Raw genomic sequence first — 57671 nt, forward strand, 5'->3', positions numbered from 1 at the left:
TCCGCGAACTGGAAGAGGGATGCCTCGCCGGTGGAGAGGGTGCGGCCGGTGCGGACGACCTGGGTGCGGATCACGGCGGGCCCGGGGACGGAGGCCGTGAGGTAGTGCGCGGAGACCGAGAAGGGGTCGGAGTGCGGGAGCGCCTCGCCGAGTGCGCGGCCGAGCATGGCGAGCAGATAGCCGCCGTTGACGGCGCGGATGATCGTCCAGCCCGCAGAGAGTTCCGCGTCGTAGACGCCCTCCTCGCGGAGGGTGACGGCGGTGTCGCGGTCGAACTCGCTGTCACCGATGGTCGCCTGTGCCGCGCTTACCGCGCACGACTCCTGAGTTGCTGCCTGTGCCATGGACCGCACGGTACACCGATCCTATTACTGAGCGGTAGCTTTTGTTGCCGTCAGATGACGGACGGGCTCTCCTCCGCCCTCGCCGAGCGCCTGTTGTAGGCGCGCGGTGCCCGCCAGTGGAAGCGCATCGCCAGCAAGCGGAGGACGAACGCCGTGACCACGGCGGCGCCGCTCGTGTAGGCGTTGAGCACCTCGAATCGGATGCAGAGCACCACCATCACGGCCCCGACGACCGCGGGCACGGCGTACAGATCCCGGTCCCAGCGCAGCAGCGAGGGCACCTCGTTGGCCAGGACGTCACGCAGCACACCGCCGCCCACCGCGGTCGCCAGTCCGAGGGCGGCGGACGAGGTGAGGCCGAGGCCGTATTCGTAGGCCTTGATCGTGCCCGCCACGCAGAAGAGGCCCAGCCCCGCCGCGTCGAACACGTTGACGCCGACCTGGATCCGCTCCACGTGCGGGTGCAGGAAGAAGACCAGGCCGGCGGCGATCAGCGGCGTCAGGAAGTAGCCGAGATCGGTGAAGGCGGCCGGGGGGATCGCGCCGATCATGACGTCACGGAAGATCCCTCCGCCCAGCGCTGTCACCTCGGCGAGGACCGCGATGCCGAAGACATCGAAGTTCTTGCGTACGGCGAGCAGGGCGCCCGAGATCGCGAAGACGAAGATTCCGACGATGTCGAGGGCATGCTGGACGGAGGGGGTGAAGAGTTCGTTGAGCACCGGGCAATTGTGCCGGTCCTACTCCTTGGGCTCGTCCTCCGCACCCGTGGACGGTGCGGCGGAAGCCTTGCCCTCGGCGGCGGCGGGCGCGGCGGAAGCCTTGCCGTCGTCGTCAGCGGGCGCGGCGGGCTTCACCGGCTCGTCCGAGGCCACGTCCTGCGACGCGTCCGGGGCCCGGTCGGGCCCGACCGGCTCAGCAGCCGTCTCGGCCCGCTCCTCCGAGGCGGCGGGCGCGGCCGGCTCCTCGACGACCACGGACTTCACCGTGATGACGTCCGCGACGAGCGGCGCGTCCCCCGGCGCCTGGTCCTCACCGTTCTCCGGGTGGTGGCACGCCACCTGGTGCCCGGTCTTCAGCTGGAGCAGCGGCGGCTCGGTCGTCTTGCAGACCTGCGTCGCCTTCCAGCACCGGGTGTGGAAGCGGCAGCCGGTCGGCGGCGAGATCGGCGACGGCACATCGCCCTTGAGCAGGATGCGCTCGCTCTTGGCACCGCGCCGGCGGGGGTCGGGCACCGGCACGGCGGACATCAGGGCCGTGGTGTACGGGTGCATGGGCGCCTTGTACAGCGAGTCGCGGTCCGCGAGCTCGACGATCTTGCCGAGGTACATGACCGCGATCCGGTCCGAGACGTGCCGGATGACCGACAGGTCGTGCGCGATGATCATGTACGTGAGCCCGAGCTCCTCCTGGAGGTCGTCCAGCAGGTTCACCACCTGTGCCTGGATCGACACGTCCAGCGCCGATACCGGCTCGTCCGCGACCACGAGCTTCGGCTTCAGCGCGAGCGCCCGCGCGATGCCGATGCGCTGGCGCTGGCCGCCCGAGAACTCGTGCGGATAGCGGTTGTAGTGCTCGGGGTTGAGCCCCACCAGCTCCAGCAGGCGCTGGACCTCAGCCTTCACCCCGCCCTCGGGCTTGACGCCCTGGAGCCGGAAGGGGGTTCCGACGATCCCGCCGACCGTGTGGCGCGGGTTCAGCGAGCCGTACGGGTCCTGGAAGATCATCTGGATGTCACGGCGCATCGGCCGCAGCCGCCCCGCGGACATGTGGGTGATGTCGCGGCCCTGGAACTCGACCTTGCCACCGGTCGGCTCCAGGAGCCGGGTCACGAGCCGGCCCATGGTCGACTTGCCGCAGCCCGACTCGCCGACGACGCCGAGGGTCTCCCCGGGGCGCACGTCGAAGGTGAGACCGTCCACGGCCTGGACCGCACCGACCTTGCGCTTCAGCACACCCTTGGTGATGGGGAAGTGCTTGACCAGTCCGTCGACCTTGAGGAGCGGCTCGGACCCGGACCCGTCCGACCCGGCCGCGGCGGACGCGGGAGCCTTCTTGTTCAGATCAGTCACAGCTTCGGCGCAATCTCTTCGGTCCAGATCCGGTCGCGCTGCTCACGCGACATGTGGCACGCGGAGTGGTGCCCGTCGCTGACCTGCTGCAGCTCCGGGCGCTCGGTGCGGGTGATGTTGTCCGGCGGGACGTCGGCGTACGGGCAGCGCGGGTGGAAGGCGCAGCCCGAGGGGACGTTGATGAGGCTGGGCGGCGAGCCCTTGACCGGGATGAGCCGGTCGGTCTGCTCGCGGTCGATGCGGGGCATCGAGCCGAGCAGGCCCCAGGTGTAGGGGTGCTGGGGCTCGTAGAACACCTTCTCGGCGCTGCCGCGCTCGATGCAGCGTCCCGCGTACATCACGAGCAGGTTGTCGGCGATCTCGGCGACGACGCCGAGGTCGTGGGTGATCATGACGACCGCGGAGCCGAACTCCTTCTGCAGGTCGCGGATGAGGTCGAGGATCTGCGCCTGGACGGTGACGTCGAGGGCGGTCGTCGGCTCGTCGGCGATGAGCAGCTGCGGGTTGTTGACCAGGGCCATCGCGATCATCGCGCGCTGGCGCATACCGCCGGAGAACTGGTGCGGGTAGTCCTCGTACCGCCGGTGCGGCTCCGGGATGCCCACGCGGTCGAGCATCTCGACCGCGCGCTTCTTCGCGGTCTTCTTGTCGACCTTGTTGTGGACCCGGTGGGCCTCCACGATCTGCGCGCCGATGCTGTAGTACGGGTGCAGGGCGGACAGCGGGTCCTGGAAGATCATGGCCATCTTCTGGCCGCGGAGCTTGCGCACACGCTCGGGACCGGCGCCGATGAGCTCCTCGCCGTCGAGCCAGATCTCACCGCCGATGCGGGCTCGCTCCGAGGTGTGCAGACCCATGATCCCCAGTGAGGTCACGGACTTGCCGGAGCCCGACTCGCCGACGATGCCGAGGGTCTGGCCGGCCTTCAGGTCGAAGCTGACGCCGTCGACGGACTTGACCAGACCGTCGTCGGTGTCGAAGTGCACGCTGAGGTTGCGTACGGACAGGAATTCCTTGTCGTCACCCGAACGCGGGGCCGGGATGGCGTCCGCTGCCGGGGAGTCCTTCTTGATTGCGTCGCTCATGAGAGCCTCACCCGGGGGTCGATCGCGGCGTACACGAGGTCCACCAGCAGGTTGCAGATGACGATGAAGAAGGCGGCGACCAGGGTCACGCCCATCACCTTGGGCAGGTCGGCGGTGGTCACGCCCTGGATGGCGAAGGCACCCAGCCCCTGGAAGGAGAAGACCCGTTCGGTGATGACCGCGCCGCCGAGCAGCAGCGCGAAGTCCATGCCGAAGATCGTGACGAGCGGGGTGAGCGCCGAGCGCAGCCCGTGTTTGACGACCACCTTGCGTTCCTTGAGGCCCTTGGCCCGCGCGGTTCTGATGTAGTCCTCACCCATCGTCTCCAGCATCCCCGCCCGGGTGAGCCGGGCGTAGAGCGCGGAGTACAGCAGGGCGAGTGTGCACCAGGGCAGGACCAGGCTGCTCGCCCACGCGAGCGGATCGTCGGCGAACGGGACGTACTCCCCGTTGCCGAACAGCGCCAGGACGACGAGACCGGTGAAGAACATCGGGAGCGAGACGCCGGCGAGAGCGACGCCCATCGAGACGCGGTCGAAGAACGATCCCCGCTTCAGCGCCGAGAGGACGCCGATCGCCACACCGGAGATGACCCAGATGACGGCGGCACCGACGGCCAGCGACAGCGTGACCGGGACCCGGTCCACGAGCTGCGGCCAGATCTCGGTGTGGGTCTTGAAGGAGTACCCGAAGCACGGGGCGTTGCACGTGACGGGGTCGGGGCCGAACTGGTACTCGGCGCCGACGACGATGCCCTTGACGAAGTTCCAGTACTGGAGGTACAGGGGCTGGTCGAGCCCCAGGTTCTTCTTGACCGCGGCGATGACGTCCGGGTCGGGGCTCTTGCCCACGTACTGGGCGGCCATCGAGTCGAGTGTCTGCCCGCCGAGACGGGGCACGAGGAAGAAGATCGCGAACGTGACTGCGCTGACCACCAGCAGCAGCAACACCGCGGCGAATACGCGTCGAATGATGTACGCAGCCACAGCCGTGCGGCGCCGGGCGGGCGGACGGGGTACGCCCGCCGGCCCGGCGCCTTCACCTGCCTTTCAAGGGATGCTGTCGATGAACAGGTGTTACTTGGTGGACGTCATCAGCACGTAGTCGTACATGCCGAGGTACGCGTCCGTGACCGTGACGTTCGCCGCGGAGTCCGGGCGGTAGAGCAGGTTCTTGCGGTAGACGAGGGGAACGAGCGAAGCGCTCTCCATAACCTTCTGGTCGACCTCGCCCCACGTGGCGTTGCGCTTCGTGGTGTCCACCGTGCCGATGCCGTTGACGAGGGCCTCGTTGACGCCCTTGTCGTCCAGCTCCATGAGGTTCGTGCCACCGGAAGGCTTGATGGCCGAGCCGTTCACGATCTGGTCCAGGAAGCCGAAGCCGGTCGGCCAGTCGGCGCCCCACTGCATCATCATCATGCCCGCGTTGTTCTTGTGGACCCACTCCGGGACACCGGCGAAGTCCGTGAAGTACTTGTCCGACGGGAACTGCTTGATCTCGGCGGTGATACCGATCGCCTTCAGGCTGCCCTGGAGCTGCGTGGCGGCGGTGATCTCGTCGGGACGGTCCGAGCGCGCGGTCAGCGTGGTCTTGAAGCCCTTGGGCTTACCGCACTTGGTCAGGTGCTCCTTCGCCTTGGCGACGTCACCCTTGCTGCCCTCGGTCGGGTACAGGTCGAACTTCTTGTAACCGGCGACGGTGGGCGGGATGACCGTGCTGGCCGGGTCGCCCTTGACCGAGCCACCGATCGAGTCGATCAGGCTCTGCTTGTCGACGGCGTACTGCACGGCCTTGCGGCAGTCGATGTTGTCGAACGGCTTCACCTTGACGTTCAGCGCCATGTACTGCAGGGCACCGGCGTACGGGTTGTCCGTCTTCGCCTTCTCCGCGGCCTTGACCAGGACCTTCGGCTGGGTCTTGGACTGCAGACCCGTACCGGCGATGTCCGCGGTGCTCACGTCGTTGAGGAGGTGGTCGTCGACCGTGGTGGGGTTGACGTTCAGCTTCAGCTCGACCTTGTCCGGCAGGGCCTTGCGGATCGGGTCCGTCTTCGGGTCCCACTCCGGGTTGCGGACGAGGGTCGCGCCCTTGCTCTCGTCGTACGCCGAGAACTTGTACGGACCCGAGGAGACCATCTTCTGGACGTAGCTGGCGCCCGTGTCGGACTTCTGCGGGACCGGAGCGGTCTGCGAGAAGGCCGCGAGGTAGTCCATGTCCGCGAACGGCTTGTTCAGCTTGAAGACGATCGTGTGGTCGTCCGGCGTCTCGATGGACTTGAGGCCCTCGGCCGACTTGTCCTTGTACGGACCCTTGTACTTGTCGCCGCCCTCGAGGTACGCCTTGAAGTACGTCGGGCCGTTGGAGAGTGCCTCCGGCGCGAAGTTGGAGCGCTCGACGGCGTACTTGACGTCCTTCGAGGTGATCTCGGTGCCGTCCTCGAACTTCACGCCCTTGCGGAGCGTGTACGTCCAGGTCTTGGCGTCGTCGCTGGCCTTGCCGAGGCTCGTGGCGAGGTCGGGGACGACCTCCAGGCTCTCCTTGCCGGCGGCCGGCTTGAAGGTGACCAGGGAACGGGCGTACAGGCGGGAGAAGTTCTGCACCCAGCCGTAGTACGTGTTGCCCGGGTCCAGGGAGTCCGGCCCGCTGGAGTGCTCGTACGTGACCGTCCCCCCCTTCTTGTCGGTCGCGTTGACGATGCCCGACATCGCGGCGTCAGCCTTGGCGTTGCCCCCACCGCCGTTGCTGTCACCGCCCGAGTCGCTGCCGCTGCACGCCGATGCGCCGAGCGATACCGCCACGGCCACGGCTATGGCCGCTGCTGTCTTTCTGTTCTGCATGCTGAGGAAAGCCCCCTCGCTAGTCCGGTGCGGCACTGCCGCGATTACTTGCCACGAGGGTCGAGTGCGTCGCGCAGCCCGTCCCCCAGCAGATTGAAGGCCAGCACGGTGATGAAGATCGCCATGCCGGGGATGACCATGAACATCGGGTCCACCTCGTAGAGGTCGACCGCCTGCGTGAGCATGCCGCCCCATGACGCCTGCGGCGGCGCGATCCCGACACCGAGGAAGGACAGCGAGGCCTCGAAGAGGATGTTCGTGGGGATCAGCAGCGTCGCGTACACGAGGATCGGCGCGATCAGGTTGGGCAGCAGTTCGCGGAACAGGATGAACGGGCCGCGTGCGCCCAGCGACCTGGCGGCCTCGACGAACTCGCGCTCACGCAGCGACAGGGTCTGCGCGCGGACGATGCGGCCGATGTAGGGCCAGCTGAAGAAGCCGATCACGAAGATCAGGACCGCGATCCGCAGCGTGAGCCCCTGCATTCCGAACGCTTCACCCTGCAGGGAGGCGGAGATGGAGATCGCGAAGAGCAGCAGCGGGAAGGCGAGGAAGGTGTCCATCATCCGGCTGATGAAGCTGTCCACCCAGCCGCCGTAGAACCCGGCCACGACGCCCATCACGACGCCGATGACGACGGAGAGCAGCGTGGAGCCGACGGCCACCACGAGGGAGACCCAGGAGCCTTCGAGGATGCGCGCCAGGATGTCTCGCCCGGTCTGCGGTTCGACTCCGAGGGGGTGGTCCCAGCTGATGCCCCCGAGGGCGCCCTTGGGCGCCAGCATCACGGGGTCGACCAGGCTCTGGTTGAACGCGTTGGGGTCGAGCCCGAGGAGCGACTGGAGCGGCTTGGACAGCACCGCCGTGAGGATCAGCAGCACGACAACGATGCCACCGGCCATCGCCGCCTTGTCCCGCTTGAAGCGGGTCCAGGCGATGCGGCCGAGCGAACGACCCTCGATCTCCTTGCTCCCGGCGCCTTCCAGCACCGTTTCGGGCCGCACGTCCGCCCCGGTGGTCTCGATCGGTGCCGTCATTGCGCTGGAGACCCCTCTCGGCCGACGGTGGCCGGCCTGTGACCGCCGCTGTAGCGGCTCTTACAAAACATGACAGATGTGACCATGCACGACCGAACTACCCCTGTTTGAAAGAGGGCTTCTCCGGGCATGGAGGACCTGCTGTAGGGAGTCTTCAACCACTTTGCGATCACCCGCCAGACCTGACGGGGAATGTTTGCTCAAACGTGATGCTGCCTAGGGGCTTCCGTTATCCGGACAGCTGTGCTTTCTCAGCGGACGTCTCGGTAACTATTCTGCAATAACGGACATGAAGCCCAATAGCGCTGAACTGATGACCGATCACCCCTCGGCGTTCGGTGGCGGCTGACGCCCCCTCAGTACGCCTGCGGGGCCGTACCGGTCGCCGGCGGGTATCCGTAGCCGGGAGCCGCGGGGGCCGGGGCGTGCGCCTCGCGGTCGTAGAACGGCCTGGCGTTGGCGTTCAGCCACATGGCGACCGGGTCGTACTCGTCGGACAGCGAGACCGTGGAGACGGGCAGTCCGTCGGGGACCACCCCGATCGACTGCCGCATCATCGCGCGAACCGCGTCGACGGACGGTCGGCCGGTGTCGTAGAGGTCGAGCCCGATCGCGAGGTACGGAACACCGAGCGCGGGCTGCACCCAGGCGCGGCGCAGCGCGCGGACGGCCGGGGTGCGGTGGGCGTTCTGCGACAGCAGTGCGTAGAACTGCGGGATCTGGATGGCGGGTTCGGAGAGCCTCAGCGGCCCCGCCGGCATCCGGTCGAGGCCGGTGGCGATGCGGCGCAGGTCCAGCCAGGGAATGCCGACGCCTCCGCCGGGGGCGTGCGGGTTCAGCCAGATACCCCAGCGGTCGGGGAAGAGGGCGCGGGCGATGTCGCGGCCCGTGGTGACCTCGTGGGCCCTGGCCCACCCGCTGGCCGAGAGCTCCTGGGCCGACGTCACGCACGGGGCGTAACCCAGGCCGTCGACCTCCATGTTGCCGTACTGGGCTTCGGGGGATCCCGCCGTGCCGTGCCAGAGCAGCATCCAGACCTGGCCGTCCGCCAGGGACCGCAGCAGCGCCTCGTAGGCGTCGACGCGCCCGGGGGTCACCTGGCGAAGCATGTGCTCGACCTCTCCCCGAGCTCTCGGCTCCTCCCCATCGGCCGCCCCCATGCCTGACGCACTCACCCTGGGTCCCGCCCCTCTTCGTTCCGCATGCTTCACGGTGCTTGTCGCGCCACTCCCGGGCACACGGGGCGGCCTCGTCATCCAACCAGCTTAGGCGCCGCCCCCGACACCGGCTCCACGCCAAGTGGCAGGAGGGCTCGTACCCCTCAGTGCCCGTCACGCCGGTAGAACGGGCTCACCTTCTCCAGCATCCAGTCGCCGACCGGGTCCTGCGCCACGTCGAGCAGGAGGAGGTTGACCGGCCAGGGCACCTGGACCCGGCCCAGCGCGCGCCCCAGGGCGTCCATCGGCGCGCTCTGCCCCGCGGCCTCCCGTACGGCGAACTCGACGCCGACGAAGAGCACCGGGCTGTCGCCCTCGATGCTGGCCAGCGCCCGGCGCGCGGTGCCCACCACACCGGTCTCCTGGAACTCGGCGGACACCGCGGAGAGGAAGTCCACGGGCTCCTCCTTCCAGTCCGGTTCGTACAGCCGCACCCGGCCACCGCTCGCGAGGCCGTCCAGCGGGGTGCGGCCGGCCCGGCAGAGCTCGGCGACGGCGGGGGGAGGCAGGGGCACCCCCACGGCACCGCCCGGGTTGACGGCGATACCGAGCTGCGGGGGCAGTCCGCGGGCGAACTCGCGTGCGGGCGCGACGGTGAAGGAGAGATGGGCGCCGACGCACTGGAGGAACTGCACCTCGGAGCTGAACACGGGGACGTACGCGCCGCCGTCGATGTCGACCGTCGGCAGGTCGAGGTCCGCGCTGTCGGGGCCGCCGCCGTTCGGCAGGGGCACCCAGACGTGGCTGCGGCCGAGCACCTCCACCAGCCGCGCACCGGCTCCCGGTACGCCGAGCGAGGCGCTGAGCACTTCCTCGAACTCGTTGGCCGGCCATCCCTGGGACGGATACGACGGTGCCTGCGCCTGAGCCGGAATGTCCACGTGTTCTGGTCCCTTTCTCGCCATGCTGTGCGGCAGAAACCTTAGACCGGCTCGCGCCATGAGGGCAGTGCCGCAGGCGGGAGCCGCGGCCGGGCACGCCGGACCGTCCAGATTCCGGACAGCCGGCCATCGAGGCGCGAACTGTGCGTATGCGAACGGTGACGCCCGCCGCACCGCCGCCCGGGCCTCCCGGACGGAACTACTCCCCCGGCGGCCGCGCCTCCGGGAACGAGATCCGCCCGATCGCGGCCGCCGTCTCCCGGTCGATCAGCACCGCCGAGGAGCATCCCGGCGGCAGCAGACCGCTCTCGGTGTCCCGCAGCAGCCGGCCGACCGCACGCCTGTGCCTGGCGAACGCGTAGCCGGACACGCCGCGCCCCCGCTCACGCTGTCCCTGTCTGGCCACCCCGGGGGTGACGTCGAGCAGGAGGAGGTGGAGGGCGCTGCCCCTGCGCCGGGCCTCACGCGCCAGCCAGCGCCGCACCCAGGCCTGCGTGCCGCAGTCGTGCACGACGACCGATACGCCCGACCGCAGGGCCCGCCACAGCCCGGCGTAGTGCGCGGCGCGCACCAGGGGCCGGTAGACCGCGTACGGGAGTAAGCCGGGCAGGACGGCCGCCCAGCGGTCCCGGGTTTCCTGGGAGTCGATCGCGTGCTCCTGGACCGCGCGCCGGATCAGCGTGGACTTCCCGCTGCCGGGGAGCCCGGAGACCACCACCACGTCACCCGCCGCGAAGTCCAGGCCGTCCGGACCGCGGCCGCCTCCGCCCCGTAGATCACGCACCGCTGGAGCGTGTCCCCCCGTCGTCTCCCGGGCGGGGACGCCCGGCTGCTGGGGCATCGCACCGCTCGCCGCCCCCGCGGTAGTCGCGTAACGCTGCAACGTCATCGCCTTCCCCCTGCCGAGTCACCCACCGACCTGCCCCAGAAGTGTAAAGAAAAGGCAATGCGGCACAACCGTTTCCGTCCGCACGTGTCGGGCCCGGCACCGGTGCGGCCGGGACGCCCCACTCTCCTCCAATGCGTGCGATGATGACCCCGCCAACTGCATACCGGCCGTTTGAGTCCGCGCGGGAGAGTCCCGGACACCGTGTGCGCCGGGCGCCGAAGGAGCAAGTTCCTCCCTTGAATCTCTCAGGCCCCGTACCGCGTGGATGAGGCATATCTGAAAAGCGGGCCGCTGCGCGGCTCCACCCAAGGTGCAAGCCGACCCTGCCGGGGTGCCCCCGTCAGGACCCTTTCAGGGGCTTTCGGCGAACCTCTCAGGTTCCGATGACAGATGGGGAGGGATCAACCCTCTGTCGTCATGCCCTGGAGCCATGTCCATGAGCACTGCCCCGAGCACCGCCCCCCGCCTCACCGCCCTCGACGCCCTTCACCGGTCGCTGGGCGCCACCATGACCGACTTCGCCGGCTGGGACATGCCGCTGCGGTACGCCAGCGAGCGCGACGAGCACAACGCCGTGCGCACCCGGGCCGGCCTCTTCGACCTGTCACACATGGGCGAGATCACCGTCACGGGCCCGCAGGCCGCGGCCTTCCTGAGCTACGCGCTGGTCGGCAACATCGCGACGGTCGGCGAGGGCCGGGCCCGCTACACGATGATCGTCGCGCAGGACGGCGGGATTCTGGACGACCTGATCGTCTACCGCCTGGCGGACACCGAGTACATGGTGGTGGCCAACGCCGGCAACGCCCAGCTCGTCCTGGACACCCTCACCGCCCGCGCCGACGGCTTCGACGCCGAGGTGCGGGACGACCGTGACGCGTACGCGCTGATCGCCGTCCAGGGTCCCGACTCCCCTGCCGTACTGAAGTCGGTCACGGACGCCGATCTGGACGGACTGAAGTACTACGCCGGGCTCCCCGGAACGGTCGCCGGTGTCCCGGCACTGATCGCCCGTACGGGCTACACCGGCGAGGACGGTTTCGAGCTCTTCGTAGCCCCCGGCCACGCCGAGCAGCTGTGGAAGGCCCTGACCGAGGCCGGCGCGCCGTACGGCCTGATCCCCTGCGGGCTCTCCTGCCGCGACACGCTCCGCCTGGAGGCGGGCATGCCGCTGTACGGGCACGAGCTGACCACCGCGCTGACACCCTTCGACGCGGGTCTGGGCAGGGTCGTGAAGTTCGAGAAGGAGGGCGACTTCGTCGGCCGCGAGGCGCTGTCCGCCGCCGCGGACCGTGCGGAGGCGGCCCCGCCGCGCAAGCTCGTCGGCCTGATCGCCGAGGGCCGCCGGGTTCCGCGCGCGGGCTTCTCCGTCGTCGTCGGCGGGGAGGTCGTCGGCGAGGTCACCTCCGGTGCCCCCTCGCCCACGCTGGGCAAGCCGATCGCCATGGCGTACGTGGACGCGGCGCACGCCGCACCCGGCACCGAGGGTGTCGGGATCGACATCCGGGGCACGCACGAGCCGTACGAGGTCGTGGCGCTGCCGTTCTACAAGCGCCGCAAGTGACGCCGTACGCGACACGCCGCGCACGTGACGCATTCGTGTCTCACACCGTAAGACCACCGTTCATCAGCACTCCCCCGCGTACAGGAGAATTCAGGTCATGAGCAACCCCCAGCAGCTGCGGTACAGCAAGGAGCACGAGTGGCTGTCCGCCCTCGAGGACGGCGTGGCGACGATCGGCATCACCGAGTACGCGGCCAACGCGCTCGGCGACGTCGTCTACGCCCAGCTCCCGGAGGTCGGTGACACGGTGACCGCGGGCGAGACCTGCGGTGAGCTGGAGTCGACCAAGTCGGTCAGCGACCTGTACTCGCCGGTGACCGGCGAGGTGACCGCGGCCAACCAGGACGTCGTGGACGACCCGTCGCTGGTGAACTCCGCCCCCTTCGAGGGCGGCTGGCTGTTCAAGGTACGTGTCGCGGAGGAGCCGGAGGACCTGCTCTCCGCCGACGAGTACACCGCGTTCTCCGGCAACTGAGACCTTAGGGACTTAACTGATGTCGCTTCTCAACTCCTCCCTCCACGAGCTGGACCCGGACGTCGCCGCCGCCGTCGACGCCGAGCTCCACCGCCAGCAGTCCACCCTCGAGATGATCGCTTCGGAGAACTTCGCTCCGGTCGCGGTCATGGAGGCGCAGGGCTCCGTCCTCACCAACAAGTACGCCGAGGGCTATCCCGGCCGCCGCTACTACGGTGGCTGCGAGCACGTCGACGTGGTCGAGCAGATCGCGATCGACCGCGTCAAGGCGCTCTTCGGCGCCGAGGCCGCGAACGTCCAGCCGCACTCCGGGGCTCAGGCCAACGCCGCCGCGATGTTCGCGCTGCTGAAGCCGGGCGAGACGATCATGGGTCTCAACCTGGCCCACGGCGGCCACCTGACCCACGGCATGAAGATCAACTTCTCCGGGAAGCTCTACAACGTGGTCCCGTACCACGTCGACGACACCGGCGTCGTGGACATGGCCGAGGTCGAGCGCCTCGCCAAGGAGTCGAAGCCGAAGCTCATCGTGGCCGGCTGGTCCGCCTACCCCCGTCAGCTGGACTTCGCCGCGTTCCGCCGCATCGCGGACGAGGTCGGCGCCTACCTGATGGTCGACATGGCGCACTTCGCGGGTCTGGTCGCCGCGGGTCTGCACCCCAACCCGGTGCCGCACGCCCACGTCGTCACCACGACCACGCACAAGACCCTCGGTGGTCCGCGCGGTGGCGTGATCCTGTCGACGCAGGAGCTCGCGAAGAAGATCAACTCGGCGGTCTTCCCCGGTCAGCAGGGCGGCCCGCTGGAGCACGTGATCGCGGCCAAGGCCGTCTCCTTCAAGGTCGCGGCGACCGACGACTTCAAGGAGCGCCAGCAGCGCACCCTGGACGGCGCCCGCATCCTCGCCGAGCGCCTGGTGCAGCCGGACGTCACCGAGGTGGGCGTGTCCGTCCTCTCCGGCGGCACGGACGTCCACCTGGTCCTGGTGGACCTGCGCAACTCCGAGCTCGACGGCCAGCAGGCCGAGGACCGGCTCCACGAGCTGGGCATCACGGTCAACCGGAACGCCGTCCCGAACGACCCGCGGCCCCCGATGGTCACCTCGGGCCTGCGGATCGGTACGCCGGCCCTGGCCACCCGCGGCTTCCAGGCCGAGGACTTCACCGAGGTCGCCGAGATCATCGCGGCCGCTCTGAAGCCCGCGTACGACACCGACGCCCTCAAGGCCCGGGTCATCGCGCTGGCCGAGAAGTTCCCGCTGTACCCCGGCGTCAAGAAGTAACCCGCAGTTTGCACGCAGGGTGGGGGCACCGCGCACACTGAACACAGTGAGCCCGGTGCCCCCACCCCTTTGCCCCGCGCTCCCGGGCCCACCCGGCCCGTCCCCGCACCACCCGGCGGACAACGTCGTCCACCAACGCCTTAGGAGTACCCCCGTGGCCCTCTCGGTCTTCGACCTCTTCTCGGTCGGTATCGGCCCGTCCAGTTCCCACACGGTCGGCCCGATGCGCGCGGCCCGCATGTTCGCCCGCCGCCTCAAGAACGAGGGCCTGCTGGCCCACACCGCCTCGATCCGGGCGGAGCTCTACGGCTCGCTCGGCGCGACCGGCCACGGGCACGGCACACCCAAGGCCGTCCTGCTCGGCCTGGAGGGCGAGTCGCCCCGCACGGTGGACGTCGAAGGCGCGGACGCCCGCGTCGAGGAGATCCGCGCCTCGCGCAGCATCAGCCTCCTCGGCATGCACGACGTCCCCTTCGACCCCGACGAGCAGCTGGTCCTGCACCGGCGCAAGGCGCTGCCCTACCACGCCAACGGGATGACGGTCTTCGCGTACGACCGTGCCGGTGCGCCGCTTCTGGAGAAGACCTACTACTCGGTGGGCGGCGGCTTCGTCGTCGACGAGGACGCCGTGGCCGGCGAGGACCCGATCGTCCCTGACGACACCGTCCTGAAGCACCCCTTCCGCACCGGCGACGAGCTGCTGAGGCTCGCCCGGGAGACCGGCCTGTCCATCTCCTCCCTGATGCTGGAGAACGAGAAGGCCTGGCGGACCGAGGACGAGGTCCGGGCGGGCCTGCTGGAGATCTGGCGCGTCATGCAGGCCTGCATCGCACGCGGCATGTCCCGCGAGGGCATCCTGCCGGGCGGTCTGAAGGTCCGCCGCCGCGCCGCGAACACGGCCAGGCAGCTGCGTGCCGAGGGCGCCCCCCAGACGCACGCGATGGAGTGGATCACCCTCTACGCGATGGCCGTCAACGAGGAGAACGCCGCGGGGGGCCGTGTCGTCACCGCCCCGACGAACGGCGCGGCGGGCATCATCCCCGCCGTCCTGCACTACTGGGTGAACTTCGCGGCCGGCGGCTGCACCGAGGCCGAGAAGGACGACGGTGTCGTCCGCTTCCTGCTGGCCGCCGGCGCCATAGGCATGCTCTTCAAGGAGAACGCCTCCATCTCCGGCGCCGAGGTCGGCTGCCAGGGCGAGGTCGGCTCCGCCTGCTCCATGGCCGCGGGCGCCCTCGCCGAGGTCCTGGGCGGCTCTCCCGAGCAGGTGGAGAACGCCGCCGAGATCGGCATGGAGCACAACCTGGGCCTGACCTGCGACCCGGTCGGCGGTCTCGTCCAGATCCCCTGCATCGAGCGCAACGGAATGGCGGCGGTGAAGGCGGTCACGGCAGCGAAGATGGCGCTGCGCGGCGACGGCAGCCACAAGGTCTCCCTCGACAAGGTAATCAAGACCATGAAGGAGACGGGCGCGGACATGAGCGTCAAGTACAAGGAGACGGCGCGGGGCGGGCTCGCGGTGAACATCATCGAGTGCTGAGGATATGGGCCCTGACCAGTGCATTTATATCTTTCAGCGCTGTCAGGGCCTTCCCTGCTTGCACGGCGGAAAGTCCCTGGATCGGCCCTGGGACAGACGCGAAAGTCCCTGAAAAGTCCCTGCCGGATCCCTCGCCGATGGGCGCTTGACCTGGAAGTTCGCGACACCCGCGCAGCTATGGATGTCACTTCGACACACTCGCTCGGGGAATCACCCTCATTCAATAACAAGAGTTTTGTTAAACTCGGCCCCATGGCTACCTCCCAGGCGCCCGGCGAAGGACCCGTCCGGCCCGTATCGGTCTCCCTCCACGAAGGCACCATCGCTGCCCTCAAGGCACGTACGGGCAAACGAGGCATGTCCGCCTACGTCGAGACCCTGATCCAGCGCCAACTGGAACGGGACCGGCTGCGCGAGCTCATCGAAGACGCGGAAACCGAACACGGCCCGGTCGACCAGGCGGCGGTCGACGCCAAACGCGCCATTCTCCGCGGCGACGCCGCGGACTCGGCGGACGCCGCGTGAGCGGCACGCTCGTCCTGGACTGCGAAGGCCTGTCCAAACTGGTGCGACGCACGCCCGAGATCACCGAATGGCTGGCCGCGGCCGAAGCCGAAGACATCCGCGTCGTCACCAGCTCCGTCACCCTCGTCGAAGCACGCGACCCCAGGGGCAACCAGGCCCGCTTCGACTACGCAGTCTCCCGCGTGAACATCATCCCGCCCACCGAAGCCATCGCCCGCCATGCGAGCAAGCTCCTGGCCGCGGCCGGACTGCACGGCCACAAGTACGCCCTCGACGCCATCGTGGCCGCCACAGCACTCACCTCGCCAGCCCCAGCGACCGTCCTGACATCGGACCCCGAAGACCTCCTGATGCTCTGCGGCCCCAGCATCCGCGTCATCAAGGTCTGACCGCGAGGCCGCGACTCGACCCACCCTCTTGTGCGAATCAGAGCGCTGCGCGGAAGGCCTCGGGCAGTAGCCCTCCTCGGCCGACCAGACGCTGGCTCGACCGCGCTGCCGCTCATCACAGAACCGGTGGCACGGGTGCCAGAAGCCTCTTCGCGAAATAATGCCGTTCGGCGGTCAGCCCGCCCTCTTGTGGATACCGCATGCCTTCGGTGACACCGCAGCCAACGGCCAGCCGTCACTCCCTACGACACCACCCGTTCAACCTCAGGAGAACCCGAAGAAAATAATCTTCAGGTTTACCAAAAACAAAACGAAACCCAGCACCGCAAAGAACGCAGCCGGAACCCTCAAGAGAAGTTCGTTGCGATGAAATGCCGGGAGCAATTTATCCCCCAGGAAGTCTGCAGCCACTCCGGCGCAACCTCGAATGTTCAACGCCAACATGGATCCCAGTATTGCGGTGATCACCCCACCGAGGAGTTCTCCGTAATTCACGGAGTGTGAGGTTCGGGCCGAAAGAACCATTTCGTACATTCTTTACCTCCAGAGAGCAGGCCAACGAGCCCGCAAGCTTCCTTAGCGCTAGCTACGGCGCATGACCTCTCAGAAGCGTTCGACTCCTCGCCGTCCGGGTTCGGCGCAGCGGCCCGGACAGGGGACCTGAACTCCGGCTGATGGTGGAGACGGACTCACCACGGCACTATCGTCGGCAGATCTCCACGCATCGACCGAGCGGTTGATGTTGCCCTCGAAATTTCCTCTGTGCGGAGCCACGCACAGCCACATCGCCTTCGAGCTGTTCCCATTCGCCTCAGGCCACCTGCGAAACCCTCCCCCGTTGCCCTGTTCCCGGGCTCCCCCGAGCCGAGCCGACGTGATCCCCGGCATCTGAGGGCATAGCAAACGCTCTTCCCAAGCATCACCGACCCGCCGCAAGTCCTGCTCTCCTGCAAACATCCACAGGCCATGTGGTTCGAGATCCCGCAGGTGGCGTAAGAGCACGTATACACGATCATGAGCGGATCTGGTTGAGACGTCTCCAGCAGATGAGGCTGTGGGCGAGAGAGCCGGAGCCTGCCCAGGCCCTTGATGTGCGGGCAGCCCCTGCGCTCGTGCAGCGCGTTCGAGTTGAGTCGTAGCCCAACTCCCAAGGGCTGAAGCGTCACCAGGCTATAGGTTGTCCGTACGGCCGGGTCGGAGCCGTGGAACTCGGTGTCTGGAGGGGCACAGTGGGGGAACACGTGCGTCCGCGCGTGTCGGCGTATGCCATCGCCGCCACGCAGGACAGCCTGTTGTTGACGCAGCTGTCGGACGCCTCACCGGTCTTCACACCGGGGTTGTGGCATCTGCCCGGTGGAGGAATCGACCCGGGCGAGCAACCACGGGAGGCGCTGGAACGCGAGCTGTACGAAGAGACCGGCCTGGAACTCCACGACGCACAGCTGGTGGACGCGCGGTCGTATGCAGCGCACCGGCTCGGGGTGAGCTGGCATCTGGTGGGGCTCTTCTACGTCGTCGCTCTCAAGCCCGGCCCCCTCATGGTCACCAAGGCCGACGACTCCACCTGCGCCGTCGCCTGGATGTCCCTCTCCGACCTGGAGCACACGAAGCTGTCCCCGGCCGCGGTCGACTCGCTGGGCATGATCGGTGCGCGAGGGGTGCGGACGGTGGACACCGACTGAACCGACGGCGGCCGAAAGCCGACGGGCAGGCCAATCCCCGCTCTTTTCAGTGTTGTTGGCGTTGTAGAGTCACCGATTCAAAGGCTGTGGGGCGTGATTCCGGGCGTGTACGTGCTGGTTCGGCAGAGCCGCTCGACGGCGAGTGACGGGATGCGGCTGATCAGGGGGCACGCTTGAGGCACTTTCGCCTGCTCGTCCTGGGCAACGGCTTCTCCGCGTACGGCAGCTACCTGAACATGGTCGCCCTCAACGTCTTCGTCTACGACGTCACCGGAAGTGCGCTGGCCGCCGGAATCTTCATGGCCGTACGGCTGCTCACCAGCGTTCTGTCCGGCTTCGTGAGCGGACGGCTGGTCTCGGCTTACGACCGCAAGAAGTTGATGGTCGGCGCCGATCTCACGCAGTGCGTCGCCATGGTGGTGCTGCTGATCGTTCCTGACGGCGGGCGCGCGGGGCTTCTGTACGTGCTGGCCGTCGTGACCGGCTTCTGCTCGACGCTGTCGGGCGTCTCCCTGCGCAGCAGCATCCCGGAGATCGTCGGTCCTGAACTGCGACTCCGCGCCAACTCACTCCTCGCGACGGGGCGTTCGCTGGCGATGATCGCCGGGTTCGCCTCAGCGGGTGTCGTGGTCGCCCAGCTGGGTTACGTCGCCGCCATCTCTCTCGACGCCGCCTCGTTCGCCGTGTCGGCGAGCGTGCTGCTCTCCCTGCCGATCCGGACACGGCCGGAGAAGGCGGACAGGGGCGACGGCGCGGCGGTGGCGGACACGGTCACGGTCACGGTCACCAAGCGGGAGCGGCGGCGCCGGGCCGGGGCGCTGGTCCTGCTGCGGGCGGCTCCGGTGCTCGCGGTCATGATGGTGATCAGAGCCGCCGACGGCCTCGGATCCTCGTCGCACAACGTGGCCCTGCCGGTGTACTCAAGCGCTCTCGACCCGTCCCATCCGGCCACGTTCATCAGCCAGTTCTGGGCCACCTGGGCCGTGGGCAACATCGTCATGCAGCAACTGTGCGGGCGCTGGGCAGGACGCGAGGGGCGGCGGGAGCCGGGAGAGCGGGCCTTCGCGATCGGGTCCTGTGTGATGTCGGCGGCGTTCATCGTGGTCTTCGCGGGGCTGCCCACGGGCGTCGCCGTCGTGGCCGCCCTGGTGGCGGGCATGGCCGACGGTCTCACCGAGATCGCCTACGTCACCCGGCTCCAGGCGGCGCCGGACGAGCAGCGCGGCCGGCTCTTCGGCCTGTCCGCCTCGGTCGAGAACACCGGCTTCGGTCTCGGGATGCTGGTCAGCGGCGGCCTCCTGGACCGGTACTCCCCGATCCACGTGGTGGGGCTGCTGCACGGCCTGGCGATCGTGCTCTGCGCCGTCCTCTTCGTCGTCCTCGTGCGGCACGGCCGAGGAGCCGATGCAGAGCCCCCTTTACAGCAGGACGCCGCACGCCAGGTCACGTCACGTCAGGACGCCGCTCGCGATGACACGTCACGACAGGTCACGACACAGCCGGACGCCGCACGGCTGGACACGTCGTCGGTGGAGAGCGAGGCAGACGCACGATGACCGCAACCCCCGAGGCCGTGCCCGCGCCCGGATCCGTCCCCGCGCCCGATCCGGTGGCCGTCATCGGGATGTCCTTCCGGCTGCCCGGCTCGGACAGCCCTGAGGAGTTCTGGCGCACCATCCACGAGGGCGCCGATCGTATCCGCCGCTTCACCGAGGCCGAACTCGCCGCGGCGGGCGTGACCGAGGCGCAGTACCGCGCCGATGATTTCGTCGGGGCGAGCGGGGTCCTCGAAGACATCGCGGGGTTCGACGCGAGCTTTTTCGGGATGAGCGCGCACGAGGCCCGCATCACCGACCCGCAGCACCGGCTGTTCCTGGAGTGCGTGCACCACGCCCTGGAGAACGCCGGATACGCGGGCGGCGCGGGGGAAACCGGCGGCCACGAGGTGGGCGTCTACGCCAGTACCGGCTACCACCTGTACTCCCTCCAGAGCTACCTGCAGAACAACGTCCTCCCTGAGGGCGTGGCGGACTGGGTGGCCGGACTGCAGATAACCGTCGGCAACTTCGCCGACTTCACCGCCAACCGCGCCGCCTACCGCCTCGGTCTGACCGGGCCCGCCGTCAACGTCCAGACGGCGTGCTCCAGTTCACTGACGGCGGTGTACCAGGCCGCGCAGTCCGTGGCCTACGGCGAGTGTGACATCGCTGTCGCGGGCGCCGCCGCCCTCCATGTGCCGCAGGTCCTCGGCTACCAGTACGTCAAGGGGTCCATCCTCTCCAGGAGCGGCCGTCTGCGGCCCTTCGACGCGGACGCGGACGGGACCGTAGGCGGCACGGGTGTCGCGGCCGTCGTGCTCAAGCGCCTCGATCGGGCCCTCGCGGACGGCGATCACGTCCACGGCGTCCTCCGCGGCTGGGGAGCCAACAACGACGGCGCCGACAAGCGGACCTTCGCCGCGCCGAGCGCCGACGGCCAGCGCGGCGCCATCCGGCGGGCCCTGCGCAGGGCGGGGGTCGACGCGGGCAGCATCGGCTATCTGGAGACGCACGGGACGGGCACGCTGAAGGGCGATCCGATCGAGTTCGAGGGCGCGACCTCCGCTTTCCGCGCCGACACCGACCGCACCGGATACTGCGCCCTGGGATCGGTGAAGGCCAACATCGGCCACCTCGACGTCCTCTCGGGCCTGGCCGGCATGATCAAGGCACTGCTCGTGCTCCGGCACGGCGTCATCCCTCCGATGGCCAACTTCCGCCGCCCCAACCCCGCCCTCGATCTCGCGGCGAGCCCCTTCTACATCCCGGACTCGGCACGCCCCTGGCCGCAGGGGGACGGCCCGCGCAGAGCGTCCGTCAGCTCGTTCGGGGTCGGTGGCACCAACGTCCACGTCGTACTCGAAGAGGCCCCCGAGCCCGCGCCCCGCCCGGCCGGGGCGCCACGGCCGCCGGGTGTCCTGGTGGTCGCGGGCCACACGGAGGCCGCGCTCGCCGACAACGCCCTGGCCCTGCGCGACCACCTGCGGGCCCACCCCGGCACGCGGCATGCGGACCTCGTGTCGACGCTCGCGCTCGGCCGCGCCCATCGCAGGCACCGCCTCGCGGTACGGGGCGACACCGTGGCCGCGCTCACGGTCGCTCTCGAAGGCCGGCTCGCGGATCCTCGGCCCGACGGGGGCGGCACGGACGGGGCCGACACGGGGTTCCTCTTCACGGGGCAGGGCAGCCTCCACCGGGGCGTGGCACGGCTGCTGCACGAGCGGTTCCCCGTCGTACGCGAGGTCCTCGACGCCTGCGAGCGGCAGTACGCCGGACTCAGCGGCGGCGACAGCCTCCTCGCTCCGCTTCTCGCGGCGGACGAGAAGCCGGGGGCCGAGCCGCCGTGGCCCACGGAGCTGGCGCAGCCGGCGCTCTTCGCCCTGCAGTGCGCGCTCGTGCGGCTGTGGCGCACGGCCGGGATCACCCCGCGCGTGGTGGCCGGGCACAGCGTCGGCGAGTACGCGGCGCTGCACGCGGCCGGGGCGCTCTCCGTCGAGGACGGGCTGCGTCTGACGGCCGGGCGGGGCAGGCTGATGCGCGACCACTGCGCGCCGGGGGCGATGATCGCGGTGCCGATGGAGGAGCGTGCGGCGCGGGAACTCGCCGCCGAGGTGCCCGGCGTGGAACTCGCCGTCGTCAACGGCCCGCGCAGTCAGGTGCTCGCGGGAGGGGACGCCGCGGTGGAACGTCTCACAGCGCTCCTGTCCGGACGCGGGATCGCCGCCCGGCGGCTTCCGGTGCGGCACGCGTTTCACACGGCGCTGATGGACCCCGTTTCGGCGGGACTCCGCGCACTGTGCGCCGAGGTCGGACTCAGGCCGTGCGTCGTGCCGTTCGTGAGCGCCCTGGACGGGCGGACCCGCCCCGCAGGCTGGCTCCCGGACCCCGACTACCTCCTACGACAGGCGCGTGAACCGGTGAGATTCGCCGACGCGCTGCAGGAGCTCGGCACGTCGCACACAGCCACGGGCACGCTCGTGGAACTCGGACCGCACACCACCCTCAGCGGGCTCGCGCGGAGGGGGCCTACGGGTCGGCGGGTGTACCCGACGCTACGGCGCGGGGCCGGACTCGAAGCGCTCTGGGACGCGGCAGCGCGCCTCTACGGAGCCGGGGCGCCGGTCCGCTGGCGGGCCTTCATGGAGGGTACGGGCCGCAGGATCCCCCTGCCCGGCTACCGCTTCCAGCACAAGGACTACTGGACAGGGCCGGAGAACCACCTCTCCCGGCCCTTACGACCGGCAAGAGACGGGACCGAAGTGGCACAGGACGAAGCAGCGGTCGAGCGTGTGCTCAAGCACATCGTCGAGGTCACCGCGAAGCATCTCAGCTACGAGACCGACGAGATGGCCGAGGACGCCTCCTTCTTCGATCTCGGGGCGGACTCGCTGCAGATGATCGGCGTACTGCGCGAGCTGGAGGAGGAGCACCGGGTCAAGGTGTCGATGCGGGAACTCTTCGAGAAGGCGGAGACGGCGAAGGGACTCGCCCTGCTCATCGTCGGGAAGATGGGGGCGGCGGAGGTGACGGGTTCACCCCAGCGCCTCGAGCGGCTCCCGGAACCGCCGGTCCGAGAGCCGCTCCCCGAGCCGCCGGCCCACGAGGCACCGCCCGCGCCCACGGTGTACGTGGCACCCGCCCCCGAGCCGGCCCCGACGTTCCGCGAGCCCGAGCCGGCCCCCGTGTCGTTCCCGCCCGGCCCGGCGCCGTCCGCCCCGGCCGCGTCCAGCGGGTACGCCACCCGCCAGGAGCTGGAGGACCTCGTGCGGCAGGTCCACCAGCTCTCCCAGATGCAGCTGCAACTGATGGGCCAGCTAAGCCAGTTGCTGAGCCTCCAGACGGCCCGGACCGGTCAGGTGGACCGATGACCGGCGGCCCCGAATCCGTCTCCGCGGCAGTCGACGAGGACCTCACCGCGATGGCCGAGCTGTCGCGGCGCATCGCGAGCCAGATGGGGGCACCCGATGCCGGGCCGGAGCAGGCCACGGCTGCCCGGCCCGCCCAGCACGGGCCGCGCCCGGAGGTGTCCCGCGGCTCCGGCATGGTCCGCGGCGGCTCTCCCGAGACCCAGCGGGCGCACCTCGACGACCTGGTGCGCCGCTACAACGCCAAGACGCCTACCTCCAAGCAGGTCGCCCAGCGCTACCGGCGGGTGCTCGCCGACAGCCGGGCGGCGGTCGGGTTCCGCGGCAGCACCAAGGAGATGCTGTACCCCATCGCGGGGCGGCGGGCCAAGGGATCCTGGCTGGAGGACATCGACGGGAACCGTTACGTCGACATCACCATGGGCTTCGGGGTGCTGCTCTTCGGCCACGAGCCCGCCTTCGTCACCGAGGCCGTCCGTGAGCACCTCTCGCGCGGCATCCAGCTCGGCCCCCGCAACGTGGAGACCGGCGAGGCCGCCGAACTGCTCGCCGGGCTGACCGGCATGGAGCGGGTCGCCTTCGCCAACTCCGGTACGGAGGCGAACTCCGCCGCCATCCGCCTCGCCCGCGCCGCTACCGGACGCACCCGCATCATCACCTTCGAGGGCGCCTACCACGGCCACAACGACAACGTCCTCGGACGCTCCCCGCACACCGGCGGTCAGGGCCCGGTCACGGTCCCGATGTCCGCGGGCGTCCCGCCGAACGCCGTCGCCGACCTGCTGGTGCTGCCGTACGGCAGCGAGCAGAGCCTCGCCCTCATCGAGCAGCAGGCGGACGACATCGCCGCCGTCGTCGTCGAACCGGTACAGAGCCGCCACCCGTCCCTCCAGCCGGCCGGCTTCGTACGCCGACTGCGCGAACTGACCCGGCGCCGCGGCATCGTGCTGCTCTTCGACGAGATGCTGACCGGTTTCCGGCCCGCGCCACGAGGCGCCCAGGAGCTCTACGGAGTCACTCCGGACCTCGCCACCTACGGCAAACTGCTCGGCGGCGGATTCCCCATCGGGGCCATCGCGGGGCGGGCCGACATCATGGACGGCATCGACGGCGGCCACTGGAGCTACGGGGACGACAGCTACCCGGAGGCCGACACGACGTTCTTCGGCGGCACCTACATCCAGCACCCGGTGTCGATGGTCGCCACCCGAGCCGTGCTGAGCCACCTCAAGGAGCACAGCCCACGCCTCCAGGAGCGCCTGAACGCGCGCACCGACGAACTGGCCGCAACGCTCAACGCCTTCTTCGAGGCCGAGGAGTTCGCCCTGCGCATGAGCCACTTCGGCTCCATGTTCCGGTTCGAGCACCGCGCGGACATGGAACTGCTCTACCACCACCTCATGCTGCGCGGGGTGCACGTGTGGGAGTGGCGCAACTTCTTCCTGTCCACCGAGCACTCCGACGGTGACATCGAGTTCATCGCCGACGCGGTGCGGGGCTCGCTGCGGGAGCTGCGCGACGCCGGGTTCTTCCGGACGAAGGCCAGGGTGACACCGGCCGCCACCCTGCCCGAGCCGATAGCCGCACCACCGGCCGCCACCCTGCCCGAGCCGCGTGCGGCGGCCACCCCTCCCGCGGCCGAGCCGAGGACTCGGGCCATGGCCTGGAACACCGCCGCGACGGTGCGGCAGGCCCCCCGCCCGGCTACCTCGGCGAGCCGGGCCCCTTCCGGGCGCCCCCTCGACTTCGGCGTCTACTTCTTCGGCGACTACCCGCAGGACGACACCACCCCCAGGCACGGCAAGTACGACCACATCCTGGAGACCGCCCGCTTCGCCGACCGCAACGGTTTCCACTCCCTGTGGATCCCCGAACGGCACTTCCACTCCTTCGGCGGGCTCTTCCCCAACCCCGTCGTGCTCGCCGCCGCGCTGGCCCGCGAGACCGACCGCATCCGCATCAACGCGGGCTCCGTCGTGCTCCCGCTGCACGACCCGATCCGCGTCGCCGAAGAGTGGTCGATGGTCGACAACCTCTCCGGTGGCAGGGTCGGGATCGGCTGCGCCAGCGGCTGGCACGCCAACGACTTCGCCTTCTTCCCCGAGCGCTTCGGCTCCCACAGGGAGACGATGTACGAACAGATAGCGCAGATACGGAAGCTGTGGCTCGGGGAGCCGGTGCGCCGCACCACCGGCGCCGGCGAGGCGGACCTGCGGCTCTTCCCGCGCCCCGTCCAGGACGCTCCGCCCATGTACACGGCCGTGGTCGGCAACCCGGCGTCCTACGAACTCGCCGCCCGCCACGACCTGGGCATCGTCACCAACCTCATGACCCAGAGCGTCGAGCAGCTCAGGGAGAACGTCGCGCTGTACCGGCGCACGCGCGCCGCGCACGGTCTGGATCCCGACGCGGGGCGCGTCTCCGTGCTCCTGCACACCTACCTCGCCGAGGAACACGCGACGGCGCGCGCCGGGGCCCGCGACCCGCTGTCGCGGTACATGCGGGCGTCCCTGTCGCTGTTCGGCAACGTAGCCAACAGCCTCGGCCACCAGCTGGACCTCTCGGCGATGACCGAGGACGACCTGGACGTCGTCTTCCGGCGCGCCTATGACCGCTACTGCGACCAGCGCGCTCTCATCGGCAGTCCGCAGAGTGTGCGCCCGGTCGTCGAGGAGGTGCGTGCGGCGGGGGCCGACGAGGTCGTGGCACTGGTCGACTTCGGTGTCGAACCCACCGCGATGCGCGAAGGGCTCGTGCACCTCGACTCGCTGCGCCGCGCGTGCGCGTTGTCCGCCGGAACGGCGCCCGTGCCCGACGATCCGGGGGCGCCCCTGTCACCGAGCCAGCAGCGTGTCTGGTTCCTGGAGCGGATGCTGCCTGGACGTACCGCGTACAACGAGGTCAAGGCCATCGACCTCGACGGCCCCCTGGACGTGCCCGCGCTTCACTCGGCCCTGCGCGCCCTCGCCGCCCGGCACGGACAGCTCCGTACGGTGTTCCGCGAAGTGTCGGGCGAGGCAAGGCAGTTCACCCGGGCGCCGGGCGATGTGGACTTCGCCGTCGTCGACGGCACGGACCCCGGGGACGACACGGTCGCCGCCACCCTCAAGGCCGAGAGCGGGCGCCGCTTCGACCTGGCGGGAGGACCGCTGTTCGTCACGCGCCTGGTCCGGCTCGGCGAGCGGCGGCACGTCCTCGTCCTGTCCCTGCACCACATCGTCATGGACGCGGCATCGGCCGCGGTGCTCGCGCGCGACGTGTCCGCCCTCTACCGCGCGGAGGTCACGGGCACCCCGCCCGTCGGCCTGCCCGCCCTGGCCCGGACCTACGCCGACCACGCCCGTGCTCAGCTCGGCTCGCTCGACGGCGCGAAGGCCGCGGAGGACCTCTCGTACTGGAAGAAGGCGCTCGGCGGCGAGCTGCCCGTCCTGGAACTGCCCACCGACCGGCCGCGGCCCGCCGTGATGACGTCGAACGGCCACGCCCTCTTCCGCACACTCGACGCCGAACTCTCCGCAACCGTACGCACATTGAGCCGAGAGCGGCGCAGCACCCTTTTCATGACGCTGCTCGCCGGGTATGCCACCGCTCTGCACCGCGTTACGGGCCAGGACGATCTCGTCGTCGGCACCCCGATGTCCGACCGCACACCCCCGTACGAGGACGTCGTCGGCTTCTTCGTGAACACCCTGGCCCTGCGCCTCGATCTCTCCGGAGACCCGGACTTCGTCACGCTCCTGGACCGGGTGCGGGCGGTGGCGCTGGACGCGTACGACCATGCCGACGTGCCGTTCGAGGTGGTCGTCCGGGAGTTGGCCCCCGTTCGGGCGCTCGACCGGACCCCCGTCTTCCAGACGCTCGCCGAGTTCGAGACCGGCGACCCGTTCCGCTTCGAACTGCCCAGGGTGCGGGCGACCCCGCTCGACTCCGGCCCCGACAAGGCGCTGACCGACCTCAGCGTGTACTTCACAGACCGGACGGACGGTATTCGCTGCCACCTGGAGTACAACACCGACCTGTTCGACGAGGCGACGATCGAGGCACTCTTCGGGACGTTCAGGGACGTGCTCGCGCGGGCCACGGGCACCGGGGCCGCGGTGCCGGACGTTTGGCGGCGCGGGCGCACCCGGCAGCGGACCCGCAGCACCGTCCACGCCCTGGCGTCACGGTGGGCCGAGGCCGCCCCCGACCGCACCGCCGTGATCAGTGGTGAGGAGACGCTGACCTACCGCGACCTGGACGAGCGGGCCGAGCGCCTCGCGGCCGTCCTGCGCGACCAGGACCGCGACGGAGCGCCGGTCGCCCTGTGGCTGCCGCGCGGCACGCACCTGGTCGTCGCCATGCTCGCGGCGCTCAAATCGGGCCACGGCTACGTTCCGCTGGACCCCGGACAAGGAAGGGCCAGGGCCGAGGCGGTGCTCGCGGAGAGCGGCGCCGGAATCCTCGTGGTGAGTGGTGACGGGCCCCCGGCAGGGCCACCGGGCACCGCCGTGGTCGACGCCGCCGCCCTCACGCGCGCAGGCTCGGACGCGGTGCGCGCACCGCAGGACCCTCCGGCGGCTTCGGGCCCCGAGTCCCTCTGCTTCGTCATCTACACCTCCGGCAGCACCGGCACCCCCAAGGGGGTGGCCGTGCCGCACCGGGCCGTGGTGGACCTGTGCCAGTGGCACCACGAGCGCTTCGGGTTCACCGCGGACGACCGCAGCGCCGCCGTGTGCAGCCAGAGCTTCGACGCCGCCGCGCTGGAGATCTGGCCCGCGCTGACCGCCGGTGCCACGGTCGTCGTGGCCGACGACGCGACCCGCAAGGACCCCGCCGCGCTGGCCCGCTGGTACGCGGACCACCGGATCACCTTCTCCATCCTGCCGACGGCCCTCGGCACGGGGGTCCTCGAACTGCCGGCCGACCGACAGCCCCCGCTACGGCACCTGCTGCTCGGCGGTGACGTTCTGGGCACCCGGCCGCGCGCGGGCGTCGCCTACGAGACGGTGAACGTCTACGGGCCCACCGAGGTGACCGTGCTGTGCACGACCCAGACGGTGGAGCCCGCGACCGCCGAGGATCCGGGCGCCCCGATCCCGATCGGCCGCCCCGTCGACAACGTCACGCTGCGCGTACTCGACGCACACGGCCGCGAGGTGCCCGCCGGGGAAGTGGGAGAGCTGTACGTGGGCGGCCCCGGCGTCGCCACCGGCTACCTGGGCCGCCCCGACCTCACGGCGGAGCGCTTCGCCCCCGACCCGTTCGGCGGCGAGGGAACCCTTTACCGCACCGGCGACCTGGTGTGCTGGGACGCGTCGGGCACCCTGATGTTCCGCGGCAGGTCGGACGACCAGGTGAAGATACGCGGCTATCGCGTCGAGCCCGAGGAGGTCACGCGGACGCTGGGCGGCCTGCCGGACGTCGCCGAAGCGGTCGTTCTGGCCCGCCGCGACCAGCGGGGCGAGGCCCGGTTGGCCGCCTACGTCGTGCCCGCCACGGCGTCGGCGCGGGAGCAGGAGACCGCCGACCGGCTCACGGAGGAACTGGCCGCGCGTCTCCCCGGCCATCTGGTGCCGCACGCATGGGCGGTCCTGCCGGGCCTCCCGCTGTCCGGCAACGGAAAGCTGGACCGGGCCGCGCTGCCCGAGCCGTCCCTGATCACCTCGGTGGAGGTGCCTGCGCCGACCGGGCGGGCGGCGGCCGCCGCTCCCGCGTCGGCGGAGTCGGACGTCGAAGCGCGGCTACGGGCCCTGTGGGCCGAGGAGTTCGGGATCGACGCCGGCACGATCGGCCGTGAAGCCTCGTTCTTCGATCTCGGCGGCCACTCCATCACGGCGATCCGCCTGGCCAACAGCGTGCGGGAGGAGTTCGGCGAGGAGTACCCCGTCGCGCGCTTCTACGAGGAACCGACACTGCGCGGGATGGCGGCGTACTTCGGCACGGGCGGGGCCGGGACGCGGGCCGCGGGAGCGCCCGGGGGCGGAGAGGACGAGGGTGGGGGTGACGTCCTCGACCGTGCGCCGGTCACCGCCCAGCAGAGGGCCTTCATCACCCGCCACCTGACGCACCCCCGGCCGCAGATCTACAACGTGGCGATGCGTCTGACCCTCACGGGGGCGCTCGACGTATCGGCCCTGCGCACGGCTCTGACCCGCCTCGTGGCGCGCCACGAGGCGTTGCGCACCAGGCTGGTGGAGAACGCGGGGACGCGGGAGTGGCAGCAGGAAGCGCTGCGCCCCCGGCCGGTCGCCCTGCCCGAGGAGGACCTGCTCGGGCGGTGCGGATCGGCGGCGGACGCGGAAGAGGAGGCGGATCGCGCAGCGGCGAGGACAGCCGCCACTCCCTTCGACATCCGGGCCGAACTCGCGCCGGTGCTCCGTCTGCTGCGCACGGGGAACGACCGCTGGGTGCTGCTCTTCGTCCTGCACCACGCGGCCTGCGACGGCTGGTCGGTCACCATCCTGCTGCGTGAACTCGCCGCGCTGTACCGGGCAGCGGCCACCGGGGAGCCGCACGGCCTGGCCGATGGCGTGCCTCAGCCAGGCGCCTACGCACGCTGGCAGCGCGAGCGGAGCCGCACGCAGGACAAGGGCCGCTTGGTCGAACACTGGGCGCGGCAGCTCGAAGGTGCCTCCTTCTCCCGGTCGCTGCCCCTGGACCGGCCCCGCCCCGCACAGCTGAGCGGGGCCGGCGACGTGGTGCTGTTCACGGTGGGGCACGACGTGCGCACGGGCGTGGAGACGCTGGCGCGCCGGCACCGCACGACACCCTTCGCGGTGACCGCGGCGGCCATGGCCCGCCTCGTCGCGAAGGTGACGGGCGAACCCGACGTCCTGCTCGGCATCTCCTACGCAAACCGCGAGCGTCGGGAGTTCGAGGCCCTCGCGGCCTGCACGGTCTCGTCCTTCACGCTGCGGGTCCGTGGTGAGCGCGCCGGGTCGTTCGGCGCGCTGGTAGACCAGGTCGCGCGCCGCACGGTCGAGGCGATCGACCACGCGGCGCCGATCCGCGCGATGGCGGCCGGCCTGACGGCGGCACTGGGCACCGAGGTCCCCGACCGGCTGCCCATCGGATTCCAGTACCAGAACTCGCTGGAGACGGACATCGAACTGCCGGGCCTGACCACGGCCGTCGAGGACCTGACCGTCTCCGGCGCCCGCTCGGAGTTCAACTTCGGGCTGATCCCCACGGGCGACGTGCTCTCCGGCTATGTGGAGTTCTCGACCGACCTGTGGGACCGCGCCACGATCGAGGCGTGGACGGCCACGTACACACGCCTCCTCGCCGAGGGCGTCGCCGACGCACTGGGAGGCGATGCCTGAGCGGCGGCTCGGCCGGTCTCTCCGTACACGCGGAGAGACCGGTTCCCGCCCGCGAAGGACGACGGCCGCGCCGCGACGGACCGGCCTGCGGCCGCGGGACGGTTCGCACACGGCTATGAGGGCCCGCTGCGGGAGGCCCCGTGGGCCCGGCTCCTCCCGCCCCGGCCCGTCTCGCGACCGACGCCCGGCCTCCCGTGCGCGTACCGGGATTCAGCTGGGTCCGTTCCACCGCTTTCCGCCCACCCGGAGCCTGCATTGTCAGGTGCATGACTATCTCGACCATCCGGCGCGACGCCGATGCCCGCCCCGCGACGGTGGCCACCCCCACGGCCCGCCGCGACCCGCCCCCGCCAGGAGGAACCCCTGATGCGCACCCACCGACCACGCCCCCGCACCTCACCGGGGTCCGGCCCGCACGCCCGCCCTGCGGCAGGTTCCCGGATCCCCGGTGCTCGCGTTTGACAGCCACGCCCCACAGTGACCATGATTCCATTAATTGACTAATGGAATTGAGGCGAGGCGCGTGACAGAGACGAGCGATCCGGGCGGCAGTCCGGGCACGTGGGCCCTGGAGGCCTACGGCCTGGGAAAGCGCTACCGGCGCGGCTGGGCGTTGCGTGACTGTTCCTTCCGGCTGCCGGCCGGCCGGATCTGCGGGCTCGTCGGCCCCAACGGGGCGGGAAAGAGCACCCTGCTGGGCCTGGCGTCCCGTCAGGTGGTGGCGACACAGGGCGAACTGCGCATGTTCGGGATGCCTGTGGGCGATCCCGGGGTGATGCCGCGGTTCGCCTTCCTCGGACAGGACAAGCCGATGTTCAAGCGGTTCACCGTTGCGGAGACGCTGCGCATGGGCGGCGAGCTCAACCCCGGCTGGGACGGCGCGGCGGCGGAGCGGATCGTGCGCTCGGGCGACGTGCCCATGAACGCCTCGGTGGGGACCCTCTCCGGGGGACAGCGCACCCGGGTCGCCCTCGCTCTCGCCTTCGGCAAACGGCCGGATCTGCTGCTGCTCGACGAGCCGATGGCCGACCTCGACCCGCTGGCCCGCGACGAGATGAGCACCCTGCTGATGGCCGAGGCCGTCGAGCGCGGCACGACGGTGGTGATGTCCTCGCACATCGTGGCCGAGCTGGAGGACATGTGCGACTACCTGCTGGTCGTGGCCGACGGCAGGATCCGGATGGCCGGCGACGCCGACGCGCTGGTCCCGGCGCACGCACTGGTGACCGGACTGGCCGAGGACGGGGGCCTGCCCGCCGCTCTCACCCGCCACACGGTCATCGAGACGCGCGTCCAGGGACGTCAGTTCCAGGCGATGGTGCGACTCGACGGCACGTTGTCCGGAGACTGGCAGGTCGCCGAGCCCAGCCTGGAGGAGGTCCTGCTCGCGCATCTGCGCTCGCCGGACGCTCCCCCGCTGTACACACCCGGCGCACGGACCGAGACCGAGGGGACCAGGACCGCATGAGCACCACCCTGACCGCCGCACCGACCGCGGGCACCGCCCGCCCGAGGCTGCTGCGGGGGCTGACCTGGCTGGTCCTGCGTCAGCACCGGACCACACTGACCTGCATCCTCGCCCTGGTGGTGCTCGGCTCGCTCTGGATCGTGTACCAGCGCGGCCAGCTCGTCGACACGCTCGCCGCCGCGGGCTGGCCCGGGAAGACCGTGCCGCAGCCGGTCGTGGGCGAGGGCTACAGCAGGCTCACCTTCCTCCTGGGGATGCTGCCCGGCGTCCTCGCCGTCTTCCTGGGTGCGCCACTGATCGCCGCGGACCAGGAGCAGGGCACCGTACAGCTCGTCACCACCCAGTCCGTGACGCGCCGCCGCTGGCTCGTCGCCAAGCTCGGCTGGTGCCTCCTGATCACCCTGGTGGCGTGCTCGGTGCTCTCCGCGGTCTTCACCTGGTGGTGGAAGCCCTACCGGTCGGTCCTCCCGGACATCTGGATGGACCAGTCGGTCTTCGACACCACGGGCCCCGTTCTCCCCGCGCTCGCCGTGTTCCTGACCGCGGCCGGTTTCACGATCGGCATCCTGCTGCGCCGGGTACTCGCCTCCATGGTCGTCACCTTCGTCTTCTGTGTGGCCGCGCAGACCGCCTGGGGCATGTTCCGTGACCTCCTGGGCACGCCGCGCACGGCCACCTATCCGCTGAACGACGAGTTCCCCGCGCACCTCGACGACGCGTACGAGGTGGACCGCTGGGTCGGCAGCGCGGACGGACAGCTCTACGGATGGGGGTCCTGCGCCGAGGCGACGGAGAAGGCCACGAACGCGTGCATCGAGGAGAGGGGCATCGTCAACAACGTGTTCCAGTACCTCGACTACGACCAGATGGCCGCCATGCAGTGGACCGGCGCCGGCATCCTGCTGGCCGGCACGGCCGTGCTGACCGCGTTCGCCCTGTGGTGGGCCTCGCGGCGGCCCCTGTAGGGCCGCGTCCCATCCTCTACGTAAAGTGTCGCTGAACGAGCGGAAGGTGATGTCCGTGGTCGTGTTCCGCATCGACCGGCGCAGCGGGGTGGCGACGTATCTCCAGATCGTCCGGCAGGTCGAGCAGGCCCTGCGGATGGGCGCGCTGGAGGAGGGTGACCGGCTGCCCACGGCCGCACAGGTCGCCGCCACCACCAAGGTCAACCCGAACACCACGCTCAAGGCATACCGGGAGCTCGAGCGTGCGGGGCTCGCCGAGGTACGCCAGGGGGCGGGGACCTTCATCACCCGCACCCTCGCCGAGCCGGGGTCCGGACCCGAGTGGCCGCTGCGCACCGCGCTGAACGAATGGCTGCACCAGGCGCGCACCGAGGGCCTCGGCCGCGAGGAGGTCCAGGCCCTCTTCCGGGCCTCCTTCGAGGCCGCCTATCCGACCGGTCCGCAGAGCTGAGCACCCGGCCGCCGGAGCGGGCCTGAGGTCCGCCCGCCCACCGGGTGCCGCCGGGCCGCCCGACGCTCCGGACCGGCGTCCGCCGGTCCGGGGCGGTTCAGGCCTTGTTCTGCGCGGCCCAGAACTCGTCGAAGGAGAGCTCACCGTCGCCGTTGCCGTCGTGGGCGTTGATGACGGCCTGGGCGACGGTCTCGGTGACGTAGGGGTCACCGAGCTGCGCCATCGCGCTCTTGTACTCGGCGGCCGTGATGCTGCCGTCGCCGTTCTGGTCGAAGCGCTCGAATGCCTTGCGTGCCGACTCGATGTCCGCCACTGTTCCGCCCCTTCGTTAAGCGTCGTTGACGGAAGTCAGATTATCCGGCACCCGAACCGGCGGATCCGGGGGGCGAGTGACCGGAAGGCGCGGAAGATCTCGATAGCGCATGCTTCGTTCCGGTACGCCCTTCGGTGCCGCAGCCGGCCTTCCAGAGAGCGCCGTCCTGGGACGAGCCCGTTCGAAGGCCGCATCGCGCCGGCATCCACGAGGCCGGAAGGGCCCTACCGCCGACGGCGGTTCGGGCGGGCCCCGCTTTAGGTCAGCAGCTCCGTGGCGGTCACCGCTCTCAGCCGGCGCCGATCGATCTCGGTGAGGAGGAGGGGCAGTGCGGCGACGGTGTCCCGGTAGCCGAAGTGCAGGCTGACCACGGAGCCGTTGCGGAGTTCGCCGGCGACCTTGCGGGTGACGGCCGCGACTCCGGGCGAGGTGAAGTCGAGGGAGTCCACGTCGTAGGACAGGACGTGCGGGTATCCGGCCCGCTGTGCGAGTTCCTGGACGAGCGGGGTGGCGTGGCGGGCACGCGAGGGTCTGAACCAGGTGCCGATGGAACCGGTGAGCCGGCGCAGGCGCCGGGCGCAGCCGGTGATCTCCTCGTACGCCCGCGTCTCGTCCATCGCGTTGATGTCGAGGTGGCCCTGCGTGTGGTTGCCGAGGTCGTGGCCGCCGTCGAGGATGCGGCGGGCCATGCCGGGGTTCCGGTCGAGCCAGTCACCGACGGCCAGGACGGTGAGCCGGGCGCCCGCCCGCTCGGCCTGCGCGAGGACGGCGCGGGCCAGGGCGGGGTCACCCCGGCCGTGGAAGGTGAGGGCGACACGGGGGCTCGCACGGGGGCCGTGCTCGATCTGCACCGGTTGCCCGGCCAGGCGCCGCGGGGCGACGCCCTGGCGTACGGCGCCGAACGCCTCCCGTCCGCGCCGGTCGCCTTCACCTTCCTGCGCCTTGCCCGCCGTCGACCGCGAGGGCGCGTCCCGGGCGCAGCCCGCGGCGGAGGTGCCCCCCAGGACCAGACCGGCGGCCGCACGCAGGGCGCCGCGGCGGGGCATCGCTGTCCTGCGATGCTGCATGACCGTCCACCTCGCGGGTCGGTTCGGGCGCTGTTCCCCGAGACCCGAGCACAGTACGGCCGAACAGGCGGCGACACGACGGTGACCGGGCGTTGCCCGCTGGAGAGGTGATCAATGAATCAATGAGAGAAATCGAGAGTTACACAAAGAATCCCAGGCGGGTGACCTATCACACCTATGATTCAGGACCAGAATGAGAAGTATTGAACGCTTTGGGCGTATTGCACTTTCGACGCCAGGGTCGCCTGTCTGCCATAGTCGGACACGCGACCTCCTCCGACCCGAGCCAGGTCCCATGTGCGGCCGTGGACACACCCCCCATTCCACGGCCCCTCCAGAAGCCCCCGCCGAGCCACACCCAGGCCGACCGGGGGCTTCTGCGTGTCAGCGGTCGGCGGTGCGCATCTCGAACCACGTGGTCTTCCCGCGCGGCAGGAGGTCCACGCCCCACCGGTCGGAGAGCTTGTCGACCAGGAAGAGGCCCCGCCCGCTGACATCCGTCTCACGGACGGGCATCAGGCACGGCAGTCCGCGCGAGGGATCCCGCACCTCGATCCGGACCCAGCCCCGGCGGCGCAGCATGCGCAGACCGAAGACGCGCGCCCCGGTGTGCCGCACCGCGTTGCCGACGAGTTCGGAGACCAGTAGCACTCCGTATTCGGCGGTCTGCGGGGAGAGCTGCCACTGACGCAGCATCACGCACGAAGTGATCCGCCGGGCCGTGGCGGCGGACTCCGGACGCGAGGGCAGCCGGACTTCACCCTCCGTCGGATTACCGAACAACTCCAGCGCCTTGAACGCCTGTTCGTCTTCGACGGCAGACGTCCAGCGTGCCGCTGTCGCGCTGCTGCGCGGTCGCGGCTGCTCCACACCCTCCAGGCCCGCCATGCCCACCATCATGGCCGCACAGAACGCTCTCTGTGACCGTTCCGACAGATCCCCTTCCCGGAACCAGTCATTCCGGGCCGGTTCTCCGGCATATGCCGGGGGCAGAACGGAGGCCTGTGCGGCCATGCCCACCAGGGACGACAGGTGGCGGACAAGTAATTGCACGAGCGGGAGGACCACCGGACCTTAAGGTTCTCTTAAGGTCCGGCTGATCCGCCCGCACGGATGAACGTGCGCGCCGATGTACGCAACTCACGCTCGGTCAGAGGAATTCGGCCTTGCCCGGGCCCTCCTCCACGAAGCTGCGCATGCCGCGCTCACGGTCCTCGGTGGCGAACAGACCGGCGAACCAGGTCCGCTCGATCGTGAGCCCGTTGTCGATGTCCGTCTCCAGTCCCGCGTCCACGGACTCCTTGGCGGCCCGCAGCGCCAGCGCGGGCCCCCGGGCCAGCCGGGACGCCCAGGCGTGCGCCTGCTCGTAGACATCGGCGGCGGGCACCACCCGGTCCACCAGCCCGATCGACAGGGCCTCGTCGGCCTTCACCTGGCGGCCGGTGAAGATCAGGTCCTTGGCCCTGGACGGGCCCACCAGCCGGGACAGGCGCTGAGTGCCGCCCGCGCCGGGGATGAGCCCCAGCAGGATCTCCGGCTGCCCCAGCTTCGCGTTGTCCCCGGCGATCCTGAAGTCGGCGCAGAGCGCCAGTTCGCAGCCCCCGCCCAGGGCGTAGCCCGTGACGGCGGCGACGACGGGCTTGGGAATGCGGGCCACCGCGGTGAAGGACTCCTGCAGGGCCCTGGAGCGTACGACCATCGCGGCATGGTCCATCGCCTGCATCTCCTTGATGTCCGCGCCGGCCGCGAACACCTTCTCGCCGCCGTAGAGGATCACGGCGCGCACGTCGTCGCGCCGGGTCGCCTCCTCCGCGAGCTCCCGCAGCCGGTCCTGGGTGGCGACGTCCAGGGCGTTCATCGGTGGACGGTCCAGCCGGATCGTGCCGACGCCGTCGCTTACTTCGAGGGTTACGGTCATGGGGAGCAGGTTAGAGGGTGCGGCGGGTGGGGCGGAGCGTGGAGCCGGCCGGGTGCGGGCGTCCGCGGGGCCGACGCGGACCTGCCTGCCGGCCCGTGACGCCAGCCCCTCTGACGCGGGCGGGCCCGATGCCGTTGTCCACAGCACCGGGCCCGCTCCTTGCCTGCCGAGCAGAGGGATCTACTTGATCCACTCCGACCAGTCCATGTTCCAGCCGTTGAGGCCGTTGTCCGGCTGGATCACCTTGTCCTTCGAGTTCTTCACGATCACCACGTCGCCGATCAGCGAGTTGTCGAAGAGCCACGCGGCCGGGGTCTTGCTGTCGTAGGCGCCGCGCACGTCGCGCAGACCGACGCAGCCGTGGCTGGTGTTCGTCGTGCCGAAGATGCCCGACGCACCCCAGTAGTTGCCGTGGATGAAGGTGCCGGAGGTCGACAGCCGCATCGCGTGCGGCACGTCCTTGATGTCGTACTCGCCGCCGAAGCCGACGGTGTCCCCGTTCATCCGGGTCACCTTGAGCTTCTCGCTGATGACCATCTGGCCGTTGTACGTGGTCGTGGCCGGCGCACCCGCGGAGATCGGGATGTCCTTGATCTGCTTGCCGTCACGGACCACCTTCATCCGGTGAGAGCTCGCGTCGACCGTGGAGACCTGGCTGCGGCCGATGGTGAACTTCACGGTCTTGGCCTGCTTGCCGTAGACACCCGGCCGCCCCTCGACGCCGTCGAGGTCGAGGCGCAGGGTCACCTTCGTGCCCGCGGCCCAGTAGTCCTCGGGGCGGAAGTCGAGACGGTCGTTGCCGAACCAGTGGGGCTCGATCTCCACGGCGGGCTCCGCCGTCACGCTGACCGCCTTCTCCACGGCCTCGGGGTCGGTGATGCCACGGGTGAAGTGGATCGACACCGGCATGCCCACGCCCACGGTCGAACCGTCCTCGGGCGTGTACTGGCCGATGAAGGTGTTCTGCGGGACAAGCGTCGTGAAGCTGGTGTCCTTCGCCGACTCACGGCCCTTCGCGTCCTTGGCGACCGCGTGCACCGTGTACTTGGTCGCGGCGGCCAGGTGACGGTCCGGCGCCCAGCTGAGGCCGTCCTGGGCGATCTTGCCCTCGACCTCCTTGCCCTTGGGGTCGGCGACCTTCACCGTGCTCAGCTTGCCCTCGGCGGCCGATACCTTCAGCGCCCCGCTGGTCGCCACGTCGCCGGCGCCGTCCTTGGGGGCGATGGTCACCACCGCCTGCGAGGCGCTGGTGTCGTCGACCTTCCCGCCCGCCTGCTTGCCGTCCCTGTCCGCCGCGGCTCCGCTGCCCCCGCACGCGGTCACCAGCAACAGCATCGCGCCCAGCCCCAAGGCGAGGACTCCGCGGGCTCCTCGCCCGTTCTGTCCCCCGCCCGCGCCGGCCCCTGCGCCCGATATCGGATGCCCGTTCAATGTGGTCGTCTCCCCTCGCACGGCCTGGCCCCGCCATGGCCGGCACCCCCGGACGCTGTTCATGCGCGCCCGGCGCAAGATAATCACACCGAACGTCGGGAGAACTCCTCCGGAATGTCACCGTTCCGTCCCAAGTCGGCGCGCACCGCCGCCGAGTGGTCCCGGAGGGTGCTCCTCCGGGACCTGCCCAGGTCGGGCCGGGGGTCAGCGCAGGGCGGAACCCGCCTTCCACTGCGGCCAGCCGAGGTTCCAGCCGCCGAGGCCGTTGTCCGGAGCGACGGTCCTGTCGGTGGAGTTGACCACCTCGACCACGTCACCGATGAGCGTCCTCTCGAAGAACCAGCCGGCCGGGGTGCCGGAGCTGCCTCCCTTCACGTCGCGCAGCCCGATGCAGCCGTGGCTGGTGTTCTCGGAGCCGAAGATGTCCGGGGACTCCCAGTAGTTGCCGTGCAGGAAGGTGCCCGACTTCGTCAGGCGGATGGCGTGCGGGACGTCCTTGATGTCGTACTCACCGCCGAAGCCGACGGTACTGCCGTCCATGCGGGTCACGTCGTGCAGCTCGGAGACCACCATCCTCCCGTTGTACGTGGTGGTCTTCGCGGCACCCGCGGTGATCGGCACCGTGCTGACCAGTTCACCGTCGCGGCGTACCTCCATGGTGTGCGCCCGGGCGTCCACCACGGACGTCTGGGAGCGGCCGACCTCGAAGGTCACCTTCTTCCGCTGGCTTCCGTACACACCCGGTGCGCCCTCCACGTCACGCAGGCCCACCTCGACGGTGACCTCGGTGCCCGGCTCCCAGTAGGTGGCGGGGCGGAAGTCGAGCCGGTCCTTGCCGAACCAGTGGCCGACCACCTCGACCTCGGGTTCCGTGGTGATCCTGATGGCCTTCTCCACCGCGGCACGACGGGTGACGGGGCGGTTGAAGTCGAAGGAGACGATCATGCCGGTACCCACGGTGGACCGGTTCTCCGGCTTGAAGTAGCCGATGAACCGGTCCTTGGGGACCAGGGTGGTGAACGTCGTGCTGCGCGCGGAGCGGTGGCCGTCACCGTCGACGGCGACGGCCTCCACGCTGTACTTCCCGGCCAGCCCGAGCCGGTACCCGTCGTCCCGGGGGGCCCATGACCGGCCGTCCTTCGCGATCCGGCCCGGCACCTCCTGGTGTTCCGCGTCCTGTGTCCGGGTCACCTTCACCCGCTCCAGCCGTCCGTCGGGGACGGACACCGAGAGCCGGCTGTCCGCGCCGACGTCCTCGGCACCGTCGTCGGGGGTGATCCGGATGGCGTTCCCGGGTGAGCGGTTGTCCCCGAAGAACGGTGTCGACCCGGTGCAGCCGGTCAGTGCGGCCGACACGGTGAACAGTCCTGCCCATGTCAGCACGGCGGCCGAACCCGCCCGTGCTCTCTTCGCTACGTGGTTCACGCTCCCCCCAACGACGCGGCCGCCCGGGGGAAACGTGAGTGCGGGGCCGCCGGCGGGCAGAACAGGAGGGAGGACACCGCCAGGAAGGGCGCGGCCGGGACGCCGCCCACTCCTTCTGCGGGTGGCCGCTCCGACGAGCCGCAGGAGGCCGAGAGGTGTCGAGCACAGCCGAGCAGGAGGAAACACCGCGTACGACGGGAAGGGTGACGGCGACCGGATCGGCTCCGGGGAACGAAGCGGACAGACCACCCGTATGGCCGGGTGCCCCGATGCCCCTGGGCGCCCGCTTCCGGGTCGGTCCGGACCAAGTGGCGGGCACCAACTTCGCACTCTGGGCGGGTGGGGCCGAGGCCGTCGAGCTCTGTCTCTTCGACGAGCGGGGGACCGAGACCCGGCTCCCGCTCACCGAGCTGACCCATGAGATCTGGCACGGCTTCGTCCCCGGCGTGGGCGCGGGACAGCGTTACGGCTACCGGGTGCACGGCCGCTGGGACCCCTGGACGGGCGCACGCTGGAACGCGGCGAAGCTGCTCCTCGACCCGTACGCCCGCGCGGTGGACGGCTCGTTCACCCTGCCACCCGAGGTGTACGGCCATGTGAGGGACTGGCCCGAGCAGCACGTCGCCGACACCGTGCGCGACGACCGGGACTCGGCGCCGTACGTCCCCAAGGCGGTCGTCGTGCACGACGACGACGACTGGGCGGAGGACCGCAGGCCCAAGACACCGTGGGCGGACACGGTCATCTACGAACTGCACGTGCGCGGCTTCACCAAGCTCCATCCGGACATCCCGCCCGAGCTGCGCGGCACCTACGCCGGGCTCGCCCACCCCGCCGCGATCGGCCACCTCCGGCGCCTCGGGGTGACGGCCGTCGAACTGCTCCCGGTCCACCAGTTCGCCCACGAGGACCACCTGCTGCGGCGCGGGCTGCACAACTACTGGGGATACAACTCGATCGGCTACTTCGCACCGCACGCGGACTACGCGGCGAGCGGCACCACCGGTCAGCAGGTCGGCGAGTTCAAGCAGATGGTGCGCGCCCTGCACGACGCCGGGATCGAGGTCATCCTCGACGTGGTCTACAACCACACGGCGGAGGCCGGTGAGCTCGGCCCGATGCTGTCCCTGCGCGGCATCGACAACCGCGGCTACTACCGCCTCCAGCAGGACGCCCGCCGCTACGCGGACTACACCGGCTGCGGCAACACCCTGCACGTGGTGCAGCCGCAGGTCCTCCGGCTGATCACGGACTCGCTCCGCTACTGGGTCACGGAGATGGGTGTCGACGGCTTCCGCTTCGACCTGGCGGCGGCGCTCGCCCGCTCGATGCACGACGTGGACATGCTCTCCCCCTTCCTCGCCGTGATCGCCCAGGACCCCGTACTGCGCCGGGTCAAGCTGATCGCCGAACCGTGGGACGTGGGAAACGGCGGCTACCAGGTCGGCGCGTTCCCTCCCCTGTGGACCGAGTGGAACGACCACTACCGGGACGCCGTGCGCGACTTCTGGCGTGGTGCGCTGCCCGACGTACGCGACATCGGCTACCGGCTCACCGGTTCGAGTGACCTCTACGCCTGGGGTGGCAGGCGCCCCTACGCGTCGGTCAACTTAGTCACCGCGCACGACGGTTTCACGTTGCGCGACCTGGTCAGCTACGAGCAGAAGCACAACGAGGCCAACGGTGAGGGCAACCGCGACGGGACGAACGACAACCGCTCCTGGAACGGCGGGGCCGAGGGCGGGACCGACGACCCCGACGTCGACGCCCTGCGCCGCCGGCAGCTGCGCAACCTCCTGTCCACGCTGCTCCTGTCGACCGGGGTGCCGATGCTGGTGGCGGGCGACGAGATGGGGCGTACGCAGGGCGGCAACAACAACGCCTACTGCCAGGACAACGAGGTCAGCTGGCTGGACTGGTCCCTGCTGGAGCAACCCCGGTGGCGGGAGCTGACCGAGCTGACCGCCCGGGTGCTGGCCCTGCGCCACCGCCATCCGGTGCTGCGTCGTCGTGCGTTCTTCGCCGGGACCCCGCAGGCCCCGGACGGCCTGCGGGACCTGGCGTGGTTCACCTCGCGGGGGACGGAGATGACGGAGGGCGACTGGTACGCCCCGGCGGCGACGCTGGGTCTCTACCTGTCCGGCCGCGACATCCCCGGCCGCGACGCCCGGGGCAGGCAGATCACCGACGACAGCTTCCTGGCGGTCCTGCACGCGGACCACCGGCCCCGCGACTTCCTGCTGCCGGGCCCGCCGTGGGCGCAGTCCTACGAACTGGTCCTGGACACCTCGCGGGAGGACCAGTGCGAGGCCCCCGGCACCCTCCACCGGGGCGGCACCGCACTCACGGTGGAGGGGAGGTCGGTGCTGCTGCTGCGGGTCGCGGAGTGAGGGGCGGACTCACGGGCGGTCCCGGTATCCGCCGTCCCGCTCGCCCCGGCGTCGTCCGATCGGTCGACCGGGCACTGCGACCCACGGCGCGTGACCGGAAAACCACGTGAGCGATGTCAGTGGTGAACCTTAGGCTCGCTCCTGATGCCCGAAGAACCTGCAGAGTCCACGGACCGGTCCGCCGTGCGCTCCCTCCTGCGACTGTGGCCCTATGTCAGACCGGTGCGTGTGCGCTGGATCAGCGCGGCGCTCGTGGCGATACTCGCGTCCTGTCTCGCCCTGGTCATCCCGCTGATCCTGAAGTGGATGGTGGACGGCCCGGTCGCCGACCGTGATCCGGGCGGGGTGTGGCTGGGGGCTCTGTACCTGCTGCTGCTGGGTATCGCCGAGGCGGCGTTGTTCGGGCTCCGGCGGTGGCTCGTGGCACGGCCGCTGGCCGGAGTCGAGGCGTCGATGCGCGCCGACCTCTACCGCCATCTGCAGCGCCTTCCGGTGGCGTTCCACGACCGCTGGCCGTCGGGACAGCTGCTCTCGCGCGGGACCACGGATCTCATGCTGATGCGGATGTTCCTTGCCTTCCCGCTGACGTTCCTGCTGGTCAACGGCACGACGATTCTGGTCGGTTTCGTCATCCTGTTCGCCCAGGACTGGTCTCTGGGGCTGGTACTGCTCGCACCCGCTGTCCCCCTCATGGTCCTGTGCTCGCTCTTCGAGACGAAGTACGCGCTGGTGGCGCGCAGGGCCCAGGACCAGGTCGGCGATCTGACGACCGTCGTCGAGGAGAGCGTGCTGGGTATCCGCATCGTCAAGGGCTTCGGCCGCAACCGCAGCCAGGCGCTGGCCTTCCGCGCACTCGCGCAGCGGCTGCGCGCCACGGAGCTGGGCAAGGCCCGTCTCCTCGCGGGGATCTGGGCGCTCATCACCGCCATTCCCGAGCTGGCGATCGGTGCCGCGCTGGTGCTCGGCACGATCGAGGTCGCCGACGGCGGTCTCTCCGCGGGCACGCTGGTCGCGTTCCTCTCGACGGCTCTCGCGCTGCGGTGGCCGGTCGAGTCGATCGGCTTCCTGCTGGCGATGAGCCAGGAGTCCGCGACGGCCGCCGACCGCTACTTCGAGGTCATGGACGTCGCGGAGGAGCCGGAGCCCGCACCCCGGGAGGAGGGGGCCGGGGGAAGCGGGCAGGGCATCGTCTTCGAAGGGGTGGAGTTCCGCTACCCCGACGCCGAGCCCGGCTCACCGGCCGTCCTGGCCAGGATCGATCTGCGGATCCGCCCGGGCGAGACGATGGCCCTGGTGGGCGCCACGGGTTCCGGCAAGACGACGCTGACGGCGCTCGTACCCCGGCTGCACGACGTCACCGGCGGCCGCATCCTGCTGGACGGCGAGGACGTCGCCGGCATGGAGCGGTCCCGGCTGCGCGAGCTGGTGTCGGTGGCCTTCGAGGAGCCCACGCTCTTCTCGGCGACCGTGGGGGAGAACGTACTGATGGGTGCTCAGGGCGCCGGCGGGCAGGAGCTGCGCCGGGCCCTGTCGGTCGCCCAGGCCGACTTCGTGCACGAGCTTCCGCAGGGCGTCGACACCCAGGTCGGTGAGCAGGGGCTGAGCCTCTCCGGCGGTCAGCGGCAGCGGCTCGCACTGGCCCGCGCCGTTGTCGGGGGGCCGCGCTTCCTGGTGCTCGACGACCCCCTCTCCGCCCTGGACGTGCATACGGAGACGCTGGTGGAGGCGGCGCTGCGGCGCGTGCTGGAGGAGACGACCGCGCTGGTCGTCGCCCACCGGCCGTCCACGGTGATGCTCGCGGACCGGGTGGCCCTGCTCTCCGGGGGCCGGATCAGCGCCGTGGGGACCCACCAGGAGCTCCTGCGCAGCAACGCCGAATACGCCTGGCTGATGTCCGGTGCCCACGACACCGGTGTTCTCGTCCCCGAGGAGGGCAACGCCCGATGACCAGTACGACTGCCGACGGGCCCGCCCTCGCCGGTGACGACCTCTCCGAGGAGAGGTCCGGCCGGCCGGCCGGTGAGGCGGACGCGTTCGACGCCGAAGCCCTGCCCACGCCCCGGGGCGCCACCTGGGCGCTGCTGACCTCCCTGCTCGGGCCCTTGCGGGCCAGGGTCGTGGTGGCCTCCCTCCTGCTGGTCGTCCAGCAGGTCGCGGTGCAGGCGGGACCGCTGCTGGTCGCGTACGCCATCGACAGCGGTGTGCCCGCGTTCCGGGACCACGACTACGGCCCGCTGGCCGCAGTGGGCATCGGGTACGCGGTGTGCTCGCTCGGTGCGGGGCTCCTCCAGTACGCCTTCATCCGGGCCGCCGCGCGGATCAACCAGGACGTGCTGCTCGATCTGCGCGGGCGGATCTTCCGGCATTCGCAGGCGCTGAGTGTCGACTTCCACGAGCGCTACACCTCGGGCCGGCTGATCTCCCGCTCGACGACGGACGTGGAGTCCCTGCGCGAACTGCTGAGCGAGGGCCTGCAGGAACTCATCGGGGTCGTCCTGTCGTTCGTGGCGATCTCCCTGATGCTGCTCTGGCTGGACCTCGGCATCGGTGCCATCGCGGTGGCGTCCTTCGCTCCGCTGTACCTGCTGGTGCGGAGCTACCGGCGGCGGGCGGCCAGGGCCTATTCGGCGCGCTCCTCGGCGATCGCCGCGGTCATCGTGAAGTTCGCCGAGACGATGAACGGGATCCGTCCCGTGCAGGCGTTCCGCAGGGAGCGCGCCAACGACGAGGACTTCGCGGTGTTCAACCGCCGTCACGAGCGGACGAACGGCGACGCACTGCTGGAGATGGCCCGCTACGTCGTCGGCTCCCGGCTCGTCGCCAACACGGCGGTGGCCGCGATGGTGCTGTGGGGCGCCCACCGGGTCGCGTCGGGGACGCTGGCGCTGGGTGTGCTGGCCGCTGCGGTGCTCTATCTGCGGCGGCTGTACGACCCGATCGACCGGCTCGGGATGTTCCTCAACTCCTACCAGTCGGCGGCCGCCTCGCTGGAGAAGATCGCGGGCCTGCTGGCGCAGACACCCACGGTTCCGGAGCCCGGCGCGCCGAAGGAGCTGCCCGCACTCGCCGGTGAGCACCCGGGCCGGGCGGTCGCCTTCGAGGGGGTGCGGTTCGCCTACCGGACCGGTGGTGAAGTCCTCCCGCGCTTCGGTCTGACGATCCCCGCGGGCCAGACCCTGGCCGTGGTGGGTTCGACGGGTGCGGGCAAGTCGACGCTGGCCAAGCTGTTGGCACGCTTCTACGATCCGACGGAGGGCCGGGTCCTGCTGGACGGCACCGACCTGCGCGACCTGGCGACGCCCGAGCTGCGGCGGGGTGTGGTGATGGTGACCCAGGAGGCGTTCCTGTTCTCCGGGACGATCGCCGAGAACATCGCGATCGGCCGTCCGGAGGCGACACGCGAGGAGATCGAGCACGCTGCCAAGGCCATCGGGGCACACGACTTCATCAGCTCGCTGCCCGACGGGTACGACACCGATGTCCGTAAGCGGGGCGGCCGGATCTCCGCCGGGCAGCGCCAACTTGTCGCCTTCGCACGGGCGTTGCTCGCGGACCCCGCCGTCCTGATCCTCGACGAGGCCACGAGCTCGCTGGACGTCCCGGGTGAGCGGGCGGTGCAGCGGGCCATGGACACCGTGCTGCACGGGCGCACCGCGGTGGTGATCGCGCACCGCCTGTCGACGGTGGAGATCGCGGACCGGGTCCTGGTGATGGAGAAGGGCAGGATCGTGGAGGACGGCACCCCGGCCGAACTCATCGGCGGCACAGGCCGGTTCGCCGGCCTGCACCGCGCCTGGCGGGAGAGCCTGGCCTGAGGCTCCCCGGTGCCGGCACCGTCCCGCGGGTCCGCGGCCGGTGCCGCCCCACCGGCCCCGGGCTCGCGACAGCCGCCACCGGGCCGATCCCCGCCCGGCTTCGCTCCACGCCTCACGGCCGGGGCCGCCGGGAAGGCCGGCCCGCACCCGGGACAACCGGTACGGCGAGGGGCCGACCGCCGCCCCGGTGGCGGCCGGCAGCGTCAACTCCCCCAGCGGCCAGGCACTGCGGGGCGGGACGTCGAAGCCCTGGATCCACATCGGCGACCCCGCCCACGGCGCTCCCCACGCCTCGACAGCACCCGTGGGCCGGGCTGCCTCCGCACCCCGACCGGGCCCCGCGGGCTGAGCCGAGGGCTGCCGCCCGCCGAGCCCTTATCACCCCTCCGACCCGGCGGCCCGCGGCCTTCGCACGGTGTCCGGCCCGGATCCAGCCATACGCTCACGCACATCTCAGCCCGTGGTCCCCGTCCACTTCCCCCTGCGGGCGACAGACGTGACGACTACCGATGGAAACCCCTCTCCACCCTGCACCGTAAGGCAGTTGACCATCTCGGCGATGCGCGCCGCCACATGGATGACACACGGGGAAACGTCCGGTTAACGAACACGCATCTTCCGGCAACGAACGATTTCCGGCCAATGTATTGACGCGGTCCTGACAGGCGCATGTTCGCGGTGGCACTCTTCCCCCGTTCCACGCACCGCCTGCTCTGCCGGCCCACTCACCCAGTCGGCCGTTGCCCCCTCGCAGAAGGAGTCCGCGTGAGATCCACGCACAGCCGTCGTGCCACCGCGACCGGCGCTCTGATAGCCACCGCAGCACTGCTCGCCGTCGGAATGCAGGGCGGCGCCGCAACGGCCGCCCCCGGAAGCGCGACCGCGGCCCCCGCCGCCGTGGCGAAGGGCGCCGATCCCGGCGCCCTCCCCGCGAAGCTCTCCCCCGCCCAGCGTGCCGAACTGCTTCGGGAGGCCAACTCCACCAAGGCGGCCACCGCCGAGGACCTGGGGCTCGGTGCCAAGGAGAAGCTGGTGGTCCGCGACGTCGTCAAGGACGTCGACGGCACCACCCACACCCGCTACGAGCGCACACTCGACGGTCTCCCCGTCCTCGGTGGCGACCTGGTCGTGTCCGCGTCGAAGTCCGGAACGACAGAAGGCGTCACCAAGGCGTCGAAGGCGACCGGGGCACAGCTGAAGGCCGTCGGCACCGCGGCGGACGTCGCGCCGGCCACGGCCGAGAAGCAGGCGCTCACCGCGGCCAGGGCCGACGGCTCGAAGAGCACCGAGGCGAGCAAGGCACCGCGCAAGGTCGTGTGGGCGGCGAACGGCACCCCGCAGCTCGCTTACGAGACCGTGGTCGGCGGCCTCCAGCACGACGGCACCCCGAACGAGCTGCACGTCATCACGGACGCCTCCTCCGGCGCCAAGCTCTTCGAGTGGCAGGCCATCGAGAACGGGACCGGCAACACGCAGTACAGCGGCCAGGTGACGCTGGGGACCTCGGGCTCCGGCAGCTCGTACAACCTCACCGACAGTGCGCGTGGCAACCACAAGACGTACAACCTGAACCGCGGCACGTCCGGCACCGGGACCCTGTTCTCCGGCACCGACGACATCTGGGGCAACGGCGCCGCGTCGAACACCGAGACCGCCGCCGCAGACGCGCACTACGGCGCAGCGGAGACCTGGGACTTCTACAAGAACGTCATGGGCCGCAGCGGCATCAGGGGTGACGGGGTCGGCGCGTACTCCCGCGTCCACTACGGCAACAACTACGTCAACGCCTTCTGGTCCGACAGCTGCTTCTGCATGACCTACGGCGACGGCAGCGGCAACCTCGCCCCGCTGACCTCGCTGGACGTGGCGGCGCACGAGATGACGCACGGCGTCACCTCCAACACCGCCGGTCTCAACTACAGCGGTGAGTCGGGCGGCCTCAACGAGGCCACCTCCGACATCTTCGCGGCGGGCGTGGAGTTCTACTCCAACACCGCCACCGACCCGGGCGACTACCTCGTCGGCGAGAAGATCGACATCAACGGCGACGGCACCCCGCTCCGTTACATGGACAAGCCGAGCAAGGACGGCGCGTCCAAGGACTCGTGGTACTCGGGCCTCGGCAGCGTCGACGTCCACTACTCCTCGGGCCCGGCGAACCACTTCTTCTACCTGCTGTCCGAGGGCAGCGGGGCCAAGACCGTCAACGGGGTGTCCTACAACTCCCCGACGTCGGACGGCCTTCCGGTGACCGGCATCGGCCGGGACAAGGCGCTGCAGATCTGGTTCAAGGCGCTCACCACGAAGTTCACCTCCACCACGAACTACGCCGCGGCCCGCACCGGCACCCTCGCCGTGGCCGGTGAGCTGTACGGCACGTCGAGCGCCGAGTACGCCGGCGTCGCCAACGCCTGGGCCGCCATCGCCGTGGGCTCCCGCCCCGGCGGCGGCACCGACCCGGGCGGCAAGGTCTTCCAGAACACGACCGCCAAGGCGATCTCCGACAACAGCACGAGCAACTTCCCGGTCGTCGTCAGCGGCGTCACCGGCAACGCGCCCAGCACCTTGTCCGTGGCGGTGAACATCAGCCACACCTACCGCGGTGACCTCGTCCTCGACCTGGTCGCCCCGGACGGGACGGCGTACCGGTTGAAGAACTCCTCGTCGAGCGACTCCGCGGACAACGTGGTGGCGACCTACACGGTCAACGCCTCGTCCGAGGTGGCCAACGGCACGTGGAACCTGAAGGTCCAGGACGTCTACTCGGGCGACACCGGCACCTTCAACAGCGTCAAGCTCACCTTCTGAGCACCGTCCGGGACGCCGCCGAGCAGGCGGCGGCCCGGAGCGCGCACCACTGAGCGGTCGGCCCCGGGGAGCATGCTCCCCGGGGCCGTTCCGTGCGTCAGGAGGCCGGGTCCGCGCCCCGGACGGGGACGTTCTGCTCGGCCCAGACGATCTTGCCGGTCGCCGTCCGGCACGAACCCCACCTGCGGCACAGCAGGTTGATGAGCTGGAGACCCCGCCCGCCCTCGTCGCTCACGTCGGCGTGCTGGATCTGCGGCAGGTCGGGGCCGGTGTCGGCCAGCTCCACCTGGAGCCGCTCGTCGCACAGCAGACGGAGCCGGCCGGGACCGCCTCCGTAGCGCAGGGCGTTGCCGACCAGTTCGCTGACCACCAGCTCCGTCACGTCGGCGAGTTCGGACAGGTCCCACTGCGCGAGCTGCTCCGTGACCAGCTTGCGGGCGGTGGAGGCGGGATTCCCCTCCGTCGGCAGGTCCCACTCCCGCAACCGCACCTCGGGGGAGAGCTCGTGGCCCCCGGCGATCAGCAAGACCGCCTCGTCGAACCGGCCGTCGTCCTGCCGCGGCGAGGTGAGCGGGCCGCCCGCGTCGAGCTGCTCGGGCGCCATCGCGGTCACGGAGGCGCGCAGCCCTTCCAGTTGTACGTCCACGTCGTCGGTGCGTGTCTTGATCAGGCCGTCGGTGTAGAAGACGAGCCGTCCGCCCACCGGGCCGCGGAACCGCAGCGGGTCGTAGGGGATGACCCCGGCGCCCAGCGGCGCTCCGACCGGCACGTCGAGGTAGCGGGCGGTGCCGCCGGCCTCCACCAGCAACGGCGGCGGGTGCCCCGCGCTCGCGATCGTGTAGCTGGAGTCCGCCGGATCGTAGACCGCGCACAGACACGTGGCGACCTGGTCGTCCTCCAGGTCGCGGGTGGCCAGGTCGAGCCGGGCGAGCAGCCGGTCGGGGGCGATGTCCAGCATCATCAGCGTACGGGCGACGGTCCGCAGCCGGCCCATCGTGGCGGCGGCCGGCAGCCCGTGGCCGGTGACGTCGCCGACGACCAGCGCCGTACGCCCGCTGGGGAGTGCCACCACGTCGTACCAGTCCCCGCCCACCCCGTGCGCCTCGACGGCCGGGGCGTAGTGGGCGTGCACCCGCAGGCCGGGGGTGTGCGGCGTGGCGCGCGGGAGCAGGGAGCGCTGCAGCGAGACGACGTGCTCGCGTTCACGCCCGTAGAGCCGGGCGTTGTCTATGAACACCGCCGCCATGGAGGCGAGCTGTCCCGCAAGCTCCAGGTCGGTGCGGTGGAAGGGCGGGCTGTCGCCGGCGCGTACGAAATCCGCGGAGCCCAGCAGGACACCGCGCGCGATCAGCGGAACGGCCATGTAGCTGTGGACGCCCTGACGGCGCATCGCCACCTCCGCGCTCGCCGTCGGCGCGACCCGCTCGAAGTCCTCCGGGGTCATCCGGCTGACCATCACGGGCCGGCGGTTGCGAAGGCACTCGGTGGTCAGCAGCGTCTCGCGGCGCTCCCTGCGGTCGACCACCTCGCCCACCGGGGCGGGTTCGAGTCCGCTCAGCGCGTCGATGGCACGCACCGCCATGGCACGGGTGACGGGCACCGCCGCGCCGATGACGCGCTCGCCCTCCTCGCCCCGCAGCACGGACTCCAGCAGGTCGACGGCGGCGGCGTCGGCGAGCTGCGGGACACTGAACCCGGCCAGCTCCTCAGCGGTTCGCTCCAGGTCGAGCGTCGTGCCGATCCGGGTGCTCGCCTCGTTGAGCCAACGCATCCGCGCGGCGGTGGTGAAGCGGTCGCCCTGCGGTGGTCCGAAGGGCTCCGGCCGGCGGACGTACAGCCGCCGGGAGACGCCGTTCTGCGCGGCCAGCCGACGGGTCAGGCGTCTCGCTCGGCCACCGCCGCCGTTCACCGTGCTGACCTCCACTCGCGTCCGCCCGGACGCCTCGCTGTCACTTCGGTGGCCGCAGGGCCACACCGGCACGGCAGTCATGTTAGCGAGGTCGGGCCGAAAAGCACCTCTGTCGTGTACCGGTGGTCCCCCACGAACACAGGGGTGGGCCCGGCGCATACGCACGCCGGGCCCACCCTGAGGGACGGCCGTCAGCGCAGGAGGACCCCGCCGCCGTCACCCGTGGACCCGTTCGGCACCGCGACCAGGCCGAGTTCGGCACCCGAGGCGAGCAGCGGATGCGCGGGCAGGACGCGCACGGTGTAGCCGTAGGGGCCCGTACGGTCGAGGGCGAGCGGGCCCTCGTACAGCCAGCGGTCCTCCAGGTCGTGACCGCCGGCCGGCTTCAGCGGATACGTCCGGGCCTCCGCGATCGCGTCGCCGGAGTCGACCCGTCCGGCGACCACCTGCACCTCCACGTCCTCCGGGTCGAGACCGCCCAGGGCGATCCGGACCCGGAGCGCCATGCTGGACCCCAGCTCGGCGGACCCCCCTACGACGGTGTCGGCGGATGCCTCCACATGGTCCACCGCCACCTGCGGCCAGGCGGCACGGACCCTGGCCTTCCACGCGGCGAGCTCGCGGGCGGTGGCGGGCTCGAGCGCACGCCGGGACTGCGCCGCCGGAGCGTAGAGCCTCTCGACGTACTCCCGCACCATGCGGCCCGCGAGGACCTTGGGCCCCAGGGTCACCAGGGTGCGGCGGACCATCTCGATCCACCGCTCGGGCAGGCCCTCGGCGTCGCGGTCGTAGAAGCGGGGGGCGACCCGGTCCTCGATCAGCGCGTAGAGGGCGTTGGCCTCCAGCTCGTCGCGCCGCGCCTCGTCGGTGGCGGCGCCGTCGGCGGTGGGGATCTCCCAGCCGAAGTCGGGCTCGAACCACTCGTCCCACCAGCCGTCACGCACCGAGAGGTTGAGGCAGCCGTTGAGCGCCGCCTTCATCCCGCTGGTGCCGCACGCCTCCAGCGGCCGCAGCGGGTTGTTGAGCCAGACGTCGCAGCCCGGGTAGAGCTTCTGTGCCATCCCCATGCCGTAGTCCGGCAGGAAGACGATGCGGTGGCGCACCCGGGGGTCGTCGGAGAAGCGCACCAGCTCCTGCACGAGCCGCTTGCCGCCGTCGTCGGCGGGGTGCGCCTTGCCGGCGACGACGATCTGGATGGGGTGCGTCGGGTGCAGCAGCAGCTCCCGCAGCCGGTCGCGGTCGTGCAGCATGAGCGTCAGCCGCTTGTACGAGGGCACCCGGCGGGCGAAGCCGATGGTCAGCACGTCCGGGTCGAGCACACCGTCGATCCAGCCCAGTTCGGCGGTGCCCGCGCCGCGCCTGCGCCATGAGGCGTAGAGCCGCTTGCGCACCTCGGTGACGAGCTGCTCGCGCAGCCCCCGGCGCAGCTCCCAGATCTCACGGTCGGGGACGGCGGTCACGGCGTCCCAGCGCCTCGGGGTGCCGGCCGTCCCGCCGTCGACGCCCGCCTCCTGGCCGACCTCCGCACCGGCGAGGGCGTTCTCGGCGCGTTCGGAGCCGAAGGAGCCGGCACCCAGCCGGAGAACCTCGGGTGCGACCCAGGTCGGGGCGTGCACCCCGTTGGTCACCGAGGTGATCGGCACCTCGGAGGGATCGAATCCCGGCCACAGCCCGGAGAACATCTCCCGGCTGACGGATCCGTGCAGGGTGGAGACACCGTTGGCCCGCTGGGCGAGCCGCAGCCCCATCACCGCCATGTTGAAGAGGCCGGGCTCCCCGCCGTCGTAGGTCTCCATGCCCAGGCGCAGGATCTTCTCGACCGCGACGCCCGGCAACTCGCCGTCGTCACCGAAGTGACGGGCCACGAGCTGGCGGTCGAAACGGTCTATCCCGGCGGGCACCGGTGTGTGCGTGGTGAAGACCGCGCCGGCCCGCACGACCTCCAGGGCGGCGTCGAAGTCCAGTCCCGTCTCGGAGAGTTCCCGGATGCGCTCCAGGCCGAGGAATCCGGCGTGCCCCTCGTTGGTGTGGAACACCTCGGGTGCCGCGTGCCCGGTCAGCCGGCAGTAGGTGCGCACCGCGCGCACACCGCCGATCCCGAGCAGCATCTCCTGCAGCAGCCGGTGGTCGCTGCCCCCGCCGTAGAGCCGGTCGGTGACGTCGCGCTCGCCCGGTGCGTTCTCCTCGACGTCGGAGTCGAGCAGCAGCAGGGGGACGCGCCCGACCTGGGCCAGCCAGACCGAGGCGTACAGGGAGCGGCCGCCGGGCAGGGCGAGCACCACACGGCTGGGGGCCCCGTCCGCCTCCCGCAGGAGGGTGAGCGGCAGCTCGTTGGGGTCGAGTACGGGGTAGTGCTCCTGTTGCCAGCCGTCCCGGGACAGGCTCTGGCGGAAGTAGCCGTGCCGGTAGAGCAGGCCGACGCCGATGAGCGGCACGCCCAGGTCGCTGGCGGCCTTCAGGTGGTCACCGGCCAGGATGCCGAGCCCGCCCGAGTACTGGGGCAGGGCCGCGGTGACCCCGAATTCGGGTGAGAAGTAGGCGACGGCGGCGGGGAGCTCCGCGCCCTGGGAGAGCTGGTTCTGATACCACCTCGGGCCGCCGAGGTACTCCCGGAGCCCCTCGGACACCTCGGTGAGGCGGCTCAGGAAGCGCTGGTCACCGGCCAGCTCGGTGAGGCGTGCCGCGGAGACGGCGCCCAGCAGACGCACGGGGTCGGCGTCCGCCGGCCGCCAGCCCTCCGGGTCGGCGGCCCGGAAGAGCTGCTGGGTCTCGGTGTGCCAGGACCATCGCAGGTTGCGGGCGAGGTCGCTGAGCGGTCGCAGGGGTTCGGGGAGGACGGGGCGCACGGTGAACCGACGAATGGCCTTCACGTATCCCACCTTTACAGGGGACCTACGGATCCGAGGGGACGCACGACGGTGGGCGCCCTCTCCGTCACCCTCGACGGTAGCGGTGCGGCCCCGCGGGCAACCACGGCGCGCGACCGGCTCAGTGGGCCCGTCGCGGCGCGGTACGCCCGCCCCGGCCCCCGGCACCGCACGGTGGGCGCCCTCCCTCCCGCGACTCCTGGACCACCGCTGGCACCGGGGCCCGAAAGGCAACTCCGGCTCCTCGCGCCCCGTGCGCCCCATGGGCCAGATGCGCCATTTACCTACCTTCTGTCACGGGCGATATGGCTGATTCCTCACCTCACGCGGACTTGTGGCACCCCGCACCACAGGGAAGGCTGCGGAGGTGCCCGCGTGACGGCCGGGGGACCGGCGCGCGGCCCACGGCGCGTGCACCCGTTGCACCCAGGAGTTAACACACCGTCGGGATTGGCCTCCCGAAAGCGGTGGGAAAGCTTCCCCGGTAACACCCCGCGCTGCACATCCCAGGTGCCCCGGTCCGAGCACGAACCGTCCGCGCACCTGCCATTCGAGTGCCATTCGAGTGAACGCGGACAGGAGCGGCCATGCCCACAGCCCGCCAGCCGACAGCCGAGCGGCTACAAAGGACGCAACCCCACCATCGCGGCGCGCGCGGTCAGCCCCTCACGCCCACGTCGCGCGCCCCGCATGCCGAGCTCCGACCCCCAGGTGATTCCATGATCGGTCGCATTCCCGTCCTGGACGTCCGTCCGCTCGTCGACTGCGGCAGACGGCCGGCCAAAGCCGTCGCGGGCGAGACCTTCGAGGTCAGCGCCACCGTGTTCCGCGAGGGCCACGACGCCGTGGCCGCCAACGTCGTCCTGTGCGACCCGCACGGACGGCCCGGCCCCTGGACGCCGATGCGCGAGCTGGCCCCGGGCACCGACCGGTGGGGGGCCGATGTCACCCCGGAGTCCGAGGGCCGCTGGACGTACACCGTCGAGGCGTGGAGTGATCCGGTCAGTACGTGGCGCGCGGCCGCCCGGATCAAGATCCCGGCGGGCATCGACACCGCCCTGGTCCTCGACGAGGGGGCCGAACTGTACGCCCGCGCCGCCGAGGGCGTACCCAAGAAGGACGGGCGCGAGGCCGTGCTGGCCGCCGTCGACGCGCTGCGCGACACGCAGCGCCCGGCGGCCTCCCGGCTCGCGGCCGCGCTGGCCGCCGATGTGGACGAGGCGCTCGGCCGCCATCCGCTGCGCGAGCTGGTCACCGCTTCCCGTCCGCTGCCGCTGACCGTCGAGCGCCGCCGCGCCCTGTACGGCTCCTGGTACGAGTTGTTCCCACGCTCCGAGGGGGCACGGGAGGAGCCGGCCGCTCCCCCGAAGCCCGCCCGGAAGCCGCGGGCCACGAAGACCGCCAAGACCGCGGCGGCCACGCGGAAGAAGAGCCCTGCGGTCACGGCGGACATCGCCGGGCCCGCCACCAGGATGGTCAGCGGCACGTTCCGGACCGCCGCGGAACGGCTTCCGGCCGTGGCCGCGATGGGCTTCGACGTCGTGTATCTGCCACCGATCCACCCCATCGGCACTGCACACCGCAAGGGCCCGGACAACAGCCTGACCCCCGGCCCCGACGATCCGGGAGTGCCCTGGGCGATCGGCTCCGCCGAGGGCGGTCACGACGCCGTCCACCCCGGTCTCGGCACGCTGGACGACTTCGACCACTTCGTGTCGACGGCCCGCACACTGCGGATGGAGATCGCGCTGGACTTCGCGCTCCAGTGCTCCCCGGACCATCCCTGGGTGACGGAGCATCCGGAGTGGTTCCACCACCGCCCGGACGGGACCATCGCCTACGCCGAGAACCCGCCGAAGAAGTACCAGGACATCTATCCGATCGCCTTCGACAAGGACCTGAGCGGGATCGTCGCCGAGACCGTCCGCGTCCTGCGGTTCTGGATGGAGCACGGCGTACGGATCTTCCGCGTCGACAATCCGCACACGAAGCCGGTGGTCTTCTGGGAGAAGGTGATCGCCGACGTGAACCGCACCGACCCGGACGTGATCTTCCTTGCGGAGGCCTTCACCCGTCCCGCGATGATGCGCACGCTGGCCTCGGTCGGCTTCCAGCAGTCGTACACCTACTTCACCTGGCGTAACACGAAGCAGGAACTCACCGAGTACGTGACCGAGCTCTCGGGCGAGAGTTCCTCGTACATGCGGCCCAACTTCTTCGTGAACACGCCCGACATTCTTCCCGGTTACCTCCAGGAGGGCGGCCGTCCCGCCTTCGAGACCCGGGCCGTGCTGGCCGCGACGCTGTCCCCCTCCTGGGGTGTGTACGCGGGCTTCGAACTGTGCGAGAACACCCCGGTGCATCCTGGGAGCGAGGAGTACCAGAACTCCGAGAAGTACCAACTGAGGCCCAGGGATTGGGAGTCGGCGGAACGTGAGGGCCGCTCGCTCGCCCCCCTGATCACCTCCCTCAACCGGATCCGGCGCCGCCATCCGGCACTACAGCAACTGCGCGACGTCCACTTCCACTCGGTCGACAACGAGGCGCTGATCGTCTACAGCAAGCGCTCCGGCCCGGACACCGTCCTGGTGGTCGTCAACCTCGACCCTCACCACACCCAGGAGGCCACGGTCTCGTTGGACATGCCGCGTCTCGGCCTCGACCGGCACGAGAGCGTGCCGGTGCGCGACGAGCTCACCGGCGACACCTATCACTGGGGCAGGACCTTCTACGTGCGTCTCGAGCCGGGTGTGACACCGGCGCACATCGCGGTCCTGCGACCGTCCCCGCCGACCGGAGGGTCACCCACAACATGATCGTCAATGAGCCTGTCCACGACCTGTTCGAGGACACTCCCGCCAAGGACCGCGATCCCGACTGGTTCAAGCGCGCCGTCTTCTACGAGGTACTCGTCCGGTCCTTCCAGGACTCCAACGGGGACGGCGTGGGGGACCTCAAGGGCCTCACCGCCAAGCTCGACTACCTGCAGTGGCTGGGCGTCGACTGCCTCTGGCTGCCGCCGTTCTTCAAGTCACCTCTCCGCGACGGTGGTTACGACGTCTCCGACTACACCGCCGTGCTGCCCGAGTTCGGCGACCTCGCCGATTTCGTGGAGTTCGTCGACGCCTCGCACCAGCGCGGCATGCGCGTGATCATCGACTTCGTCATGAACCATACGAGCGACCAGCACGACTGGTTCCAGCAGTCCCGAACCGACCCCGACGGGCCGTACGGCGACTACTACGTCTGGGCCGACGACGACAAGCAGTTCCCGGACGCGCGGATCATCTTCGTCGACACGGAGACGTCCAACTGGACCTTCGACCCGGTCCGCAAGCAGTACTACTGGCACCGCTTCTTCTCGCACCAGCCGGATCTCAACTACGAGAACCCGGCGGTGCAGGAGGAGATCATCTCGGCCCTGCGCTTCTGGCTGGACCTCGGCATCGACGGCTTCCGGGTCGACGCCGTGCCCTACCTCTACCAGCGCGAGGGCACCAACTGCGAGAACCTCCCCGAGACCCACGACTTCCTCAAGCGGGTCCGCAAGGAGATCGACGCCAACTACCCGGACACGGTCCTGCTGGCCGAGGCCAACCAGTGGCCCGAGGACGTCGTCGACTACTTCGGCGACTACACGGCCGGCGGCGACGAGTGCCACATGGCGTTCCACTTCCCCGTGATGCCCCGTATCTTCATGGCCGTACGCCGCGAGAGCCGCTACCCGGTCTCGGAGATCCTGGCGAAGACGCCGGCCATCCCGTCGGGCTGCCAGTGGGGCATCTTCCTGCGCAACCACGACGAGCTCACGCTCGAGATGGTCACGGACGAGGAACGCGACTACATGTACGCGGAGTACGCCAAGGATCCTCGGATGCGGGCCAACATCGGCATCCGCCGGCGGCTGGCGCCGCTGCTGGACAACGACCGCAACCAGATCGAGCTGTTCACCGCCCTGCTGATGTCCCTGCCGGGCTCCCCGATCCTCTACTACGGGGACGAGATCGGGATGGGCGACAACATCTGGCTGGGCGACCGCGACGCCGTACGCACCCCGATGCAGTGGACGCCCGACCGCAACGCCGGTTTCTCCTCCAGCGACCCGGGGCGGCTCTACCTCCCCACGATCATGGACCCGGTCTACGGCTACCAGGTCACCAACGTCGAGGCGTCGATGGCGTCACCGTCCTCGCTGCTGCACTGGACGCGCCGGATGATCGAGATCCGCAAGCAGAACCCGGCGTTCGGCCTCGGCTCCTACAGCGAACTCCCCTCGTCGAACCCGGCGGTCCTCGCGTTCACCCGTGAGTACAAGGACGACCTCGTGATGTGCGTCCACAACTTCTCGCGGTTCGCGCAGCCGACCGAGCTGGATCTGCGGGACTTCCAAGGACGCCATCCGGTGGAACTGATCGGCGGGGTGCGCTTCCCGGCCGTGGGCCAGTGGCCCTACCTGCTGACCCTCGCCGGCCACGGCTTCTACTGGTTCCGCATGCGGAAGGACGCTCCGGCCGGCATCCCGCCACTGCCCGCGAACTGACGGCACATCATCCCGCCGGCGTCCCCTGCGGGGCGGTTTCCGCCGCCCCGCAGGGGGCACTCTGACCCCATATCGAGCTCTTCGGGGTTCCTGAGGGCTCATCAGCCACTCTGATCACGTCCGTACGGACTTTCCTCACCCGACACGTCCCGCACAGCCGGACAGCCATTGCCGCAATCCGGGACACTCTTCGCATCCTGTGGTGTGCCCGGGGAAAGGACGCGATGCCATGTCGGAGGCTGCATCCACTCGAGTCGCCCTGGCGAAGAGCACAACAT

General features: G+C 70.5%; 39 protein-coding genes and 1 riboswitch (2 of these 40 cut by a window edge). Of the genes, 20 read left to right on the forward strand and 19 right to left on the reverse strand.

Going from position 1 to position 57671, the window contains the following annotated elements:
- The 10 genes from JOC24_RS26830 to JOC24_RS26875 all read right to left on the reverse strand — a co-directional run.
- A protein-coding gene (locus JOC24_RS26830; RefSeq protein ID WP_205022970.1) for a thioesterase family protein crosses the window boundary here: on the reverse strand, positions 1 to 344 show its beginning. 529 nt of this gene lie to the left of the window's left edge; 344 of the gene's 873 nt are visible here — the first part of the coding sequence; its start codon is at positions 342 to 344; its stop codon lies beyond the left edge, outside the window.
- Between the two features lie 50 nt (positions 345 to 394).
- Positions 395 to 1066, reverse strand: coding sequence for a trimeric intracellular cation channel family protein (locus tag JOC24_RS26835; protein ID WP_205022971.1), 672 nt, complete (start codon positions 1064 to 1066; stop codon positions 395 to 397).
- 18 nt (positions 1067 to 1084) lie between these two features.
- Complete coding sequence (locus tag JOC24_RS26840; protein ID WP_205022972.1) at positions 1085 to 2416, reverse strand: ABC transporter ATP-binding protein; 1332 nt, start codon at positions 2414 to 2416, stop codon at positions 1085 to 1087.
- Positions 2413 to 3501 carry an ABC transporter ATP-binding protein gene (locus JOC24_RS26845; RefSeq protein ID WP_205022973.1) on the reverse strand — a complete coding sequence of 363 codons (1089 nt, stop codon included), beginning with the start codon at positions 3499 to 3501 and terminating at the stop codon, positions 2413 to 2415. Before JOC24_RS26845 ends, JOC24_RS26840 begins: the two co-directional genes overlap by 4 nt.
- Positions 3498 to 4487 carry an ABC transporter permease gene (locus tag JOC24_RS26850; RefSeq protein WP_205022974.1) on the reverse strand — a complete coding sequence of 330 codons (990 nt, stop codon included), beginning with the start codon at positions 4485 to 4487 and terminating at the stop codon, positions 3498 to 3500. Before JOC24_RS26850 ends, JOC24_RS26845 begins: the two co-directional genes overlap by 4 nt.
- A 90-nt stretch (positions 4488 to 4577) precedes the next feature.
- Positions 4578 to 6338, reverse strand: a complete 1761-nt coding sequence (locus JOC24_RS26855) for an ABC transporter substrate-binding protein (protein ID WP_205022975.1) — start codon at positions 6336 to 6338, stop codon at positions 4578 to 4580.
- Between the two features lie 44 nt (positions 6339 to 6382).
- Positions 6383 to 7375, reverse strand: coding sequence for an ABC transporter permease (locus tag JOC24_RS26860; protein ID WP_205022976.1), 993 nt, complete (start codon positions 7373 to 7375; stop codon positions 6383 to 6385).
- Positions 7376 to 7731: 356 nt separating this feature from the next.
- A complete protein-coding gene (locus JOC24_RS26865) occupies positions 7732 to 8550 on the reverse strand; it encodes an enhanced serine sensitivity protein SseB C-terminal domain-containing protein (RefSeq protein WP_374104527.1) in 819 nt (272 codons plus the stop codon).
- 146 nt (positions 8551 to 8696) lie between these two features.
- Positions 8697 to 9473 (reverse strand): enhanced serine sensitivity protein SseB, encoded by a 777-nt coding sequence (locus JOC24_RS26870; RefSeq protein ID WP_205022978.1) that lies wholly within the window; start codon positions 9471 to 9473, stop codon positions 8697 to 8699.
- A 199-nt stretch (positions 9474 to 9672) separates the two neighbouring features.
- Positions 9673 to 10362: an AAA family ATPase gene (locus JOC24_RS26875; protein WP_205022979.1), complete on the reverse strand. Its 690-nt coding sequence runs from the start codon at positions 10360 to 10362 to the stop codon at positions 9673 to 9675.
- A gap of 172 nt (positions 10363 to 10534) precedes the next feature.
- A riboswitch (glycine riboswitch) is annotated at positions 10535 to 10632 on the forward strand.
- Positions 10633 to 10798: 166 nt separating this feature from the next.
- Here JOC24_RS26875 and gcvT point away from each other — a divergent pair.
- From gcvT to JOC24_RS26905, 6 genes are all read left to right on the forward strand, one after another.
- Positions 10799 to 11926, forward strand: a complete 1128-nt coding sequence (gene gcvT, locus JOC24_RS26880) for a glycine cleavage system aminomethyltransferase GcvT (RefSeq protein WP_205022980.1) — start codon at positions 10799 to 10801, stop codon at positions 11924 to 11926.
- 97 nt (positions 11927 to 12023) lie between these two features.
- On the forward strand, positions 12024 to 12401 hold the full coding sequence (gene gcvH, locus JOC24_RS26885) for a glycine cleavage system protein GcvH (RefSeq protein WP_205022981.1): 378 nt from the start codon (positions 12024 to 12026) through the stop codon (positions 12399 to 12401).
- A 19-nt stretch (positions 12402 to 12420) separates the two neighbouring features.
- Positions 12421 to 13683: a serine hydroxymethyltransferase gene (gene glyA / locus JOC24_RS26890; RefSeq protein WP_205022982.1), complete on the forward strand. Its 1263-nt coding sequence runs from the start codon at positions 12421 to 12423 to the stop codon at positions 13681 to 13683.
- 154 nt (positions 13684 to 13837) lie between these two features.
- On the forward strand, positions 13838 to 15223 hold the full coding sequence (locus JOC24_RS26895) for an L-serine ammonia-lyase (protein ID WP_205022983.1): 1386 nt from the start codon (positions 13838 to 13840) through the stop codon (positions 15221 to 15223).
- 252 nt (positions 15224 to 15475) lie between these two features.
- The gene (locus JOC24_RS26900; protein ID WP_205022984.1) at positions 15476 to 15748 is read left to right on the forward strand and encodes a hypothetical protein; all 273 of its coding nucleotides are present in this window, start codon (positions 15476 to 15478) and stop codon (positions 15746 to 15748) included.
- Positions 15745 to 16137 carry a type II toxin-antitoxin system VapC family toxin gene (locus tag JOC24_RS26905; RefSeq protein ID WP_205022985.1) on the forward strand — a complete coding sequence of 131 codons (393 nt, stop codon included), beginning with the start codon at positions 15745 to 15747 and terminating at the stop codon, positions 16135 to 16137. Before JOC24_RS26900 ends, JOC24_RS26905 begins: the two co-directional genes overlap by 4 nt.
- A gap of 264 nt (positions 16138 to 16401) precedes the next feature.
- Here JOC24_RS26905 and JOC24_RS26910 read toward each other — a convergent pair whose 3' ends face one another.
- Entirely contained in the window at positions 16402 to 16581 is a 180-nt protein-coding gene (locus JOC24_RS26910) for a hypothetical protein (RefSeq protein ID WP_239581025.1), read from the reverse strand.
- Between the two features lie 809 nt (positions 16582 to 17390).
- Between JOC24_RS26910 and JOC24_RS26915 the strand changes: the two genes are divergently transcribed.
- The 7 genes from JOC24_RS26915 (at position 17391) to JOC24_RS26945 (ending at position 32910) form a co-directional block, all read left to right on the forward strand.
- Positions 17391 to 17819: an NUDIX hydrolase gene (locus tag JOC24_RS26915; RefSeq protein WP_307792762.1), complete on the forward strand. Its 429-nt coding sequence runs from the start codon at positions 17391 to 17393 to the stop codon at positions 17817 to 17819.
- 173 nt (positions 17820 to 17992) lie between these two features.
- Positions 17993 to 19375 carry an MFS transporter gene (locus tag JOC24_RS26920; protein ID WP_205022988.1) on the forward strand — a complete coding sequence of 461 codons (1383 nt, stop codon included), beginning with the start codon at positions 17993 to 17995 and terminating at the stop codon, positions 19373 to 19375.
- The gene (locus JOC24_RS26925; protein WP_205022989.1) at positions 19372 to 22725 is read left to right on the forward strand and encodes a type I polyketide synthase; all 3354 of its coding nucleotides are present in this window, start codon (positions 19372 to 19374) and stop codon (positions 22723 to 22725) included. The genes JOC24_RS26920 and JOC24_RS26925 overlap by 4 nt, the downstream gene beginning before the upstream one ends.
- Positions 22722 to 30026, forward strand: a complete 7305-nt coding sequence (locus tag JOC24_RS26930) for a non-ribosomal peptide synthetase (RefSeq protein WP_205022990.1) — start codon at positions 22722 to 22724, stop codon at positions 30024 to 30026. The genes JOC24_RS26925 and JOC24_RS26930 overlap by 4 nt, the downstream gene beginning before the upstream one ends.
- Before the next feature lie 523 nt (positions 30027 to 30549).
- The gene (locus JOC24_RS26935) at positions 30550 to 31494 is read left to right on the forward strand and encodes an ABC transporter ATP-binding protein (RefSeq protein WP_205022991.1); all 945 of its coding nucleotides are present in this window, start codon (positions 30550 to 30552) and stop codon (positions 31492 to 31494) included.
- A complete protein-coding gene (locus tag JOC24_RS26940) occupies positions 31491 to 32459 on the forward strand; it encodes an ABC transporter permease subunit (RefSeq protein ID WP_205022992.1) in 969 nt (322 codons plus the stop codon). The genes JOC24_RS26935 and JOC24_RS26940 overlap by 4 nt, the downstream gene beginning before the upstream one ends.
- Before the next feature lie 49 nt (positions 32460 to 32508).
- Positions 32509 to 32910: a GntR family transcriptional regulator gene (locus JOC24_RS26945; protein ID WP_205023016.1), complete on the forward strand. Its 402-nt coding sequence runs from the start codon at positions 32509 to 32511 to the stop codon at positions 32908 to 32910.
- 97 nt (positions 32911 to 33007) lie between these two features.
- Here the strand turns inward: JOC24_RS26945 and JOC24_RS26950 are convergent, their stop codons facing one another.
- The 6 genes from JOC24_RS26950 to JOC24_RS26975 form a co-directional block, all read right to left on the reverse strand.
- Entirely contained in the window at positions 33008 to 33223 is a 216-nt protein-coding gene (locus JOC24_RS26950; RefSeq protein WP_205022993.1) for an EF-hand domain-containing protein, read from the reverse strand.
- 257 nt (positions 33224 to 33480) lie between these two features.
- On the reverse strand, positions 33481 to 34290 hold the full coding sequence (locus JOC24_RS26955; RefSeq protein WP_205022994.1) for a polysaccharide deacetylase family protein: 810 nt from the start codon (positions 34288 to 34290) through the stop codon (positions 33481 to 33483).
- Positions 34291 to 34674: 384 nt separating this feature from the next.
- Positions 34675 to 35190, reverse strand: a complete 516-nt coding sequence (locus tag JOC24_RS26960) for an ATP-binding protein (protein WP_205022995.1) — start codon at positions 35188 to 35190, stop codon at positions 34675 to 34677.
- A 250-nt stretch (positions 35191 to 35440) separates the two neighbouring features.
- Positions 35441 to 36208, reverse strand: a complete 768-nt coding sequence (locus JOC24_RS26965) for an enoyl-CoA hydratase/isomerase family protein (protein WP_205022996.1) — start codon at positions 36206 to 36208, stop codon at positions 35441 to 35443.
- 180 nt (positions 36209 to 36388) lie between these two features.
- Entirely contained in the window at positions 36389 to 37639 is a 1251-nt protein-coding gene (locus JOC24_RS26970; protein ID WP_205022997.1) for a L,D-transpeptidase, read from the reverse strand.
- A 204-nt stretch (positions 37640 to 37843) separates the two neighbouring features.
- On the reverse strand, positions 37844 to 39064 hold the full coding sequence (locus JOC24_RS26975; RefSeq protein WP_205022998.1) for a L,D-transpeptidase: 1221 nt from the start codon (positions 39062 to 39064) through the stop codon (positions 37844 to 37846).
- A gap of 269 nt (positions 39065 to 39333) precedes the next feature.
- Between JOC24_RS26975 and glgX the strand changes: the two genes are divergently transcribed.
- The 4 genes from glgX (at position 39334) to JOC24_RS26995 (ending at position 48077) form a co-directional block, all read left to right on the forward strand.
- Positions 39334 to 41454, forward strand: a complete 2121-nt coding sequence (glgX, locus tag JOC24_RS26980; protein WP_239581026.1) for a glycogen debranching protein GlgX — start codon at positions 39334 to 39336, stop codon at positions 41452 to 41454.
- Between the two features lie 144 nt (positions 41455 to 41598).
- The gene (locus tag JOC24_RS26985) at positions 41599 to 43401 is read left to right on the forward strand and encodes an ABC transporter ATP-binding protein (RefSeq protein WP_205023000.1); all 1803 of its coding nucleotides are present in this window, start codon (positions 41599 to 41601) and stop codon (positions 43399 to 43401) included.
- Positions 43398 to 45269: an ABC transporter ATP-binding protein gene (locus JOC24_RS26990; RefSeq protein WP_205023001.1), complete on the forward strand. Its 1872-nt coding sequence runs from the start codon at positions 43398 to 43400 to the stop codon at positions 45267 to 45269. Before JOC24_RS26985 ends, JOC24_RS26990 begins: the two co-directional genes overlap by 4 nt.
- 765 nt (positions 45270 to 46034) lie before the next feature.
- Positions 46035 to 48077, forward strand: coding sequence for a M4 family metallopeptidase (locus tag JOC24_RS26995; protein ID WP_205023002.1), 2043 nt, complete (start codon positions 46035 to 46037; stop codon positions 48075 to 48077).
- 97 nt (positions 48078 to 48174) lie between these two features.
- On the opposite strand, the gene JOC24_RS27000 is transcribed toward JOC24_RS26995, so the two are convergent.
- Complete coding sequence (locus JOC24_RS27000; protein ID WP_374104528.1) at positions 48175 to 49986, reverse strand: SpoIIE family protein phosphatase; 1812 nt, start codon at positions 49984 to 49986, stop codon at positions 48175 to 48177.
- Between the two features lie 191 nt (positions 49987 to 50177).
- Positions 50178 to 52856 carry an alpha-glucan family phosphorylase gene (gene glgP, locus JOC24_RS27005; protein WP_205023003.1) on the reverse strand — a complete coding sequence of 893 codons (2679 nt, stop codon included), beginning with the start codon at positions 52854 to 52856 and terminating at the stop codon, positions 50178 to 50180.
- Between the two features lie 716 nt (positions 52857 to 53572).
- On the opposite strand from glgP, the gene JOC24_RS27010 reads away from it, so the two are divergent.
- The 3 genes from JOC24_RS27010 to JOC24_RS27020 all read left to right on the forward strand — a co-directional run.
- Positions 53573 to 55669, forward strand: a complete 2097-nt coding sequence (locus tag JOC24_RS27010) for an alpha-1,4-glucan--maltose-1-phosphate maltosyltransferase (RefSeq protein WP_205023004.1) — start codon at positions 53573 to 53575, stop codon at positions 55667 to 55669.
- A complete protein-coding gene (gene treS, locus JOC24_RS27015) occupies positions 55666 to 57393 on the forward strand; it encodes a maltose alpha-D-glucosyltransferase (RefSeq protein ID WP_205023005.1) in 1728 nt (575 codons plus the stop codon). Before JOC24_RS27010 ends, treS begins: the two co-directional genes overlap by 4 nt.
- A 229-nt stretch (positions 57394 to 57622) precedes the next feature.
- Positions 57623 to 57671, forward strand: the beginning of a protein-coding gene (locus JOC24_RS27020) for a maltokinase N-terminal cap-like domain-containing protein (RefSeq protein WP_205023006.1). Its footprint extends 1433 nt past the window's final position; only the first 49 of its 1482 coding nucleotides appear in the window; its start codon is at positions 57623 to 57625; its stop codon lies beyond the right edge, outside the window.

Origin of the sequence: Streptomyces sp. HB132 (assembly GCF_016909575.1) — a bacterium.
In the GTDB taxonomy this organism is placed as follows: Bacteria; Actinomycetota; Actinomycetes; order Streptomycetales; family Streptomycetaceae; genus Streptomyces.

Coding starts and splice junctions, on each gene's coding strand:
- JOC24_RS26965 (WP_205022996.1), bottom strand. CDS start 36,208: ATGACCGTAACCCTCGAAGTAAGCGACGGCGTCGGCACGATCCGGCTG.
- JOC24_RS26900 (WP_205022984.1), top strand. CDS start 15,476: ATGGCTACCTCCCAGGCGCCCGGCGAAGGACCCGTCCGGCCCGTATCG.
- JOC24_RS26855 (WP_205022975.1), bottom strand. CDS start 6,338: ATGCAGAACAGAAAGACAGCAGCGGCCATAGCCGTGGCCGTGGCGGTA.
- JOC24_RS26910 (WP_239581025.1), bottom strand. CDS start 16,581: ATGTTGGCGTTGAACATTCGAGGTTGCGCCGGAGTGGCTGCAGACTTC.
- JOC24_RS26990 (WP_205023001.1), top strand. CDS start 43,398: ATGACCAGTACGACTGCCGACGGGCCCGCCCTCGCCGGTGACGACCTC.
- JOC24_RS27010 (WP_205023004.1), top strand. CDS start 53,573: ATGATCGGTCGCATTCCCGTCCTGGACGTCCGTCCGCTCGTCGACTGC.
- glgX (WP_239581026.1), top strand. CDS start 39,334: ATGCCCCTGGGCGCCCGCTTCCGGGTCGGTCCGGACCAAGTGGCGGGC.
- gcvH (WP_205022981.1), top strand. CDS start 12,024: ATGAGCAACCCCCAGCAGCTGCGGTACAGCAAGGAGCACGAGTGGCTG.
- JOC24_RS26955 (WP_205022994.1), bottom strand. CDS start 34,290: ATGCAGCATCGCAGGACAGCGATGCCCCGCCGCGGCGCCCTGCGTGCG.
- treS (WP_205023005.1), top strand. CDS start 55,666: ATGATCGTCAATGAGCCTGTCCACGACCTGTTCGAGGACACTCCCGCC.
- JOC24_RS26845 (WP_205022973.1), bottom strand. CDS start 3,501: ATGAGCGACGCAATCAAGAAGGACTCCCCGGCAGCGGACGCCATCCCG.
- JOC24_RS26875 (WP_205022979.1), bottom strand. CDS start 10,362: ATGACGTTGCAGCGTTACGCGACTACCGCGGGGGCGGCGAGCGGTGCG.
- JOC24_RS26930 (WP_205022990.1), top strand. CDS start 22,722: ATGACCGGCGGCCCCGAATCCGTCTCCGCGGCAGTCGACGAGGACCTC.
- JOC24_RS26940 (WP_205022992.1), top strand. CDS start 31,491: ATGAGCACCACCCTGACCGCCGCACCGACCGCGGGCACCGCCCGCCCG.
- JOC24_RS26860 (WP_205022976.1), bottom strand. CDS start 7,375: ATGACGGCACCGATCGAGACCACCGGGGCGGACGTGCGGCCCGAAACG.
- glyA (WP_205022982.1), top strand. CDS start 12,421: ATGTCGCTTCTCAACTCCTCCCTCCACGAGCTGGACCCGGACGTCGCC.
- JOC24_RS26925 (WP_205022989.1), top strand. CDS start 19,372: ATGACCGCAACCCCCGAGGCCGTGCCCGCGCCCGGATCCGTCCCCGCG.
- JOC24_RS26960 (WP_205022995.1), bottom strand. CDS start 35,190: ATGATGGTGGGCATGGCGGGCCTGGAGGGTGTGGAGCAGCCGCGACCG.
- JOC24_RS26985 (WP_205023000.1), top strand. CDS start 41,599: ATGCCCGAAGAACCTGCAGAGTCCACGGACCGGTCCGCCGTGCGCTCC.
- gcvT (WP_205022980.1), top strand. CDS start 10,799: ATGAGCACTGCCCCGAGCACCGCCCCCCGCCTCACCGCCCTCGACGCC.
- JOC24_RS26945 (WP_205023016.1), top strand. CDS start 32,509: ATGTCCGTGGTCGTGTTCCGCATCGACCGGCGCAGCGGGGTGGCGACG.